Source organism: Litoribacter ruber, from assembly GCF_018449405.1.
Classification (GTDB): Bacteria; Bacteroidota; Bacteroidia; order Cytophagales; family Cyclobacteriaceae; genus Litoribacter; species Litoribacter ruber.
The window spans coordinates 1-57671 of record NZ_JAHCMY010000013.1 but is presented as its reverse complement, the minus strand read 5'-3'; the positions used below and the strand labels follow the sequence as shown (position 1 = coordinate 57671).

General features: G+C 47.2%; 51 protein-coding genes and 1 riboswitch (1 of these 52 running past the window's edge). Of the genes, 25 read left to right on the top strand and 26 right to left on the bottom strand.

Annotated elements, in window-relative coordinates:
* Together KI659_RS15945 and KI659_RS15940 are read left to right on the top strand one after the other, a co-directional pair.
* Window positions 1-979, top strand: the 3' portion of a protein-coding gene (locus KI659_RS15945; RefSeq protein WP_213946367.1) for a cysteine desulfurase family protein. The gene continues 170 nt to the left of window position 1, outside the view; only the last 979 of its 1149 coding nucleotides appear in the window; its start codon lies off the left edge, out of view; its stop codon occupies window positions 977-979.
* Window positions 980-1374: 395 nt separating this feature from the next.
* Window positions 1375-1599, top strand: coding sequence for a hypothetical protein (locus KI659_RS15940; RefSeq protein WP_213946366.1), 225 nt, complete (start codon window positions 1375-1377; stop codon window positions 1597-1599).
* 204 nt (window positions 1600-1803) lie between these two features.
* Here KI659_RS15940 and KI659_RS15935 read toward each other — a convergent pair whose 3' ends face one another.
* Complete coding sequence (locus tag KI659_RS15935) at window positions 1804-2178, bottom strand: UDP-glucuronosyltransferase (protein WP_213946365.1); 375 nt, start codon at window positions 2176-2178, stop codon at window positions 1804-1806.
* A 115-nt stretch (window positions 2179-2293) separates the two neighbouring features.
* On the opposite strand from KI659_RS15935, the gene KI659_RS15930 reads away from it, so the two are divergent.
* On the top strand, window positions 2294-4564 hold the full coding sequence (locus tag KI659_RS15930) for a TonB-dependent receptor (RefSeq protein ID WP_246535444.1): 2271 nt from the start codon (window positions 2294-2296) through the stop codon (window positions 4562-4564).
* 509 nt (window positions 4565-5073) lie between these two features.
* On the opposite strand, the gene KI659_RS15925 is transcribed toward KI659_RS15930, so the two are convergent.
* Entirely contained in the window at window positions 5074-5787 is a 714-nt protein-coding gene (locus KI659_RS15925; RefSeq protein WP_213946364.1) for a head GIN domain-containing protein, read from the bottom strand.
* A 239-nt stretch (window positions 5788-6026) separates the two neighbouring features.
* On the opposite strand from KI659_RS15925, the gene KI659_RS15920 reads away from it, so the two are divergent.
* From KI659_RS15920 to KI659_RS15905, 4 genes are all read left to right on the top strand, one after another.
* Window positions 6027-7295, top strand: a complete 1269-nt coding sequence (locus KI659_RS15920; RefSeq protein WP_213946363.1) for a serine hydroxymethyltransferase — start codon at window positions 6027-6029, stop codon at window positions 7293-7295.
* A gap of 129 nt (window positions 7296-7424) precedes the next feature.
* Window positions 7425-8258, top strand: a complete 834-nt coding sequence (gene tatC / locus KI659_RS15915) for a twin-arginine translocase subunit TatC (protein ID WP_213946362.1) — start codon at window positions 7425-7427, stop codon at window positions 8256-8258.
* Between the two features lie 10 nt (window positions 8259-8268).
* Window positions 8269-8706 carry a ribose 5-phosphate isomerase B gene (gene rpiB, locus KI659_RS15910; protein ID WP_213946375.1) on the top strand — a complete coding sequence of 146 codons (438 nt, stop codon included), beginning with the start codon at window positions 8269-8271 and terminating at the stop codon, window positions 8704-8706.
* Window positions 8707-8820: 114 nt separating this feature from the next.
* The gene (locus KI659_RS15905; protein ID WP_213946361.1) at window positions 8821-9591 is read left to right on the top strand and encodes a S1/P1 nuclease; all 771 of its coding nucleotides are present in this window, start codon (window positions 8821-8823) and stop codon (window positions 9589-9591) included.
* 506 nt (window positions 9592-10097) lie between these two features.
* Here KI659_RS15905 and KI659_RS15900 read toward each other — a convergent pair.
* Genes KI659_RS15900 through recJ form a run of 3 tightly spaced genes read right to left on the bottom strand, consistent with a single transcriptional unit; the run spans window position 10098 to window position 14057 of the window.
* A complete protein-coding gene (locus KI659_RS15900) occupies window positions 10098-11618 on the bottom strand; it encodes a GH3 auxin-responsive promoter family protein (protein ID WP_213946360.1) in 1521 nt (506 codons plus the stop codon).
* A gap of 4 nt (window positions 11619-11622) precedes the next feature.
* On the bottom strand, window positions 11623-12354 hold the full coding sequence (gene lptB, locus KI659_RS15895; protein ID WP_213946359.1) for an LPS export ABC transporter ATP-binding protein: 732 nt from the start codon (window positions 12352-12354) through the stop codon (window positions 11623-11625).
* 2 nt (window positions 12355-12356) lie between these two features.
* Complete coding sequence (gene recJ, locus KI659_RS15890) at window positions 12357-14057, bottom strand: single-stranded-DNA-specific exonuclease RecJ (protein WP_213946358.1); 1701 nt, start codon at window positions 14055-14057, stop codon at window positions 12357-12359.
* Between the two features lie 696 nt (window positions 14058-14753).
* On the opposite strand from recJ, the gene KI659_RS15885 reads away from it, so the two are divergent.
* A complete protein-coding gene (locus tag KI659_RS15885; RefSeq protein ID WP_213946357.1) occupies window positions 14754-15356 on the top strand; it encodes an SPOR domain-containing protein in 603 nt (200 codons plus the stop codon).
* Window positions 15357-15624: 268 nt separating this feature from the next.
* On the top strand, window positions 15625-16323 hold the full coding sequence (locus tag KI659_RS15880; protein ID WP_213946356.1) for a hypothetical protein: 699 nt from the start codon (window positions 15625-15627) through the stop codon (window positions 16321-16323).
* 1462 nt (window positions 16324-17785) lie between these two features.
* On the opposite strand, the gene KI659_RS15875 is transcribed toward KI659_RS15880, so the two are convergent.
* Window positions 17786-19171 carry a dipeptidase gene (locus KI659_RS15875; protein WP_213946355.1) on the bottom strand — a complete coding sequence of 462 codons (1386 nt, stop codon included), beginning with the start codon at window positions 19169-19171 and terminating at the stop codon, window positions 17786-17788.
* Between the two features lie 574 nt (window positions 19172-19745).
* Between KI659_RS15875 and KI659_RS15870 the strand changes: the two genes are divergently transcribed.
* Both KI659_RS15870 and KI659_RS15865 read left to right on the top strand, forming a co-directional pair.
* Window positions 19746-20129, top strand: a complete 384-nt coding sequence (locus tag KI659_RS15870; protein WP_213946354.1) for a RidA family protein — start codon at window positions 19746-19748, stop codon at window positions 20127-20129.
* A 39-nt stretch (window positions 20130-20168) separates the two neighbouring features.
* A complete protein-coding gene (locus KI659_RS15865) occupies window positions 20169-20642 on the top strand; it encodes a hypothetical protein (protein ID WP_246535442.1) in 474 nt (157 codons plus the stop codon).
* Between the two features lie 96 nt (window positions 20643-20738).
* Here KI659_RS15865 and KI659_RS15860 read toward each other — a convergent pair whose 3' ends face one another.
* The 3 genes from KI659_RS15860 to KI659_RS15850 all read right to left on the bottom strand — a co-directional run bounded on the left by KI659_RS15860 (window position 20739) and on the right by KI659_RS15850 (window position 23868).
* Window positions 20739-21668: a DUF4412 domain-containing protein gene (locus KI659_RS15860; RefSeq protein ID WP_213946352.1), complete on the bottom strand. Its 930-nt coding sequence runs from the start codon at window positions 21666-21668 to the stop codon at window positions 20739-20741.
* Between the two features lie 110 nt (window positions 21669-21778).
* Window positions 21779-22831, bottom strand: a complete 1053-nt coding sequence (locus KI659_RS15855; RefSeq protein ID WP_213946351.1) for an aminotransferase class I/II-fold pyridoxal phosphate-dependent enzyme — start codon at window positions 22829-22831, stop codon at window positions 21779-21781.
* Window positions 22832-22857: 26 nt separating this feature from the next.
* Complete coding sequence (locus tag KI659_RS15850; RefSeq protein ID WP_213946350.1) at window positions 22858-23868, bottom strand: dipeptide epimerase; 1011 nt, start codon at window positions 23866-23868, stop codon at window positions 22858-22860.
* A gap of 124 nt (window positions 23869-23992) precedes the next feature.
* Here KI659_RS15850 and KI659_RS15845 point away from each other — a divergent pair, with 124 nt between their 5' ends.
* A complete protein-coding gene (locus tag KI659_RS15845) occupies window positions 23993-25447 on the top strand; it encodes a M14 family metallopeptidase (protein WP_213946349.1) in 1455 nt (484 codons plus the stop codon).
* Between the two features lie 130 nt (window positions 25448-25577).
* On the opposite strand, the gene KI659_RS15840 is transcribed toward KI659_RS15845, so the two are convergent.
* Together KI659_RS15840 and KI659_RS15835 are read right to left on the bottom strand one after the other, a co-directional pair.
* Window positions 25578-25940: a hypothetical protein gene (locus KI659_RS15840; protein WP_213946348.1), complete on the bottom strand. Its 363-nt coding sequence runs from the start codon at window positions 25938-25940 to the stop codon at window positions 25578-25580.
* 51 nt (window positions 25941-25991) lie between these two features.
* Window positions 25992-26396, bottom strand: a complete 405-nt coding sequence (locus KI659_RS15835) for a hypothetical protein (RefSeq protein WP_213946347.1) — start codon at window positions 26394-26396, stop codon at window positions 25992-25994.
* Window positions 26397-26615: 219 nt separating this feature from the next.
* Here KI659_RS15835 and KI659_RS15830 point away from each other — a divergent pair, with 219 nt between their 5' ends.
* From KI659_RS15830 to KI659_RS15805, 6 genes are all read left to right on the top strand, one after another.
* Window positions 26616-26792 carry a hypothetical protein gene (locus KI659_RS15830; RefSeq protein WP_213946346.1) on the top strand — a complete coding sequence of 59 codons (177 nt, stop codon included), beginning with the start codon at window positions 26616-26618 and terminating at the stop codon, window positions 26790-26792.
* Window positions 26793-27009: 217 nt separating this feature from the next.
* On the top strand, window positions 27010-27657 hold the full coding sequence (locus KI659_RS15825; RefSeq protein WP_213946345.1) for a pseudouridine synthase: 648 nt from the start codon (window positions 27010-27012) through the stop codon (window positions 27655-27657).
* A 179-nt stretch (window positions 27658-27836) separates the two neighbouring features.
* Entirely contained in the window at window positions 27837-28808 is a 972-nt protein-coding gene (locus tag KI659_RS15820; RefSeq protein WP_213946344.1) for an AAA family ATPase, read from the top strand.
* Between the two features lie 173 nt (window positions 28809-28981).
* Window positions 28982-31798, top strand: coding sequence for a TonB-dependent receptor (locus KI659_RS15815; RefSeq protein ID WP_213946343.1), 2817 nt, complete (start codon window positions 28982-28984; stop codon window positions 31796-31798).
* A gap of 32 nt (window positions 31799-31830) precedes the next feature.
* The gene (locus tag KI659_RS15810; RefSeq protein WP_213946342.1) at window positions 31831-33240 is read left to right on the top strand and encodes a hypothetical protein; all 1410 of its coding nucleotides are present in this window, start codon (window positions 31831-31833) and stop codon (window positions 33238-33240) included.
* A gap of 66 nt (window positions 33241-33306) precedes the next feature.
* Complete coding sequence (locus KI659_RS15805; RefSeq protein WP_213946341.1) at window positions 33307-33876, top strand: hypothetical protein; 570 nt, start codon at window positions 33307-33309, stop codon at window positions 33874-33876.
* Between the two features lie 378 nt (window positions 33877-34254).
* Here KI659_RS15805 and arsB read toward each other — a convergent pair whose 3' ends face one another.
* From arsB to KI659_RS15785, 4 genes are all read right to left on the bottom strand, one after another.
* On the bottom strand, window positions 34255-35307 hold the full coding sequence (gene arsB / locus KI659_RS15800) for an ACR3 family arsenite efflux transporter (protein WP_213946340.1): 1053 nt from the start codon (window positions 35305-35307) through the stop codon (window positions 34255-34257).
* Window positions 35307-36011: a low molecular weight phosphatase family protein gene (locus KI659_RS15795; RefSeq protein WP_317195982.1), complete on the bottom strand. Its 705-nt coding sequence runs from the start codon at window positions 36009-36011 to the stop codon at window positions 35307-35309. Before KI659_RS15795 ends, arsB begins: the two co-directional genes overlap by 1 nt.
* A gap of 205 nt (window positions 36012-36216) precedes the next feature.
* A complete protein-coding gene (locus tag KI659_RS15790) occupies window positions 36217-36750 on the bottom strand; it encodes a DUF6428 family protein (protein ID WP_213946339.1) in 534 nt (177 codons plus the stop codon).
* A 167-nt stretch (window positions 36751-36917) separates the two neighbouring features.
* On the bottom strand, window positions 36918-37250 hold the full coding sequence (locus KI659_RS15785; RefSeq protein ID WP_213946338.1) for an ArsR/SmtB family transcription factor: 333 nt from the start codon (window positions 37248-37250) through the stop codon (window positions 36918-36920).
* A 168-nt stretch (window positions 37251-37418) separates the two neighbouring features.
* Here KI659_RS15785 and KI659_RS15780 point away from each other — a divergent pair, with 168 nt between their 5' ends.
* Both KI659_RS15780 and KI659_RS15775 read left to right on the top strand, forming a co-directional pair.
* Window positions 37419-37610, top strand: coding sequence for a hypothetical protein (locus KI659_RS15780; RefSeq protein ID WP_213946337.1), 192 nt, complete (start codon window positions 37419-37421; stop codon window positions 37608-37610).
* Window positions 37598-37807 (top strand): type II toxin-antitoxin system RelE/ParE family toxin, encoded by a 210-nt coding sequence (locus KI659_RS15775; protein WP_213946336.1) that lies wholly within the window; start codon window positions 37598-37600, stop codon window positions 37805-37807. Before KI659_RS15780 ends, KI659_RS15775 begins: the two co-directional genes overlap by 13 nt.
* 105 nt (window positions 37808-37912) lie before the next feature.
* On the opposite strand, the gene KI659_RS15770 is transcribed toward KI659_RS15775, so the two are convergent.
* Window positions 37913-39448 (bottom strand): cryptochrome/photolyase family protein, encoded by a 1536-nt coding sequence (locus KI659_RS15770; RefSeq protein WP_213946335.1) that lies wholly within the window; start codon window positions 39446-39448, stop codon window positions 37913-37915.
* Window positions 39449-39538: 90 nt separating this feature from the next.
* Entirely contained in the window at window positions 39539-41098 is a 1560-nt protein-coding gene (locus KI659_RS15765) for a SulP family inorganic anion transporter (protein ID WP_213946334.1), read from the bottom strand.
* 281 nt (window positions 41099-41379) lie between these two features.
* Here KI659_RS15765 and KI659_RS15760 point away from each other — a divergent pair, with 281 nt between their 5' ends.
* Both KI659_RS15760 and KI659_RS15755 read left to right on the top strand, forming a co-directional pair.
* Window positions 41380-42111 carry a class I SAM-dependent methyltransferase gene (locus tag KI659_RS15760; protein WP_213946333.1) on the top strand — a complete coding sequence of 244 codons (732 nt, stop codon included), beginning with the start codon at window positions 41380-41382 and terminating at the stop codon, window positions 42109-42111.
* A 46-nt stretch (window positions 42112-42157) separates the two neighbouring features.
* A complete protein-coding gene (locus KI659_RS15755) occupies window positions 42158-42964 on the top strand; it encodes an ion transporter (RefSeq protein ID WP_213946332.1) in 807 nt (268 codons plus the stop codon).
* Between the two features lie 57 nt (window positions 42965-43021).
* Here KI659_RS15755 and KI659_RS15750 read toward each other — a convergent pair whose 3' ends face one another.
* The 5 genes from KI659_RS15750 to KI659_RS15730 form a co-directional block, all read right to left on the bottom strand.
* Window positions 43022-44323, bottom strand: a complete 1302-nt coding sequence (locus KI659_RS15750; protein WP_213946331.1) for a voltage-gated chloride channel family protein — start codon at window positions 44321-44323, stop codon at window positions 43022-43024.
* Between the two features lie 26 nt (window positions 44324-44349).
* Window positions 44350-44418: riboswitch (Fluoride riboswitch) on the bottom strand.
* Window positions 44419-44489: 71 nt separating this feature from the next.
* Window positions 44490-45494, bottom strand: a complete 1005-nt coding sequence (gap, locus tag KI659_RS15745) for a type I glyceraldehyde-3-phosphate dehydrogenase (protein WP_213946330.1) — start codon at window positions 45492-45494, stop codon at window positions 44490-44492.
* A gap of 137 nt (window positions 45495-45631) precedes the next feature.
* Window positions 45632-46792, bottom strand: a complete 1161-nt coding sequence (locus KI659_RS15740; protein WP_213946329.1) for an efflux RND transporter periplasmic adaptor subunit — start codon at window positions 46790-46792, stop codon at window positions 45632-45634.
* Complete coding sequence (locus KI659_RS15735; RefSeq protein WP_213946328.1) at window positions 46789-51120, bottom strand: CusA/CzcA family heavy metal efflux RND transporter; 4332 nt, start codon at window positions 51118-51120, stop codon at window positions 46789-46791. Before KI659_RS15735 ends, KI659_RS15740 begins: the two co-directional genes overlap by 4 nt.
* 59 nt (window positions 51121-51179) lie before the next feature.
* On the bottom strand, window positions 51180-51578 hold the full coding sequence (locus KI659_RS15730; protein ID WP_213946327.1) for a hypothetical protein: 399 nt from the start codon (window positions 51576-51578) through the stop codon (window positions 51180-51182).
* A 182-nt stretch (window positions 51579-51760) separates the two neighbouring features.
* Here KI659_RS15730 and KI659_RS15725 point away from each other — a divergent pair, with 182 nt between their 5' ends.
* The 3 genes from KI659_RS15725 (at window position 51761) to KI659_RS15715 (ending at window position 54313) form a co-directional block, all read left to right on the top strand.
* Complete coding sequence (locus KI659_RS15725; RefSeq protein ID WP_213946326.1) at window positions 51761-52219, top strand: ankyrin repeat domain-containing protein; 459 nt, start codon at window positions 51761-51763, stop codon at window positions 52217-52219.
* Between the two features lie 102 nt (window positions 52220-52321).
* A complete protein-coding gene (gene nhaA, locus KI659_RS15720) occupies window positions 52322-53623 on the top strand; it encodes a Na+/H+ antiporter NhaA (protein WP_213946325.1) in 1302 nt (433 codons plus the stop codon).
* Between the two features lie 360 nt (window positions 53624-53983).
* Window positions 53984-54313, top strand: coding sequence for a four-helix bundle copper-binding protein (locus tag KI659_RS15715; protein WP_213946324.1), 330 nt, complete (start codon window positions 53984-53986; stop codon window positions 54311-54313).
* A 40-nt stretch (window positions 54314-54353) separates the two neighbouring features.
* Here KI659_RS15715 and KI659_RS18800 read toward each other — a convergent pair whose 3' ends face one another.
* The 4 genes from KI659_RS18800 to KI659_RS15695 form a co-directional block, all read right to left on the bottom strand.
* On the bottom strand, window positions 54354-54506 hold the full coding sequence (locus KI659_RS18800) for a Txe/YoeB family addiction module toxin (protein ID WP_317195981.1): 153 nt from the start codon (window positions 54504-54506) through the stop codon (window positions 54354-54356).
* Window positions 54507-54608: 102 nt separating this feature from the next.
* A complete protein-coding gene (locus tag KI659_RS15705; RefSeq protein WP_213946323.1) occupies window positions 54609-54860 on the bottom strand; it encodes a type II toxin-antitoxin system Phd/YefM family antitoxin in 252 nt (83 codons plus the stop codon).
* A 67-nt stretch (window positions 54861-54927) separates the two neighbouring features.
* A complete protein-coding gene (locus tag KI659_RS15700; protein ID WP_213946322.1) occupies window positions 54928-56127 on the bottom strand; it encodes a peroxiredoxin family protein in 1200 nt (399 codons plus the stop codon).
* A 353-nt stretch (window positions 56128-56480) separates the two neighbouring features.
* Window positions 56481-57110, bottom strand: a complete 630-nt coding sequence (locus KI659_RS15695; protein ID WP_213946321.1) for a DUF2459 domain-containing protein — start codon at window positions 57108-57110, stop codon at window positions 56481-56483.
* Window positions 57111-57671 lie beyond the last annotated feature (561 nt).

The window sequence follows — 57671 nt, the reverse complement described above, 5'->3', positions numbered from 1 at the left end:
GAATGCTACTCCTGCAGAGATTTTTTTCACCTCCGGTGGAACGGAGGCGGATAATACCGCTTTGGTGTGTGCCCTGCAAACGCATGGCATCAAGCACGCCATCACCTCCCCAGTCGAGCATCACGCTGTATTGGCCACTTTGCAGAACTGCGCCAAAAAGAACCTGGCCGAGTTGAGTCTTTTGAACGTGAGCGGGAAAGGTGAACTTGACCTGGATCAGCTAAAGGAGCTGCTCGAAAAGCAGCCCAATTCCCTCGTTTCCATCATGCATGCCAACAACGAGATTGGCAATCTTAATGATATTGAAAGAATAGGCGCCTTGGCCAAGGAGTACGGGGCATTTTTCCACTCTGACACGGTGCAGACCATGGGGCACTATATCCATGATGTCAAAAAGATGGATATCGATTCTTTGGTGGGTTCGGCCCACAAATTCCATGGGCCCAAAGGCTCAGGGTTTGCCTTTGTGAGAAAAGACAAGAAGATTTCCCCTTTCATCTATGGCGGTGGACAGGAAAGAAACATGCGTGGGGGTACGGAAAATGTGTGCGGCATTGTAGGTATCGCCAAGGCTTTGGAGTTGGCCTATGAAGATATGTCTGGCCACCAAAAGCACATCGAAACCCTCAAATCCCGCATGATCGATCAGCTAAAAGAGGCGATTCCTGGTGTGGAATTCAACGGCCTGTCGGCTGATATGGACAAAAGTCTTTATACTGTTTTAAATGTAAGTTTGCCACCTTCGGAGGAAAACAGCGGCATGTTGCTTTTCAACCTTGACTTGAATGGCATCTCCGCTTCGGGCGGGAGTGCCTGTAGCAGCGGTGCGACAGTAGGTTCCCATGTGCTTAGAGCGTTGAATGCGACTCCGGGCAGGGATTCGGTTAGGTTCTCGTTTAGCAGGTATAATACCGTGGAGGAGATTGATTATACAGTAGGGAAGTTGAAGGAGATGTATTCGCAAGTGATTAGTGCGTAGTGCAAGGTACCAAGATACCAGGGCGGTTAGGGCGTGCGTCATTGCGAAGGAGGCACGACTGAAGCAATCTGGTCCCGCACAAAACCTTCCAGGGTTCGTTCTGCCCCCCGGCCCCTCCCGATTCGCCTCCCCCGGGAGGTAAACTCAGCTCTCGGGACATACTGTAAAGGGGGGCTATACTTTCAGTAGTATTTACGGACCCTTACTTAGGGCGACGACTTCTTTTTAACTTTCCGGATCCGTCCACGATTGTCCCGATGGCTATCGGGAGGGCTCCTCGGGACCTTTCCTTCTTCAGTCTCCGGTATTCCGTTTCAATAATTTAACATCCCCTTAATTTGTTCTTAGGAATTTTTTGAATAGCTTAGGGGATCTTTGTAGCCAAACCGCTAACGATGAACAGATTGATTCCCATATGGATAGATGGTGAGAAATTTATCCAGCTGTCCCAGTTGACCTTTGAACAGGCCGACAAGCTCCGCAAGCTTCTACCGGCCGGAAGCATCAAAAAGTTATTTTTCCAAGGTATCGAACTTCCTGATTGCATCCTTTTCGAAACGTATGAATACTGGTTTAACCATTACTCCCCAGGTCCGGCGGAGTCGTTTAACGAGTTTTAGTAGGTACGTGGTTGTCCACCCAAAATCGCCTCCCCCGGGAGGTAAACTTCGCTCTTTGGGGCTGTTGTCTCGGCCGGCTGCGCCGACCTGGGTTGTCATTGTTGTCCTGGTTCTATCTATTTTCAGTCACGGGCGGAGATGAGAGCTGCTTAACTCCCGATACGCTCCGCTCTCGGGACAGGCGCAATGACGGGGGGGCGTAGACTACATCATGCCAAACGTCCGCCTTTTTTCCTCGAAATACTGGCCTAGCTGTGGATAGATGAGGCTTTGGGCTTCGGGGATGCCGGAGAGGGTGAGCTGGATGTTTCCCTCCTGAGAAGCAGTGGTGTTCTCCATTGTCTCAATTAGAAAAATGAATTCCTGGAGATTTAGGGGCTGCCTCGACTTTTTAGGGGTAACCTTAAAATCATTGCCGTAAAAATCCACTACTTCAAAAAATATTTCCCCGTCTAAAGGAGCCGCATAAATGCTGATCTCTTCTCCCCATTGACTCTCGGGATAGCTCAATTTGGCCAATAGGGCCGATGGGCCTGTTCCGTCAAAGTATGCTTCTGGTCTATATTCAAAATCAATCATTCCCAAAATTAGTCAATATTAGGATAAATACTGAATTAGGGTAGTCTAATATTTTTTTAAGGATACCAAATAAATTATTTTTGTAATACCGTTAAAAAATATTCGATATACCTATATGAAGCGTTTTGTGTTTGCAGTCAGCTTTTTGATGATTTTTGCCAATGGGTTTGCCATGGATTTGGGGAGGCTTTCAGGAAGGGTGATCGATGGGGAAACTTCCTCTCCCTTGCCTGGGGTGACCGTTTATTTGCCGGAGTTAAACCGGGGTACGGTGACGGATGGCGAGGGGCATTTTGAGATTGAGGATATTCCTGCCAAAACCTTGACCCTGCAGCTTTCCTTTATGGGCTATGAAACCAAGATTTTGAAGGTTGACACCAAGGAGGTCAAATCATTTGACTTTTCACTAGTTCCATCGGCTACTACAATTGATGAGGTGGTGGTGTCGGGGGCACATATATTAAGTAGGGAGAAATCCCCGGTAGTTATTTCGAAGGTTGACCGGGCCGAGATCCTCAGGAACCCATCCCCGAGCTTGATGTCTACATTGGCTAGGACACCAGGGGTGAGTGAAGTGAGCATGGGGCCTGGGATCAGCAAGCCCGTGATCAGGGGGATGTCTTTTAGCAGGGTGCTTACCGTGTATCAAGGAGGGAGGTTTGAAAACCAACAATGGGGTGCCGACCATGGACTGGGTCTATCGGAAACAGGTATTGAAAGTGTGGAGTTGGTGAAGGGCCCCGCATCCCTGATCTACGGTTCGGGGGCTATGGCCGGAGTGGTCAACTTAATTGAGGAAAGAGATGCCGATAGGGGGACTGTTTCAGGAGATGTCAATCTTCGTGGCTACAGCAATTCTCTGGGTGGCAGGTTGGATGCAGGTGTAAGGGGGGCCAGCCAAAACGGGTTCGTTTGGTCCATTAGGGCTGCGGAGGAAAACCATGCGGATTATCTTGCCGGAAGTGGGAAAACCGTTGGCAACACCAGGTTCAATACGCGGAATGTGAAAGCCGGAGTCGGGTGGGGTGGCAAATGGGGGGATACGCGTGTGCGATATACCTATCTTAAGCAGAATCTTGGCATTCTGGAAGAGGATGAGCGGGAGGAGTTGGTCACTTTCCGAAATGACCGGGCCATGCAGCTTCCTTTTCAGGATGTGACCGACCATTTTTTGAGTTCAGAGACCAACCTGTATATAGGCCAAGACCGGCTGAAGCTGACCTTTGGCTATCACTTGAATTACCGTGAGGAAATTGAGGATGGGTTTGATGAGGTGGACCTTGGGCTGAGGCAGCAGAACTTTATGTATGATGCCAAATACTACAAGGGACTTGGTAAAGATCTGGAATTAATCGTGGGGGTACAGGGCTTTTACCTGCAAAACGAGAATTATGAACATGCCGAGGAGATCCTGATTCCTGATGCCACCAAAGATGACCGGTCCTTATATGCGCTTTTGAATTACGCCAGGGAAAAATGGGTGCTGCAGGGTGGGGCACGATATGACTATAGGAGAGTGATGGCTGATGCCCGGGACGAGAAATTTTTGGATTACGGGTTTGAGCTTCCGGGTTCGCCAAATAACAGGATAATTGAGCGCGATTTCGGTGGTATGACTGCCAGTGGAGGGGCTACTTTTATGCCTGATGAGCGCTGGAGGTTCCGTGCAAATTTGGCAAGCGGGTTTAGGGCCCCTGATCTGGCTGAACTGTTTTCCAATGGTCCCCATCCGGGAACATCCAGATTTGAATTGGGGAATTCCACTTTTGAACGGGAGCAGAACGTTCAGGCTGATTTGGGGATTAGATATAAATTATCGGAGCTGAGCATGGGGGCAGAGTTTTTCTACAACCATGTGGATAACTTCATCTTTTTTACCCCTACGGATGTGCGCCAAGGAGACCTCACCGTCTGGGAATTTGAGCAGGACAACGCCCGCCTGTATGGAGGGGAGTTTTATCTAGACTATCATCCGACTGCCTTGAAAGGCCTCAGCATACAAAATAACTACAGCATGGTGATTGGGCAAAGAAGGTCGAGCGGGGAATACCTTCCTTACATTCCTGCTTTCCGATGGCAGCAGGAGCTTACTTATAATTCGAGTTTATCTGCGGGCCATTTTTCCCGGCCTTTTGCCTCTCTTCGGGGAAACTGGGTGATGAACCAAAACAGGGCGGCCCCTTTGGAAGAAAATACGCCTGGATATTATTTATTGGGCTTAAGCTTGGGTAGCCAGGTGAATGCGTTTGGGCAGACTTTCGATCTTTACGTGAATGGTACTAATCTTCTTAACCTTCACTATTTGGATCATATGTCACTTTATAGGCCTTTTGGCATTCCGCAGATGGGGAAAAATGTGTCTGTGCATTTGAGGTTTAAGTTTTGATGAGGCTGCGCACTGGGCACTGCGCACTGAGCACTGCGCACTGGGCACTGCGCCACCTGCAACTCGCTGAATGGGGATGGCGTTTGGCAGAGCAAAGGAAGCGTAGAGAACCCCGATCCGGCAGGCCTTCAATACCTAAACTTCTAAACCGTCCCGAAGCGCGCAGCGCTCCTCGGGACATAACCTTCTAACCGCACACGCTATTTTCCGTGCACTTTACTATCGCAGTTTAGGAGTTTATGTCCGCTATCGGCTTCGCCTCAAGCGAGACGGTTTAGGGGCCTGTCTGCGCCAGGCAGGTTTAGCGCAAGGCGACGACAATTGATGAGGGTGGAACACTGAGCGCTGTGCACTGTGCACTGAGCCACCTGCAACTCGCTGAATGAGGATGGCGTTTGGCAGAGCAAAGGAAGCGGAGAGAACCCCCACCCGGCAGGCCTTCAGCAACTAAACTTCTAAACCGTCCCGAAGCGCGCAGCGCTCCTCGGGACATAACCTTCTAACCGCACTCAACTACCAACAGCGACGATTTTGCCGAGGCCGTTGATGTTTTTGGAGAGGGTGGGTGGGGAGCCGGCGTATTCTACTTTGCCGATGCCTTCAATGTTGACGTCGAGGTTATCGGAGACGTTTACCGAGATTTTTCCCACGCCCTGCAGGTTGACCCGGGCGTTGTTGGCTCCAAGGGCCAGGCCGTTGAAGACTCCGGCGCCTTCCATTTGCTTGACCAGGAGGTTGGTGCTGCCGGAAAGTTCAATTTTGGCGGCGCCTTGGCTATGGCTGTGCACTTCGTCGGCTACTAGTTCCATTAATACATGAGAGGCTCCCTGTGCGTGTATGGCCAAATAAGGGGTGACAAATGGCTCCACGGTACGTATTCTGCAGGCTCCGCGCACGTTGATTTCTTTGAGCTCGGGGGTGGCAATGTTTATGCGGATGGGGTGGTTTGGCAGAATTTTTTGTTTGTAGGCCAACTTCAGGGTTTGTCCATCTACCCTTAGTCTAATGTGTTCCATGAGATTTTCCTCTGCCTCGATTTCCACATAATAGTCATCTGCCTGGTAGAGTTCAACGATAAAATTATCATCAATTTCCAGGATGTCGAAATGGTCAAAGACAAAGGCCCTGGTGTCAAGTTGACGGTTGCCTTCCACACCCGACTGGGTGCAGCTCCAGAGGGAAATGAGCAACAAGAGGATCGCAAAAGATGTTTTCTTTTTCATTTTTCAATAAGGGATTGCCGCAAGTTAACAAAAAAGTACAAAAAACAATCTTGGAATCGTATAAAGTCGCCGGATTAACCGACTGATATTGAGGTATGATACAAAGTTTACGAAAAAAAATTCTGCATTCCTAACCAATGTCCTATTCAATTGGATAATACATACTTTAGCGCTAATTTTGGTCTCGCCCAGGGCAGGGCCCGATGGGGGCGTATTCATCTCAACCAAAAATACAGATCATGCAGAGAGATCAAGCGATATTTGACCTAATTGACAAAGAGGAAAACCGTCAGAAAACCGGCATAGAGCTAATTGCTTCGGAAAACTTCACCAGCAAGCAGGTGATGGAGGCTGCCGGGAGTGTTTTGACCAATAAATATGCAGAGGGGCTTCCCAAGAAAAGATATTACGGAGGCTGTGAGGTAGTGGATGAAGTGGAGCAGCTGGCCATCGACCGTGCCAAGGAACTTTTCGGCGCCACCTGGGCCAATGTGCAGCCGCACTCCGGTGCGCAGGCCAACGCGGCCGTGTTTTTGGCCTGTCTGAAAGCTGGCGATCCTATTCTGGGTTTTGACCTTTCGCATGGCGGTCACCTTACGCACGGTAGCCCGGTGAACTTTTCGGGGAAACTTTATGTGCCGCATTTCTATGGGGTAGATAAGGAGACCGGCTTGATTGATTATGACATGGTGGAGGCAAAAGCCCGTGAGGTGAAGCCTAAATTGATTATCTGTGGGGCCTCTGCCTATAGCCGCGATTGGGATTATGAGAGTATGAGAGCTATCGCCGACGAGGTGGGTGCCATCTTGCTTGCCGATATTTCCCATCCTTCCGGACTCATCGCCAGAGGCTTGCTTAATGATCCTTTGGACCATTGCCATATCGTGACTACTACCACGCACAAGACTTTAAGAGGTCCGAGAGGTGGGATGATCCTGATGAGAGAGGATTTTGACAACCCGTTTGGCATCAAAACGCCTAAGGGGGAGTTGAGAAAAATGTCGGCCCTTTTGGATTCAGGCGTTTTCCCAGGTACGCAAGGCGGACCTTTGGAGCATATCATAGCTGCCAAAGCCGTGGCATTTGGCGAAGCACTGACTGACGAATACATGGACTATGTAGTCAATGTGAAGAAAAATGCGGCGACCATGGCTGATGCATTTGTTGGAAAAGGATACGAGATCATTTCCGGGGGGACAGACAACCACATGATGTTGATCGATTTGAGAAATAAAAACCTTACTGGAAAGCAGGCAGAGGAAACGTTGGGCAAAGTGGACATCACTATCAACAAAAACATGGTGCCGTTTGACGATAAATCCCCATTTGTGACTTCCGGAATGAGAATCGGTACCGCTGCGGTGACCACCAGGGGACTTGGCAAGGATGATATGATCAAGACTGTAGATCTTATCGACCGTGCCCTGATGAACCATGACAACGAATCCGAGCTTTCAAAAATAAAACAAGAAGTAAATGAGTGGATGATTCAGTTCCCGTTATATTAATAGAGACCGAAGACGCCTGCCTGCCGGTAGGCAGGGGAGACGGGAGACGGAATAAGACCACGGTCCCCATCTCCGGTCTTCGGTCTCCGGACTTAATCACACTTCTAACTTCGTACTCCGTACTTCAAAATGGCACTTGATCAATTGCATGAGGAAGAGGATGCCAATATGTCGTTTTTGGACCATTTGGAGCAGCTGCGTTGGCACCTGCTCCGGTCTATTGCGGCGATATTGGTTTTCACCATTATAGCCTTTCTCTCCAAAAGTATAGTTTTCGGAACCATCATACTTGGCCCTTCCAAAACTGATTTCTTCACCTATAGGATGCTCTGCGAACTGGCAGGCATGCTCAACCTCTCAGCCTTGTGTATAGATGAACTTCCCTTCATCATACAAAGCAGACAGATGACGGGGCAGTTTTCCATGCACGTGACCTCCAGTTTTGTGGTGGGGATCATCGTAGCCTTTCCCTATATATTTTGGGAGGTATGGAAATTCATAGCTCCAGGCCTTTACAGTCAGGAAAGACAGGCAGCCAGAGGGGCAGTGTTCTTTGTGAGCTTGCTGTTTTTCTCCGGTGCGGCTTTCGGCTATTTCATCCTGGCCCCGCTTTCCATTAATTTCCTTTCCAATTACCAGTTGGATCCGACCATCCTCAATGAATTTGACATCACCTCCTACGTATCCACCCTCATCATGCTGGTGCTGGCTTCGGCCATCATGTTCCAGTTGCCGGTGGTGATCTATTTCCTTTCCCGTTCCGGTTTGGTGACTTCAGAGATGCTGAAAGGCTATAGAAGACATGCCATTGTGGGGATTTTGGTGATTGCAGCGGTGATTACTCCTCCGGATGTGATCAGCCAGGTGCTCATAGCGATGCCTATTTTGGTATTGTACGAGGCGGGTATTGTAATTGCCAAGCGATTGGAAAGACAGCGAAAAGAAGAAGCATTAAACTCATAAAACTCCCATTATCATGAAAAAGATAGGCATAGGCGGTGATCACGCCGGATATGATTATAAAGAAAAGATGGTCAAAGCGCTGACCAAGGCAGGTTACGAAGTGAAGGATTACGGTCCGGATTCCAATGCCTCTGTGGATTATCCTGATTATGTGCACCCCTTGTCCACTGCCGTGGAAAATGGTGAACATGACTTGGGTATTGTAATCTGCGGAAGCGGCAACGGTGTGGCCATCACAGCCAATAAGCACCAAGGCATCCGTGCGGCCCTTTGCTGGGACGAGGAGCTTGCCGAGCTTTCCCGTCAGCATAACAACGCCAACGTACTAGCCATCCCTGCTCGATTTGTCACTTATGAATTGGCTGAGAAGATGGCCAATATCTTTCTGACCACTGAATTTGAAGGTGGCAGACATCAGAACAGAGTGGATAAGATTGCGTGCAAGTAACGTGAACAACTCCCCCTTTGAAGGTGGCAGGGGGGATGTGGTATTTGCTTAAAAAACATCCCCCTAACCTCCTTCAAAGGGGGTATAACTTAGAGCCAAACATTACCACGAATTATGAAAAAAACAATAACCTCCCTATTCCTGCTCGTTTGCTTTGTAACACAGAGTTTTGGGTGGGGACAGAATGGGCACCGGGTGGTGGGCCAGCTGGCAGAGTGGCATTTGAATAAAAAGGCCAGAAAAAACATAGAGGCTATCCTCCGTCATGAAAGCATTCCAATGGTTGCCAACTGGATGGATGAAATCCGTTCGGACAATGCTTATGACCATACTGCTACTTGGCACTGGGTGACTATCCCCGATGGGGAAAGCTATGACCGGGAAATGCAGGAAGCTGCCGGTGATGCTTTTCAGATGCTGAACAACATCATCGCCAAGCTTAAAGGCGGCGATCTTTCTGAAAAAGAGGAAAGGGAATACCTGAAAATGTTGATCCACATCGTGGGCGACCTTCACCAGCCCCTTCACGTGGGCAGGGGTGATGACAAGGGTGGCAATGATGTCCGCGTCTTTTATTTCAACCAGGAAACGAACCTTCACAGCGTTTGGGATACCAAAATGATCGAGGGCCAAAACCTGAGCTTTACTGAAATCGCAACGCATCTTAACAAAAGAGCTGATGCGGAAACGGTAAAGAGGTATCAGAAGGCGAGTTTGGAAGATTGGTTAACTGAGGCGATGGAGCTTCGTCCAATGGTTTATGATCTACCGGATAACAAGCGTTTGAGCTATCAGTATAATTACAAGTACTATCACCACGTGGAGGAGCGGCTTTTGGCAGCGGGCTTGAGGCTTGCGGGCTTGTTGAATGAGATATATGGGTGATTTGTTGTACTAGGTACAAAGTACTATGTACTAAGTTTAGCGAATTGGAAACCTTCCAGGTCTGGTGTTTTTTCACGGGACCTGGAAGGTTTTTTCGTTAGGGGTCCGCGTTCAGCAGGAGGTAACTTACGTAAGTGCGACGTTGTTGTCCGTCCCGTGTTCTCCTCCCCCGGGAGGTAAACTCTGCTCACCGGGACTGGTTGTCTCGTCCGCCACGGCGGACTGGGTTGTCATTGTTGTCATGTTTCGAGAGCGCGCCCAGCAGGAGATTATCTTCGTATTTTTACCGAGGGTCCTTATAAAGGCAAGACCTTTGAAAGATGGCCGAAAGCCCGAGCTGCAGCTGTTCCCGTTAAGCGGCCTTCATCCCACCCGTGGCTGTAATTATGTAGAACAATGACAACTTAGCTAGGGAGGCGGAGCCGACCAATGGCGGGACAACAGCCCCGGGGAGCCGCAGGCGATCCGCGGGGCGGACAACAATGACAACCACGGAGTCAATCCCGCTAATTTCTCATTTTCAACAATTCCTCTACAAAGTCGCGGTTGTTGGATAGGCGGGGGATTTTATTTTGGCCGCCGAGTTTGCCTTTGCTTCGGAGCCAGCTTTCGAAGAGGCCCGATTCGGCAAAGTGGACACGGGGGGCGCTTAGGGCCATGTCTTTGTAGCGCTTGGCGTCATAGTCGGAGTTGAGGTCACGGAGGTTGTTGTCCAAGAGGCTTATAAATTCCTCCCTGTCCTCCGGTGCGGTTTCAAATTCGATGATCCATTCGTGGGCACCTTTACCGCTCACCCCCTCAAAGTAAACTGGGGCGGCAGTGAAGTTAACAATGGTGGAGTTGGTAGCTGCGCAGGCCAGTTCGATGGCCTTTTCTGCATTTTCCACGATCACCTCTTCGCCAAAGGCATTGATGAAATGCTTGGTTCGCCCACTAATGCGGAAGCGGTAGGGACGGATGCTGGTAAATTTGACCGTGTCACCGATCTTATACCGCCACAAGCCCGCATTTGTGGAGATCAACATGGCGTAATTTTTTCCGAGTTCGATCTCTTGTAGGGGCAATACTTTAGGGTCATCGCTCTCCCATTCCTCCATGGGGATAAATTCATAAAATATCCCGTAATCGAGCATGAGCAGGAGATCTTCCGAATCGGCTTGATCCTGAATGCCAAAAAAGCCTTCCGAGGCATTGTAGGTTTCCATATAATGCATACGAGGGGAGGGGATCAGCTCTTCGAAAAGCTGTCTGTATGGCCCAAAAGCCACTGCCCCGTGGAAGAATACCTCCAGATTTGGCCAAACCTGAAGAATATTGTCAGCACCTTTGATTTCCATGATGCGTTTGATCAGCACAATGGCCCAAGTGGGTACACCGGCGATGCTGCTCACGTTTTCCTGCATGGTCTCGATGGCCATGCGCTCAATTTTGGATTCCCATTCACTCATGAGGGCGACCTCTAGAGATGGGGTGCGTGCAAATTGGACCCACATGGGGAGATTTTGCATGATCACTGCCGAAACATCCCCATAAAAGCTGTTTTTGGTGCCGTCAAGAGGATTTACCTGATAACTGCCGCCGATGGTGAGGCTTTTTCCGCTGAAAAGCTTGGTGTCGGGATAATTGCGTACATAAAGGGAAAGCATGTCCTTGCCGCCTTTGAAGTGGCATTCTTCCAGTGTTTCGGGGCTTACCGGAATGAATTTGCTCCTGCTTCCGGTGGTGCCGCTGGATTTGGAAAACCAGGTGATTTCAGTGGGCCAGATGACATTCTGCTCGCCGCTCATGCAGCGGTCGATGTAGGGCTTCATCTGCTCATAATCATGTATGGGCACCTGTCGCGCAAAATCCGCATAACTCCTGATTTCCTGAAAGTGAAATTTCTTGCCAAAATCCGTTTTTTTGGCTGTCTTGATTAATTCAAAAAAAATCTCCCTCTGAACATCTATGGGATGCTCCATGAAGTTTTCGATCTGGCCCAGCCGGTTTCGGAAGATCCAGGTCATAAAAGTATTCAGTACTTCCATTCTATCAGATTTTGCGTTTTAGGGTAAAATGCTTACCCAAATACACTTTTCTTACCTGCTCATCGGCAGCCAGCTCTTCTGCGGTTCCCGCTTTAAGCAATTTTCCTTCAAACATCAGATAAGCCCTATCGGTGATGCTCAGGGTTTCGTTCACATTATGATCGGTAATCAATATACCAATATTTTTATTCTTAAGCTGCGCTACGATGGTCTGAATTTCCTCCACTGCAATGGGATCCACCCCGGCAAACGGCTCATCCAAAAGCACAAATTTAGGATCTACGGCCAAGGCGCGGGCGATCTCGGTCCTTCTTCTTTCCCCTCCGGAAAGCACCATGCCCAGATTTTTGCGGACATGGGTCAAACTGAATTCCTCGAGCAGCATTTCCACCCGTTCTTTCTGTTCTGCCTTCGGCAAATTGGTCATCTCCAATACGGCCATGATGTTTTCCTCAACGGATAGTTTACGGAATACGGAGGCTTCTTGGGCGAGGTAACCGATGCCGAGTTTGGCCCGGCGGTACATGGGCAGGGGGGTGATGTTGCGGTCATCCAGGTAAATGCTGCCCGAATTGGGCTGGATCAACCCTACAATCATGTAGAAGGAAGTGGTTTTTCCCGCTCCGTTGGGGCCAAGAAGACCCACAATTTCGCCTTGGGCTACCTCTACGGAGATGTCATTTACTACCCTTCTGCCTTTATATATCTTAACAAGGTTGTCCGCCTTTAAAATCATATTCAATCGAATTTTATATCCTTCACGTACAATTGCAGTGAGCTGGTGTTTCTAAATGTGTTTTCCCGCACCTCATAGGCCACGTTGAAGCGCATCTTGCTGTTGAGCAATTGGTAATAATCCGCAAAGCCGAATGCGATACAGGTTGGTCGGGTGACCTGTCCGTCCTGAACGATGTCAAACTTCAAATGTTTGTCTTTCAGCACCCGGATATTTTCCACATGCACTTGGTTGGAGCAGAAAATCGGTTCCGGATTGCCGGGGCCGAAAGGTGCCATCTGTTTGAGGATGTTGTAAAACTTATAATTGATTTGGTCCAAAAGGAGTTCATCGTCGATTTCCAACACCGGTTTCATGTGGATATCGGTGAGCCTTTCGCTGACCACTTTTTCAAATTTTTCCTGAAATGCCGCCACCTTATCCACCGACATGGTCAATCCTGCGGCGTATTTGTGCCCGCCAAACTGCTCGAGCAGGTCGCTACATTCGCTTATGGCTTCATAGATGTCAAAATCGAAAACCGATCGGGCACTGCCTGTGGCCTTGTTGTTGGATTCTGTGAGGATGATGGTGGGGCGGTAATACTTTTCAATACACCTGGATGCCACGATTCCGATCACCCCTTTGTGCCAGTCTTCCTTAAAAAGAACCGTGCTTTTGAAAGCCTGTACTTCTTCCCGCTCCACGATCATCTGGATGGCTTCCCGGGTGATGTTTTCATCAAAATTCTTTCTAGAGGCATTGACTTCCTCCACCAGTTCGGCTCTTCGCAATGCGTCCGTCAGGTCTTTGCTGATCAGCAGTTCAACGGATGCCTTGGCATGCTCGAGTCTGCCGGAGGCATTGATGCGGGGGCCGATTTTGAAAACTATATCAGTGATGTCGACCTCTTTTTCCATCTTGTTTTTCAACATGAGGGCTTTGAGGCCTGGACGTGGGTTGTTGTTTAACCTTTCCAAACCGTAAAAGGCCAAAACCCTGTTTTCACCCGTGATGGGCACAATATCGGCGGCAATGCTGACGGCCACGAGGTCCATGAAACTGTTGAGGTTTGCCGGGTCCCGGCCAGTTTTGATGGAGAAGGCCTGGATGAGTTTGAAGCCCACCCCGCAACCGCTCAATTCTTTGTAGGGATAATTACAGTCGAGGCGTTTGGGGTCAAGTACGGCTACTGCATCGGGGATGACCTCCCCTGGGGTGTGATGGTCGCAGATGATGAAATCCACGCCCAGTTCGTTGGCTAGGTCTACTTTCTCAAGGGCTTTGATGCCACAATCTAGGGATATAATCAGTTTGAAGCCGTTTTCGGCGGCATGACGGACTCCTTTTTCAGAAATGCCATAGCCTTCTTTATAGCGGTCGGGGATGTAGAAGTCCACATGGGGGTAAAATTCCCTAAGGAAGCCGTACATGAGGGCCACCGAGGTGGTGCCGTCCACGTCATAGTCTCCATAGACCATGATTTTTTCTTGGGCAAGGATGGCTTTTTGGATTCTGTCCACGGCGCGATCCATATCCTGCATGAGGAAGGGGTCGTGTAGTTTGTCCAGGTCGGGCCTAAAAAAATCCTTGGCTTTTTGGAAGGTGTCTACACCTCTATTGACCAACATGTTGGCCAGCACGGGATTAACGTTGATTTCTCTCCCGAGCTTGTCCACACTCTCGCCCTCCGCCGGCGCCTTTATTTTCCACCTAAACTCCATAGCTCCTAAATTACTAAAGATTGCTGCTATTTGGGCAATTTGGATTGAAAATATGTGGGGGAGTGCACCGTTCACCACCTTCAGTTCTTTTCATCGCTTCGCGCCTAAACCCCTAAACCGTCTCGCTTGAGGCGCAGCCGAAAGCGGACATAAACTCCTAAACAGCGGAGCTAGGCAGTGGAAGCACAAGTGTTGGTGCCGGCGGTTAGGAGGTTATGTCCCGAGAGGCGCTGCGCGCATCGGGACGGTTTAGGAGTTTAGATTATTGAGGGCCTGCCGGGAGGTGCTCCACTGGCTCTTCTTGGCACTCATAGCTTATGGCTTCCACAGACAGTTGCGGGCAGTTGAAGTGGGCACCGTGAACCACCTTCATTCACCTTCAATCCTCGTCGCCGCTTTGCGCTAAACTTCTAAACCGTCTCGCTTGAGGCGCAGCCGAAAGCGGACATAAACTTCTAAACAGCGGAGCTAGGCCGTGGGTGCACAGGTGTTGGGACGTGAGGTTAGAGCAAGGACCTGCTGGGCGCGAAGATATAACAATGACAACCCCGACAACCGAGCCGAGGAGGCGAAGCCGACTTGCGGTGGGACAACCATGACAACCATGATTTGGCGCTAATTTTGCTCTAATCACAAATAATCCGTATTTTAGGCAAGACTAACGGTAATTTTTACACTTTAGGTTTAAAACATCATATGGCTTTTCGAAACCTCCTTCTTATAATATGCCTGCTCGCCCCCTCAGCCCTTATCACCCAACAAGCAGCAGCCCAAACCAGACAGCAACAGCGCGAGCTGCGTAGAGAGCTGCGTAAGCTTTCTCCGGAAGAATTTGATTCCTTGAAAAACAGGCAGGCTGAATTGCAGCAGAAGGTAGAGGAGCTCAGCAGACAGACCAGCCAGCTCCAAGAGGATGTGCAGGGCAAGGAAAAGCAGATCAGTGAACTTAAAAATGAGCTTTCAAGGCTTCAAAAGGAGCTTGACCAAAGGAAGGAAGAGCTTATGGCATTGCGCCAAAAAGAAGAGCAGTGGAATGAAGGGGTGGTTTTTAGGGTTCAGATAGGTGCTTTTTCCGATTACGACTACAGCCACGCCACTGGCAGCAGCCCCCAGCTGCAATATGAAAAGACGGATGATTGGCACAAATACATCATGGGCAATTTCCGCTCCTACAAGGAAGCCGATGAACTCAAGAAGCATCTCCGCAAGACGGGCATCCGTGATGCCTGGATTGTGCCGTATAGGGATGGGGAAAGGGTGCCGTTGAGGGAAGTGCTGGATGAAGCTTTAGCGGATTGACGTGTTCAATTCCCCCTTTGAAGAGCCTGTCCCGTGACTGGAAGGAAACGGGAGGGTTATTGGGATGTTATACGGATGTCACGGGTGGTTTTTAGCGTTAATTGAATGAAAAATAATGCGTTAGACATCCCCCCCCTGCCCCCTCCCGAAGCGCTTCACTTATCGGGACTGACGCTTCAAAGGGGGAGTTGCTCAGGATATCGTACCGTAATTCCAAAACTGGAATACTTTTTGAAACCAACCTGATTATTAATTTTTAACCCAAGTCATGAAAAAATTTTTATTGCTCTTTTCCGCAGTAGTTCTTTCCGTATGTTCAACCGCCAATGCCCAGGATTATATTAATAGGAGTTATATATCCTTTGGGGCAGGGGGAGGCATGATGTATGCCGATAATACGGGTAATTTCAACCGTTTTCGATTTAATGTCAAGCCGGCCGTTTCCGCGGCCATCAACGCACAGCTTACCCGACACCTGGATTTGCGCGCCACCATCGGTACACAATGGCTGGATAGTGGGGATTTTACCGGAGAAAACCGGGAAACCTGGGTTTCTTGGGGCGAACAGGGCCAGGCCTTCTTCTTCCGTGGAAACGCATATTTCGGAGATATCACTCCGGTGATCAACTTCAACCCAAACACAGAAGGTAGAATAGGAAAGGTTGTTAACTATTATTTGGGCGTAGGTGTGGGCTATACTTATGTGGAAAGACTACAGCGTACTATGCGTCCGGATTATACAATTCGTGAGCGCAATGCTGAAAACGGCTCTGTTTATATACCCGTAAGAATCGGTATGAGTACCAACCTTGAAAGCAAGTGGGATGTATCATTCGAGCTTTCCGCTCTCAATGCCTTGAGTTCTGACCTAGATGGACTCAATATCAACAGGACCACCGTGCCTATAGATGTATTTGTACAATTTCAGATGATGATTGTAAGGTATATTAGTAGGGGGTATAAGTAATGTGCTAGTTACTAAGTTATTGGCCACGAGGGGCGCAAAGAAAAAACTTAGTGTCTTCGGGCCTTTGTGGAAAAAAAACACAGATTATTCGGATTTCACAGAGTCCTCATGGAGGGAAGAAATTGGCCACGAAGGGCACAAAGAAAAAAACTATGTGTCTTCGGGCCTTTGTAGCAAAAAAACACAGATTATTCGGATTTCACAGAGTCCTCATGGAGGGAAGAAATTGGCCACGAAGGGCCCAAAGAAAAAAACTTCGTGTCTTCGGGCCTTTATGGCAAAAAAACACAGATTAATCGGATTTCACAGAGTCCTATTGGAGGGTAGAAATTGGCCACGAAGGGCCCAAAGAAAAAAACTTCGTGTCTTCGGGCCTTTATGGCAAAAAAACACAGATTAATCGGATTTCACAGAGTCCTATTGGAGGGTAGAAATTGGCCACGAAGGGCCCAAAGAAAAAAACTTCGTGTCTTCGGGCCTTTATGGCAAAAAAACACAGATTAATCGGATTTCACAGAGTCCTCATGGAGGGTAGAAATAGGCCACGAGGGGCGCAAAGAAAAAACTTAGTGTCTTCGGGCCTTTGTGGCAAAAAAACACAGATTATTCGGATTTCACAGAGGCTTTTTCGTAGGTAGAAATTGCCCACGAGGGGCGCAAAGAAAAAACTTAGTGTCTTCGGGCCTTTGTAGCAAAAAAAACACAGATTATTCGGATTTCACAGAGTCCTCATGGAGGGAAGAAATAGGCCACGAAGGGCACACAGAAAAAACTTAGTGTCTTCGGGCCTTTGTAGCAAAAAAAACACAGATTATTCGGATTTCACAGAGTCCTCATGGAGGGAAGAAATAGGCCACGAAGGGCACACAGAAAAAACTTAGTGTCTTCGGGCCTTTGTAGCAAAAAAAACACAGATTATTCGGATTTCACAGAGTCCTCATGGAGGGAAGAAATAGGCCACGAAGGGCACACAGAAAAAACTTAGTGTCTTCGGGCCTTTGTGGCAAAAAAACACAGATTATTCGGATTTCACAGAGGTCTTTTGGTAGGTAGAAATTGGCCACGAGGGGCGCACAGAAAAAACTTAGTGTCTTCGGGCCTTTGTTGCAAAAAAACACCGATTATTCGGATTTCACAGAGGTCTTTTGGTAGGTAGAAATTGGCCACGAGGGGCGCACAGAAAAAACTTAGTGTCTTCGGGCCTTTGTTGCAAAAAAACACCGATTATTCGGATTTCACAGAGGTCTTTTGGTAGGTAGAAATTGGCCACGAGGGGCGCACAGAAAAAACTTAGTGTCTTCGGGCCTTTGTGGCAAAAAAAACAGATTATTCGGCTTTCACAGAGGCCTCTTGGTGGGAGGAAATTGGAAAGCATTTTTATTAACTTAGTACATAATACTTAGTACAACAAAAAAGAGGCTGTCCCAACTCATAGGACAGCCTCTTCTTTGTTATCAAGCCTTTACTTCGCACTTTCTCTGAAGTATTTGAAGAACATGGCGATGGTCTCGATGCCCATGAAGTAGTTCTTGACGCCATAGTGCTCGTTTGGTGAGTGGATTGCATCTGTATCCAAACCGAAGCCTAAAAGAATGGGATCCAAACCTAGTTCCTTTTGGAAAAGGGAGGTGATTGGAATCGAACCGCCCTCTCTTGTTGGGATGGCTTTTTTGCCAAAGGCTTCCATGATCGCTGATTCGGCAGCTTTGTAGCCTGGGCTATCTGTAGGTACCACTGCTGGATGGCCACCGTGATGTGGGGTTACCTTTACTTTTACAGCATCAGGTGCGATGGATTCAAAGTGCTTTTGGAATAGTTCGGCAATTTCCTTGTGATCCTGGTTTGGCACCAATCTCATGGAGATTTTTGCGTAGGCTTTTGATGGCAATACGGTTTTGGCTCCTTCTCCGGTATATCCTCCCCAGATGCCGTTAACATCCAAAGTTGGGCGAATTCCGGTTCGTTCAAGTGTGGTAAAGCCTTTCTCTCCATGGACGGCATTGATGTCCAGCTTTTTTCTATAGTCGATTTCGTCAAATGGAGCTTTGTTTAACTGCTCGCGGTAAGCGGCGGAAAGCTCTTCCACCTTGTCGTAAAATCCTGGGATGGTGATGTGGTTGTTTTCATCCTGCAGGGAGGCAATCATTTTGCAAAGGATGTTGATTGGGTTGGCCACAGCTCCTCCGTAAGTACCACTGTGAAGGTCACGGTTAGGCCCGGTTACTTCTACCTCCATATAGGCCAGTCCTCTCAATCCAACCGTGATAGATGGGTTTTCAAGTGAAAGCATACTGGTATCGGATATCAAAATGACATCAGCGGCGAGTTTTTCCTTGTTTTCCTTTACAAAGATATCCAAGTTGCTGGAGCCAACTTCTTCTTCACCCTCGATCATAAATTTAATGTTGCAGGTAAGTTCGTTGGTCTGCATCATAGCTTCAAAAGCTTTGACGTGCATGTAGAACTGGCCTTTGTCATCGGCTGATCCTCGGGCAAAGATGGCGCCTTCGGGGTGCATCTCGGTTTTTTTGATCACCGGTTCAAAAGGTGGGGAATCCCAAAGTTCATACGGATCTGCCGGCTGCACATCGTAATGGCCATACACCAAAACGGTTGGTGCAGAGGGGTCGATGATTTTTTCACCATAAACGATCGGGTAGCCCGCAGTTTGGCAAACTTCAACTTTATCTGCGCCTGCTTTTTCAAGACTATCCTTCACAAATTCCGCTGCCGCCATCACATCCCCTTTGAATTTCGGGTCGGCGCTGACTGAAGGAATGCGTAGAAGGTCTAAAAGTTCGTTCAGGAATTTCTCCTGGTTGTCGTGGATATATTGTTTTACTGCCATTTTGTTGGTTTTTCGTGTAAATATGGTGCGAAATTACGGTTTTAAATGGAGAGATGAAAATGGGGAGAGACGGGAGACCGACGAAGGAAATGGGTCACAAAGGGCACGGATCGGAAAACGCCTCTCATCCCCACCCGTGACTGGCCTGAAGTAGAACAATGACAACCATGATAACCGAGCAGACAAGGCGAAGTTTACCGACCTCGGAAGGCCGACCCACGGCGGGACAACCATGACAACCACGTTGCTAATAACGTAAATACGCCTTCCAGGTCTGCGGAACATCACGAGACCTGGAAGGTTTCAGGCGGGTCTAGATTGCTTCAGTCGTGCCTCCTTCGCAAGGACGGTTCCCGACATGCCTAAACGCTTAGACCGTCTCGCTTGAGGCGCAGCCGAAAGCGGATATTAACCTTCTAAATTACTAAGTCGCTTGAGGGCGGAAACTGCGGTTGAGGCCAGAAGTATCTTGGTACCTGGTACATGGTACTTGGTACCCTCATGAATTCTCGCAAAAAATATGTTTTCCCACTGTTATGATTTAATTTTAAGTGCTAAAAAATAACAGAACCTGATGTCGAAAAGAATAATTAACTCAAAGGCGGCGCCGGCGCCAATTGGGCCGTATAGCCAGGCGGTGGAAGCTCATAGAACCCTTTATATTTCTGGGCAGATTGCGCTGGATGCGGATAGCGGCGAACTGGTGAATGAGAACATCACTGAAGAAACGCACATGGTGATGAAAAACCTTGATGCCGTACTCACTGAGGCGGGCTACAGCTTTGCCGATGTGGTGAAGTGTTCCATTTTCATCAAAAGCATGGATGATTTTGCCACCATCAATGAGGCTTATGGGCAGTATTTCAAACAAAATCCCCCTGCAAGGGAAACGGTGGAGGTAAGCAAACTCCCTAAAAATGTAAATGTAGAAATTTCCTGTATTGCGGTGAAAGGGTAAACTTTTAGGCATTCAGATTGTTTTTTTGGTGTGAACTTCATGCCTGTACATACCGAGATCTTAGTTTCCAGCCTTTCCCAAAGGGAAGTAGTCAAAAGGCTGGACCTGATGACTAGGGAGGTGAACTATCTGGATTATGAGGAGTATAACCACAAGCAAAAATTCAACGGAAAGGTGAAATTGGATTCATTTCACCTTTCCCTGAAAGGGGACAAGGCCGACACCTTCCTGCCCCTTATCACCGGGAAAATAGAATCCACCCATCAGGGTAGCATTTTGTTCATTTCCTATTCTCTATTCCCTGGAGCCATATTTTTCCTTTATTTCTGGCTTGCCATTACCATGCTGATGGGCATGTATTTTACTTTTTTGGAAGACAACCTCTTATTTGGAACCATTAGCTTGCTTATCGGTCTCGCCAACATGGCCTTTGCCTGGCACCATTTCAGCCGAAAAGTCAAAAAATCCCAGAAGATCTTCCATAAAATGCTTGATTTGCAGAACAAGGATTAGGCCGCTGATGCGGCCGTTTATAGTTTATAGCTTAAAGTTTAACGTCCCTTTAAACCATAATCGTCCCGCCCAGCGGGACAATAAACCATAACCCAATTATCTTTCAGCGAGCATAATGTTGGGGTATTCGGCCATGTGGATGGCCATGGAATGGTTGTCGTCGATTTCCTTGATCTGGAAGATCATGTCTGTTTTATCGGTTTTGCTGATGTAATTCATCTCCAGGATGTTGCCGCTTGGGAGATTGGAGAAAGCTTCAGAGGATTGGCCTTTGAATTTTTGGTTGAAATAGGGGCTGCTGTTTCCCCAAAAGGCAGCGGCACCTTCAATTGGTTCTTTGGTCACCCAATAGGTGCTGCGATATTCCTCATTTTCCACCTCATATTCCTCGCAAAGGTGGCCTAACAGGGTTTTGGTGTTTCCTGTTTTCTTGAAATCAAGATTCTCAAAATCCTCCACATCTTCGGGGTTTTCCGCATCTTCCGGCATGGCTGCTGCCAGTTCCTCCCAATTGATGGAATAGGCCATACTCTGCCGTTCTCCATCTTTTTCCATAAGGATAATCGTGGCGTCATTTTTCACATCGAAGATCATGAACATTTGCTCAGCCTCTTGGCTTTCCATGCGTACAGCGGTGTATTCATTGCTTTTGCTGAGGTAGGAGTGCATGACCATCGGGTCCATGTTCTTGCCTTTGTTGTCTTTGCCGGTGATTTCCACCACCGCCCTGCCGTCAAATTCATACATGTCCTCAGTCGTTACGTCCATGTTCATGCTGTTGATGACTTTGCTCCAGTCCACAGGCCGGCCTTGGGCGTCTGTTTGCTCGCCAAAAATGGATACCCAGGTTTTTTCCACTTGCCGTTCCATGGCTTTTTCCACTTCTTTTTCCACCTTCCGCTCCACCACCCGGGAGGCAGCCCTTTCGGCGGTCCTCTTGATGCGGTTCATAAACTGGGCTTGGCAGATTTCAGTGGAACAAAATAACAATGCTAAAATCAGGGGGGATAATATACGGAGTTTCATGGCGGTAAAGTTTTGTAGTGGATATACCTATAAACTTACCAATAATCCGTGTAAAAGTCTAGTAATTAAGGGGTTTCGTTGAGTAAGTATGGGGTTTGGTTAAGCGTTGCTCAGAGGTTGTTGAGAATAGCAGCCAGCTTTTCAAGGTCGGCCTTCTTGTGATAGCCTGAAAGCACGATGCGGTTTACCGCCGGGTCATCTGAAAAGGGGTAGGGGAAGGAACTGATGATGATGCTATTTTGGGCCAATATTTCCACCCAGGCTTCATTTTCGAAGGTGAAAACGGGGTATCCTTCCAAGGATTTGATAGCGGGATTTTCCTGTGTCAATGATCGGAAATACCGGATATTTTCCAAAAGCTTTTCCCGTTGCTGCCCAAAATAATTTTGCCCTTCCAAAAAGGCCTCAAAAAAGGCTGGAGGGGGAGGTGAGGCAGTTCGGAACTTGATTTCAGATTGGAGTTTTTTGATGAAATATTCGGGTCCAAGAACTATCCCACCAGGCATTCCCAGGCCTTTTCCCAATGAGCCGCATGTGATAACGGCGACTTCGGGAGTGGCATGTTGGGAGTAAGTGCCAAAGATTCCTTTTCCCAATACCCCAAATGCATGGCTGTCATCTATTAATAAGGTGTACCGGTTTTTGGGAGAAAGCTTTTCCACCCAACCGAATTTATGCTCTTGCAGCATCAAAGGATCCACCGCATTGCTGATGAAGGCGATATGTTTGCCCTTGTAGCCGTGGGATATGGTGATGCAGTGGTTTTCCCATTCTTCCATGGTCATGGAGGAGATGAATCCTTCATCGTTTGGCTGGATGGCCGGGTGGGCGTCTGGGGAGACAATCACAATGTCAGCAGACTTTTTGAGGGTTTTCACAGCAATGGATCCTGCCAGGAAACCGCTACTCAAGAGCAGGCCGGCCTCCGCTTCTGCCTGCTCTGCAAAATATTCTTCAAATTTCCCATAGACTTCCAACTGCACATTGCTGCTCCTGCTGGAACCGTGGTTGAGGCCGTATTTGCGGATGGCGTTTACCACCAGGTCCTCAAATTCTTTTACCGAGCCTATACCCAAATAATTTGTGCCACTGAAATAAAGGTAGTCCTGCTCACCGCTGGAGATGCTTCTGTCAGGTTTGGCGTCTATGGGGTAGTGTTTCATTGATTTCGGGGATTTGGGGACCGGATTTAGAGTAGGAGTGCGCCGATGCCGGGTCGGTCGGGGAAAGTTACTTTCTCGGGGGTGATGGTGACGCCTTTGGCGATATCTTTGGAAAGCAACATGGCTCCATCCATGTCCACATAATCCAGCAGGGGGGCGATGTGGGCAATGGCACTGATGCCAACTGAGCTTTCGGTCATGCATCCTACCATGGTTTTCATGCCTAGGGATTTGGCTTCGTAGATCATTCTCAAGCCTGGGGTAATTCCACCAGCTTTTACCAGTTTTACATTGATGCCGTGAAATAATCCGCTGCATTTCTGCACATCACTTTCGATGATGCAGCTTTCATCGGCAATAACTGGGAGTTTGCTATGCTTGAAAACTTTCTTCATGCCCTGCAAATCATCTTTTGCCAAAGGCTGCTCCATGAACTCCACATTCAGGTCAAGCAATTCCTGTGAGTATTCAATCGCCTGATCAGCAGTCCAGGCGCAGTTGGCGTCGATTCTAAATACCGAATCCGTATGCTTTCTGAGTTCACGGATGATGGCCATGTCGTCATCGGTTCCCAGTTTGATTTTATACAGCGGCCAATCCACTTCCTTCATTTTCTCCACCATCTTCTCCACGGTATCAATACCTATGGTGAAATTGGTGGTAGGGATGTCCTCGGGGTTGAGTTTTAGATATTCATAGAGTTTTACGCCCAGTTTTTTGGTGTAAAAATCCCAAGCTGCCATGTCCAGTGCGCACTGGGCAAATGGATTGGTAGTGAACATGGATTTGGTCATGCTCCAGAGTTGCTCGGGGCCTTCCCAAAGGGAACTTTCGATAATTGGCCGGGCTACCTCAAGTGCTGCTTTCATGTTTTCCACGGTGATGCCGTAGAATGGGTTGGTGGTGGCTTCCCCCAATCCCACGATGCCGTCTTCCTCCAGCTTGACGATTACTGTTTCCTGAACGTCGCGGCTTTGGTGGGCGATTGTAAAAGTGTGTTTAAGGGGCAGATCTGCAACTATTACCTGTAATTTCATGGGTGATTTTTGTCTCTTTATATAAAAGTAACCTGAATTTAAAGTGAAGTTTATTAATTTGAGGCAAAATAAAAAGGTAAAATTTGACGAAGTAGACTATTGTCAGGACAAACGCCCACAATTCATGAAGAAACAATTAACCGCCCTAATTCTCTTAATTTTATTTTTCAGCCAAGGTCATGCGCAAGATTCCAAACTTGATCATCGGAAGCTCAAAGAAGCTTCGGACAAGTATAAAGAAAGCAGCATTACCCACCGTAGGTTTAAGCACATCGATATTATGCCATTGGTGATCAAAAGGCGTGCGAATAAGGACTTCCAGGTGGAGGAATTAGGAAAAAGTGTGGAGGGCAGGGAGATTTATCAACTTGCGTATGGAAATGGGCAAAAACGTGTGATGCTTTGGTCCCAAATGCATGGCAATGAAAGTACTGCGACCATGTCGTTGATGGATATTTTTAATTTCCTGGAAGGGAAAAATGATGGATTTGATGCTATCAGAAAAGCCATCGAAGACAACCTGGATCTCCGTTTTATACCTATGGTGAATCCTGATGGTGCAGAGGCTTTCAAAAGAAGAAATGCTTATGACATAGATTTGAATAGGGATGCCATCCATCTGACCAGTCCTGAGGCCAGGATTTTGAAAGGTGCCAGAGACAACTTTGAACCTGAGTATGGATTTAATCTGCACGACCAGCAGATTTATTATAATGCTGTTAACACTGCAAAACCCGCCACCATTTCAGTTTTGGCTCCTGCCTTCAATTTCGAAAAGGATATCAATGAAGTAAGAGAGCGGGCTTTGAAGGTTATTGTGGGTATGAACGAGGTGCTGCAGGAGATTATTCCTGGGCAGGTAGGTAAATATGATGATGGGTTTGAGCCGAGAGCATTTGGGGACAATTTCCAGAAATGGGGGACGAGTACCATTTTGATCGAGTCGGGCGGCTATCCGGGTGACCCTGATAAGCAGTATATCCGGGAACTGAACTTCATCATCATTTTGAACGCCCTTTATGAAATAGCGACCCAGCAATATGGGCAATATGCGGTGGAGGATTATTTTGAGATACCTGACAATGATACCAAGCTTGTGGACTTAATGTTGCGAAATGTGACCATCAAACGGGATGACCTAGAGTATAAAGTAGACCTGGGAATCCGAAGAAGGGAAGTAGAGGCTGATTCGGCGTATTATACGGAAAGCTCCATTCTGGATTTGGGCGACCTGTCGGTTTATTATGGATACGAGGAGCTTGATGCCGAGGGGTATGTGATGACGGAGGGGAAAGTTTGGGCTCCGGCGATGGATATGAAGCTGTCGCAAAAAGAAGCCATTGAAATGCTGAAGAAGGGGTTTTTGGGGGTGACCTATGATTTTTACCCTGACAAGACCCATGACCTGCCAATCAATATCCTTTTAGAAAATGATGAATATAAATCCGGACACACGGTGGGTAGTACTGCCAACTTCTTCTTGGAGAAAAACGGCGAGAAGCATTATGCAATAGTTAATGGCTATCTGGTGGATCTGCGTAACCCTGAAGTGGAGGGGGTTAGGATGAGGGTTTATTGAAGCTGGAAGACCGAAGGCGGTAGACGGGAAAAAATTAACCGCAGAGGCGCAAAGTTCGCAGAGAAAAAATGATTAAGCTTTCTCTGCGTCCTCCTGTGTCTCTGCGGTTTTTTATTGATACTTATCTCAATTAATTTGATTTGCCATACTGCCTGTGGTAGGCGGCGATTTCGTCTTCGAGCTTTTCGATTCGCTTTGCCTGTTTATCCAAATCAGCTTCCCAGGATCTGATGTCTCGGGGAGAGAGCACTTCTCTTCTTTTTTGGCGCTCGAATTTGCGGGAGCTTTTGGTATAATCCCGGTTGTACTTCTTGAGTTTTTTCTTGTTAGCCAGATACTTTGTGGTGGCTTTGTGTTCTTTTTGGATTTCTTTATCCAGTTGTTTTTCGGCCTTTTCGATGGCCCTGGCCTCTTTTTTACCGACATTTTGAGCCATAGCGGGAAGGCTACCTAGCGAAAATACCAGTAGGGCAATAGTAAATAGTTTTTTCATAGACTAGTTATTAAGCTTTTGGGTGTAACGACTAAAGTCTATGAAAGTTGCCTAAAGAGATGCGTGGCTGTCGTCTTTTTTGGATTTTTCCTGCCTTTTGTCGTATCGGGCAATTCTCTTTTCAAGCTTTTTGATTTGCTTTTCCTGTTTTTTGATGTTGGATTCACGCTTGCTGATGTCGATGGGCGAAAGCTTGCCTTTTTTGTTTTCGCTTTCAAACTTGCGCTTGTAGCGTTCTAGTTTGGCAGATGCCTTTTCCAGCCTTTTTTGATCCTTTTCGTAGGCCTTTCTTTCCTTTTCTTCTTTCTTTAGGGCTTTTTCATATCGCTTGTCATAACGGTTTTCGCTCACCATGTTTTCATTCACCTTGGAGTTGGTATCGGTTTGAGCAAGCCCCGTCATGGGGACGGCTGATAAAAGGAACAGCCCTAGTAGAAGTGTGCAAAAATTTTTCATAACAAGTGTAGGTTTAGTTTGCTGTGGTTATTCATAAATAAAATAAAAAAAATTATAAAAAGAAAGTTTTGGATTAATTATTTTTCCTTTTGTAGTTAATAAGTGTAAAAATGTAGTTTGTTTTCAGGGTAGAAACCCGGAGCGAACCGAATTTCCTGGTTTGGAGTTGTGGTGTCCTATCCTTTATATTCAAAGAATCATTAAACAACCTTTACCGATATGAACACTGAGCAAAAAGCTGCCATTGAGCAGGAAATCGAGCAATTGAAGAAATCCCTTACGGGGAATATGTTTACCGACATGGATATCCGCGACCGGATCCACAACCTGGAAATGCAACTCAACGGCACCAAACCGATGGACAGCCACTTTGATTGCATAGGCTGCGGGTCTTAGTAGGTTAAGCAAAAGTGAGAAATGGGTCACGAAGGGCACAAAGTTTAAAAAGAAGTCACACCAAGGCTTCTTCGTGGCGAGATTGGTTACTAGGGAACATAAAGTTTTATGTATGTTCGCACGGGGGGATTTTTTTAACTTTGTGAAACTTCTTTAGGACTTCCGCGACTTAGTGACCATTTCGTTGGTTAAGGTCATTAGGAAATTAAACCGTTTTATGCCTAGATATTTTGTGATTTATAAGCCTTTTGGGGTGATGAGCCAGTTTTCGGGGGAGGATAGGACTCTGGGGGAGTTGGGGGATTTTCCCGGTGATGTGTACCCCGTGGGAAGGTTGGACAAGGATAGTGAGGGACTTTTGCTCATTACTGATGATAAGCCGCTCAACCACTACCTACTCAACCCCAGATTTGGGCATAAAAGGACTTACTTAGCTCAGGTGGAAGGTGTGCCTACGGGTGAGGCCATCTCCGATTTGCAGTCGGGGGTGGAAATCAAGGTGGATGGAAAAATGCATTTCACCAAAAAAGCAACCGCCACGCTGCTCTCTTTATCACCAACCCTACCTGATCGCGATCCTCCCATCCGCTATAGGAAAAACGTCCCCGATTCCTGGATCCAGTTGACCCTGATAGAGGGTAAAAACAGGCAGGTAAGGAAAATGACTGCTGCAGTGGGTTTCCCCACGCTTAGACTGGTCAGGTGGTCCATGGAAAATCTGACTATTGAAGGCTTTGAAGTGGGAGAGGTGAAGGAATTTGAACAGCAGGAAATTTATCGTTTGCTGAAAATTCAGCCTGAAAAGCTTTTCCCGAAGGGTAGCAATATGAATAAATCCCACAATAGAAATAAGAATCGACGTTAAATTGGGATAAAGGCGTAAAAGTTTTAATTTCGAAAACCAAAAAAAGGGACACAGAGTTTCTCAGAGTTCGGCACGGAGTTTCACGGAGTCTTAATGAATGTAAGTCATATTCGGGTAGCGGGTCCTTACTTTGGGTTGACGTTCAACTTCCGTCTTCAATCTTATACAAAACGTAAAACATGCATCAGGAAAAGATACAGGCAGTCATCAATGAGGTAAAGAAAGTGGTGGTAGGTCAGGACCGGATGGTTCATAGACTTATGATCGGGCTTTTCACCAATGGACATATACTTTTGGAAGGGGTGCCGGGATTGGCAAAAACCCTAACCGTTAACACCTTGGCGAGGGTTCTTCACCTTGGCTTTAAAAGAATCCAGTTTACACCCGATCTTCTGCCTTCAGATCTGATCGGTACCATGATATATAATCAGCATGCCGGGGATTTTGAAGTGAAGAAGGGACCAATCTTTTCCAACATCATCCTTGCCGATGAGGTCAACCGTTCCCCAGCAAAAGTCCAATCTGCTTTGCTGGAGGCGATGCAGGAAAAGCAGGTAACTATCGGTGAAACCACCTATAGCTTGGATAGGCCTTTTTTGGTGCTAGCTACCCAAAACCCGGTGGATCAGGAAGGAACGTATCCGCTTCCAGAAGCGCAGGTGGATAGGTTTATGATGAAGGTGCATATTGACTACCCTTCCAAATCGGATGAGCTTGAGGTAATGCGGAGGATGTCAAATATGTCCTATGTTTCCGATGTAAATCCAATTTTGACCAAAGAGGATATTTTTGAAATCAGGAATAAGATCAATGAGGTGAAAATCGCCGAGCCATTAGAGGAATATATTATTGAGCTGGTTTTTGCCACTAGATTCCCTCAAAAATATGGACTGCACGAGGAAGCCAAATACATTCAATTTGGGGTTTCTCCACGGGCAAGTATCAATTTGAATCTTGCTGCAAGAGCCAATGCCATGATGGAAGGGCGCGACTACGTGCTGCCTGAGGACATCAAAGCTGTTGCCGAGGATGTGTTGAATCACCGGATCATCCTTAATTATGAAGCGGAAGCCGACAACATCAGTCCTCGAGACCTGGTCAACATTATTCTGGAAAAAATCCCGCTTAATAAAAGCGTAACATTCAAATAGGCTTACAGGCCCCATTTTCTTTGAAAATAGATAAATAGACCACCTTCGTGTTAATTCCGATGGTGGTCTTGTTCTTTTTTAAGCCCTCTAATTAATTATTAATTAACTTTTTGTACCTCTCCAGTTTAAATTGCTAGCTGACCTTTGTGGTGTTCGTTCAACGTATGCTACAAATGAAAAATATTTTATCAATCCTAGCCGCCTACTTCTTCTTTATAGGTGGAGCTATTTCCCAAACCGGGACAATAAAAGGGGTGGTGGCCGATTCCCAATCGGGGGAAACCATCATCGGCGCCAACGTCAGAATTGAAGGCACCGGGCAGGGGGTAGCCACCGATATCGACGGTTCTTTTGAAATCAACCGGGTAGATCCTGGCAAGCACACTTTAGTAGTCTCCTTCATTTCCTATAAAACCCTCAAACTTCAAGAAGTGCAGGTAGTGGCAGAGAAAGCCACGGTGCTGGATGTAAATCTTGAGGAGGACTTGGGTGAATTGGGTGAGGTCACGGTGATGGCCAGCCGCGAGACGGGATCCAACATGGCCATTGTCTCAGAAATCAGAAAATCCCTGCAGGTGGTATCCGGCATTTCCTCTGAGCAGATCAGGTTGTCCCAAGATGGAAATGCCGCCCAGGTGATGAAGCGTGTGTCGGGGGTGACCATTACGGACAACAAATTCGTGCGGGTAAGGGGCGTGGATGACCGCTACAATGTGGTGATGATCAATAATGCCATCGCACCAAGCACGCAGGTGGACAAAAGGACTTTCTCCTTTGACCTTATCCCAAGCGAAAATCTGGACAGAATGATGATCTACAAATCATTTTCTCCGGAGGTTCCTGGGGATTTTGCTGGTGGTTTGGTGAAAGTTTTTACCAGAAATGCGCCAGATGAAGATTTCATCAATTTTGGGATGGGAATAGGTTTCCGTCAGGGAACGACCTTCCAGGATTATAAGCAAACTGAGGGGTCCAAGACTGACTTTTTGGGATTTGACAACGGTTTCAGGGATTTGCCTCAAGGGTTTCCAAGCAGTGACAGGTTGATTGACGCTTCCGGTGCCAGCCCGATCAGAGCCGAGGCCGGTAGGTTGATGAACAATAATTATGGTATCAATACTACCAAGGCAATGCCCGATTTGGGCGGAGGGTTTTCATTTGGGAAAAACTGGTATTTGGGTGGCATGAGGCTTTCTACTCATACAGACATTTCTATGGGGCAGAGCTTCCAGGCCTTTACCGCTGAGCGTAACCGCTACTTTTTCTTCAACCCTGGTCAGCCTACGGCAAAACGGGATGAGTATTTTGACAGCTATTATGCTAAAGAAAATAATGTAGGCATTATGTCCAACTGGCTTTTGAGGCTTAATAAGGACAATACGATTGCTTTCCGTAATCTTTTCAACCAAACTGGTATCAACGAAACTATCCTTAGACAGGGCAGGGATTTCATTCAGCGTCCCGATGGGGCTAGGGATTATGCTTTCAGGTATGAGTCCAAAACCATTTACACAGGGCAAATCGAGGGGAATCATTTCTGGAATGACGAGCAGAACAAAATCAACTGGGTAGTTGGAGGGAATTACATGGCTCATGAGGAGCCGGACTTTAGAAGGTTCAGAACTTTTTACCAAAACGGTGTGGGAGAAGGTCAGTATGTGATCATTGATCCACCAGCAAGTAGTCCCCAGGATTTGGGTAGATACTTTGGCTACATGAATGAATGGGGGCTTAGCCAGGGGTTGAATTTTGAGAAGAAATTCAAAGGTGTGGAAAAGGACCGGCCAAGGATTCTTCGCGCAGGTTATCTGGCTGACTATAAACAAAGAAGCTTTGATGCCCGATACATCACCTATTATTATCCAGGTTCATCCAGTGGTGCTGCAAAAGAGGAATTGATCCGCCAGCCGATAGATCAGGCTTTTGCACCTGAAAACTTCAATGTACAGGATGGATGGTTGGTGCAAGAGGGTACCAGGCCAACTGACCAATATGATGCTTCCACCTTTGTGGGGGCCGGTTATTTGGGGGCCGTTTATCCGATTGGGAAATTTAACCTTTCCGGAGGGGTGAGAACGGAATATTCTATTCAGCAACTGACCAGTGCCACTTTTGGCGGGCCGGTGAATGTGGACAACCGGGAGCTGATTGCCCTTCCTGCTGTAAACGTAGATTACAATTTTAACGAAAAATCTTTGTTGAGGGCTGGTTATGGTAGAACCGTGAACAGGCCTGAGTTTAGGGAGTTTGCCCCATTCCTTTATTACAGTTTTGAGTACTTGGCAGGTTTTTCCGGAAATCCTGAATTGCAGATGGCCAGAATAGACAATTTGGATCTTCGATATGAATACTACCCGAACGAAGGGGAGACCTTTAGCATTGGAGGTTTCTACAAAAGCTTTGACCGTCCTATAGAGGCTGTGGGAAGAAACGTGAATGAGGAAATGCAATTCAGCTACCGCAATGCCGTGGATGCCTATGTGTACGGGGTGGAAGTGGAAGCCAGAAAAGCCCTTAGCACGGTTACCAATCTTCCATTCCTTCGAGACCTTTCCCTAAACGCCAATGCGTCTCTGATATGGAGTGAGGTGTTTTTGGGAGATGACGTAGCCTTCCAGGAAAACAGAAGGGCGCTGCAGGGCCAGTCCCCGTATGTGGTCAACACCTCCCTTTCCTACCACAATGAGAAAAGAAACCTGTCTGTAAACGCAGCATACAATGTTTCGGGCCCAAGGATTTTTATTGCTGGAAACGTGAACTTCCCGGATATCTATGAAATGCCCAGACATGCCATTGACTTGACCATTTCCAAAATGGTGAGTGAACGAACTACTTTAAAAATGGGTGTTCAGGATTTGTTGAATTTCCAATATAGATTTTATCAAGACACCAATTATGACGGACAGATCACCTTTGATGTGGATGAGCCGATGTACAGGTGGAGAAGGGGGAGAATGCTGACCGCATCTTTCAATTACAGACTTAAATAAGCAATACACCTTTATTAATTAACTATCTAAAAATGAAAGCAAATTTTAGAATTGCCGCAATGGCTGCCCTGATGGGTTTTGCCGCTGCCTGCTCCGAAGATGTTGACCCAGTCAATGTCGTTGATCCAGAAAACAACTTGGTTGCTCTGGAAGGAGATTTGACTACCCGTACGTTGACAGCCGATCAGCAGTACTTGCTGAAAGGACAAGTTTTCGTGAGGGATGGCCAAACGGTAACTATCGAGCCTGGAACAATCATCTATGGTGAGAAAAGATCTAGAGCGACGTTGATTGTAGACCGTGGAGGCAAATTAATCGCCAGGGGAACTGCGCAGGCTCCTATCGTCATGACTTCTGCGCAGGAAGTGGGTGAGCGTGATAGGGGTGACTGGGGTGGCTTGGTGATTTTGGGCCGTGCCAGCACCAACCAGGTGGATCCGGAGATTGAAGGTATTGATCCTGCTGTTGTTTTTGGCGGTAACGAGGATGACGACAATTCTGGAGAGTACGAGTACCTGCGAGTGGAATATGCCGGTATCGAACTTACTCCCAACAACGAGACCAACTCCATCACCATGGGTGGTGTGGGCCGTGGTACTTTCATGGAGCACTTGATGGTTTCCTTTGGTGGAGATGATGGTTTTGAGTGGTTTGGCGGTACGGTAAATGGCCGTTATTTCATTTCACACTCTACTTGGGATGATGATTTGGACGTTGATTATGGTTACTCTGGAAACGTACAGTATGCTTTGGTGGTGAGAAACCCATTCTTTGCTGATCAGTCTCAGTCAAACGCCTTTGAAACCGACAACGGTCCAAATGACAACGACGTGCAGCCTTACACTACGGGTACTTTCTCTAACGTGACGGTTTACGGTCCTAGAGACAGAGTCGGCAGATCTATTTCCGGAAACAACTTCCACGCTATGGATATGAGAAGAAGAACTGCAGTGAGTATTTTCAATACTGTTTTGACAGGTTTCCCAACAGGTCTTAGATTCAACACTGCTTCTGTAACCCAGCAATACGATGCAGGCAACGGTGTTTTGGCTAACAATATTCTAATCAACCCGAACGCAAACTATGCTGCGGGTGGTGGTGCTGATGTGGCGGATGTACAGAGAATTTGGGAGGCTGCCAATACTACCGTGACCTTACCTGAAGCGGGTGCCGAAGAGGATTTCTACAGAGGCTATGGCTTGCGACCTGAAAACTTCTTTGCCAGATATACCTTCCAAACTTATCCAAACAACCCGGATTTCTCCTTGATTTCTGGTGGTTCTTTGGCTTCTGGAGCTGATTTCAGCAACGCTAAGTTCAACGAAGCCAACAGGTCTTCATTCTTTGAGAATGTGGAGTTTGTAGGAGCATTCGGTGCTACTGACTGGACTGACGGATGGGCTGAGTTTAACCCATTGAATATCGATTACCTTAATAAATAATCAATCTACCATGCTTCCGGGTTAGCCGGGACATGGTTTTCTTTCAACTTTCAAAACCTATATTCCATGCGAATTTCAGTGTTTATTTTCATAGTGATCATGCTGGCCGGATGCGCCAAGTCCTCCCGCTATGAGGCCAAGTATCAACTGACTCCCAAGGAGCAGGATGAGATCATTTTGACAACCATCCGGTACATTGGGCATTTGCCTAAAAAGGGTACTCACGAAAATAAGTTTGAAGAAAGGTTTGATCATTATTATTCCCAATTGGCAAAAGACTTTACCCTAGATGCTTATCATAAGGATGCCGATGGCTATGAGTATTTTATGGTCAGCCGCGTTGCCCCATCGCTAAAGGTAAAGAAAGTGGCCACTGGGGTGAAAATGAAAAGAAATCAAATTGGCGAATTGGAATATTATGAGGAGGTTTTTAGAACGTGGAAGTTTGAGGAAGAAGAATTGCGTAACAAAAGCCTGATGCTGTTTTCCATGATGATCCGCGAAAAGGACCTGGCCCCTTATTTTCCACAGAATTCCGGAAAAGAAGAATATATTGAGTTTCCAGACCTGTATGTGGTTTATGATGTGGATGATAGGGTTTGGAAAATGAAATCACAGTTGAGTTCAAATGATTAAAAAATTTCTTAAATTTTTATTTCCCCAAGATTTTGTATTTAGCCCCATAAAAAAAGTTTTATGGGGCTAATTTTATTACTATAACGTTCATTTCAAAAGAGGAAAAGTTCATGTCTATTTTTGGTTGTTTAATTTTTTTTCTACCTTTCATCTGTATTAACAACTCTTTCTCAGAATTATACTGTTTTGTTCCAATGGTTTAACGGTGACAAGTCATAAAAGGAATAAAGATTGTAAACGGTATCAAAGATATTTTTTTGATAATTGCAGTTTACTTTTTGTATAAGGTTTGGCAGGCTCGCAGTGATGCGAGCCTGCTTCTTGTTTATAGGTTATGGTTTATTGTTCCGCTGGGGCGGAACGGTTATGGGTTACTTATTAAGCCTTCTGCCCGACTTGTATGCCGAAGCGGTTGCTGTTGGCAAAGGCCACCAAAGAGAGCATTACCGGGACTTCCACCAGTACCCCTACCACAGTCACCAAGGCAGCCGGGCTGTTGAGGCCAAAGAGGGCAATGGCTACGGCTACGGCCAACTCAAAGAAGTTGGAAGCCCCGATCATGGCCGATGGGGAGCAAACCGCATAAGGTAGTTTTAGCCACTTGCCGCCATACCAGGCCAGGAAGAATATAAAATAAGTCTGAATAGTCAGGGGAACTGCAATCAGCAAGATTACGATGGGGTTGTCCAAGATATTTGGTCCTTGGAAGGCAAAAATCAGGACCAAGGTAAACAACAATGCTGCTATACTGATTGGTCTCAGCTTAGGCATAAATTGATTTTTGAACCATGCTTCTCCTTTTTTCTCAATCATGGTTTTCTGAGTCAGCACCCCGGCTATAAGCGGTATCACTACAAACACTACCACTGATGTAGCCAGTGTGCCATAAGGGATCTCCACATCTGTGATACCCAGTAGCAAGCCTACCAAGGGTACAAATGCAATTAGCAGGATCAGGTCATTAACGGAAACTTGTACCAAGGTGTAATTTGGGTCCCCATCACTCAGGTAAGACCATACAAACACCATGGCTGTACAGGGAGCCGCACCCAGCAGGATAGCACCGGCAATATACTCACTTGCCACCTCGGGTTGAATGTAGGCTTCATACAGGTTGGTGAAAAACAGCCAGGCAAAGAAGGCCATTGTAAAAGGTTTGATCAGCCAGTTGATGATTACCGTCCAGATCAGTCCCTTTGGTGCTTTGCCTACCTTTTGGATACTGCGAAAATCCACCTGCAGCATCATGGGATAGATCATCATCCAGATCAGGATGGCGATGGGGATGTTAACATTGTAAATTTCCCAGCGACTCATAACCTCCATACTTTCGCCGGCAAAGTGTCCGATGGCTATTCCCCCAATGATACACAGGGCCACCCATACGGTCAGGTATTTTTCGAAAAAGGCAATTTTCTTTACTTGAGGCATTAGGCTTTAACTTTTACTTGGGAGAAAACATGGAACATCTCGGAAGCAATCTGAAGGGATCGCTCATCGTATTTTTCCGCTTCTTGGGCGGTGTCATCAAAAGCCTTGGGATCCTCATACCTTACCGGTATCCTGACTTCTGCTGCAGGGATGAAAGGACAGTTCTCATCTGCATGGGAACATGTCATTACTGCAGCGTAGGGATCGCTACCTATTTCATCATAGAGCTTTGAAAAGGCCACGATTGGATTGGCATCATCGGAGTAGAAAAGGTAGTATTTTGGGTTGCTATCCCCGTTTTTGGTAACCTTGAAGCCCGTTCTTTTCATGGATTCCACAGCTCTTTCATTGAAGGCGGTAACCTCGACTCCACCGGAAAAGCAGTCTGCGTCGATGCCGTGAAGGTCAGCGGCCAACTGTGCCCATATTTGGGAAAACTGGCTTCTTCTGGAGTTGTGGGTACAGATAAAATTAAGCCGTATGGGCTTGCCAGCATCCAGTTTGGTTTGGATATAGTCAATTAAAGCCTGAAGATACTCTTTGCGCTCCGATGGGATGGTTTGGGAGGGGAGTTGGTTGATGAAGGATTGGAGTTTTGGGTATAGGTTCATAAGTATGTTTGATGTCGAAATGTCGAATGTCGGATGTCGGATGTAATTCATCGTCACCTCAGCCTGTCCCGATTCGCTCTGCTCTCGGGACAAGTTCTGTGGTTATTTTATTCCCCGTTATTAGTAGTGGTCTGAATACGGCTCTAATTCCTAAGAGATTTCTTCACTCCCTACGGTCGGTACTAATGACGTGTAAAAGTTCTCGCAGCGATTTTCGCAGCGCCGCCGCGAGAAATCAAAACGTCATAGCACTTGGTGTGTTTGCAAAATATAGAGCCTCGAAATGACGAGCGTTTGATTAGCAGCATCCTCCTCCAGGTTCGCAGGTGTTGTCCTGGAGTTGGGAGAGTCTGATTTTTGGTTTTACGTTGGCTGGGCCACAGCAGGCGGCGGCTTTTTCCTCTGGGGTGGTGGCCCTGTCCTTTGCCTTGCAGGTAGTGTTTTGGGTGATCAACTGTACGATGATTTTGTCCTTTGATACCAACACGTCACTAATGGGGAGGGTAGTAGCCGGAAACTGGCTGTTACCATATTCGATTTTGATTTCGGTGTCCTGGAAGGTAGGCCTTACGGAGTCTACCAACTGGAAGATTTTTAGCGCCTTTGTGGTGTCCACCCGGTGATTGGGCTCTGGGATTTCATTTTCCCAAAGCTGCACGTGCGTTTCTTCCCACTGGTTTCTTTTCCCGCCGCAGTCCACCGTGTCGAAGATGACGTTTTTGATTTCGGTGATGTGGAAATCCGGTCTGGCGTATTGGCCGGGCAAGTATTCAAAATAAAGTGGAGTCTCTGGATTGGACTCGAGGATGTGTGTGAATTGTGAGGTTTTCATGGATTTATGAGTTGAGGGTTTAAAGGGGGCACAGACCTGCCTGCGCAGGCAGGGTTTCGCGGAGTTTAACACGGAGTTTCACAGAGGCTTCTTCGCGGCGGAATATGGGAATTTTTCTACTCTGAGAAACTCTTTTTCAAACTCGGTGCAACTCTGTGTCCCTTTGTTTAGCAACATTGATTTTCTTTATTTTCAAATTGATCGAATAGTCCGTTGAACAGGTTTTGGATTTCGGTCCAGCGGATGGGGTTGATGCAGTAGCTGACCGAGACGCCCTCTATGGTGCCTTGGATGATGCCGCAGTTTTTCAATTCCCGCAGGTGCTGGCTGATGGTGGCCTGTGCGAGTCCTAGTTCCTGCACCAGATCACCGTTGATGCAGCTGTTTGCTTTGAGCAGGTGCTGGATGATGGCAATCCGGGCCGGGTGGGCAAATACCTTTGCCACTGCCGCCAGTTCGTTTTGATCAGTTGAGAAGAGATCTGTTTTGGTGATTCCCATAGTGAGTATATTTATATTGCAATATTACGATGAATAAACGTTCTTGCCAAATCATGGTTTTGATTTTTGTTTGTGAATGTGTAACAATTTATAAAAGGGCTCCTATGGGATGGAATTAATTAATATGTCCTCATTGTTTTGATTAGATACATTCATTAACTTGATATCATGACCGAAATAATAAGCAAGGAGAGTTTGATGCTCGCGTTAGAGGGGATGCCTGAAAATTTTTTTATAGAAGAATTGGTAGATCGTCTCATGTTGATTAATAAAATAGAGAAGGGGCTAAAAGATTCGGATGCTGAAAATACTTATACAGCAGAAGAGGCAAAGGCAAAATTATCTAAATGGTTAAAATAACTTGGACCGAAAATGCTTTGTTAGACATTGAAGAGATTGCTTCCTTTATAGAAAAAGATTCATTTAAAGCAGCTCAAAAACAAGTTCTCAAATTTTTTGCAGTAGAAGAGTCTCTCAATTCCCATATTAAAGTTGGGAGGACCGTTCCCGAATTTCTTAGTGAAGATGTTCGGGAAATTATTGTTGATAACTATTGAGTGATTTACAAAATAATTTCTGACCATCAAGTAGATATATTAACAGTTCATCATTGTAAAAGACTTCTTGGAAACAATCCTGTATTTAAGAAAAGCTAGGTCGTATTAAAGCTGATCTAGTGATTTCAAATACTCCTCCGCCTGCTCCAAAATGGCCGTTCTCTCCTCTGCAGGTTTTTTGTCCCAGATCCTGTACATCATGTTGACTCGTTGGTTGTTTTCGAACAGCGCCCTATGCCTATCATAGAAATTCCAGTAAAGGCTGTTGAAAGGACATGCTTTTTCCCCTACCTTTTTGCTTTTGGAGTAATGGCAGCCTTTGCAGTAGTTGCTCATCTTGGCGATGTAATTGGCGCTGGAGACGTAGGGTTTGGTGCCCACGATGCCGCCGTCGGCAAACTGGCTCATGCCGCGGGTGTTGGGGATTTCCACCCATTCGATGGCGTCAATGTATATGCCCAGATACCATTCATCCACCTCATTGGGATGGACATTGGCCAATAGGGCAAAATTGCCCGTGATCATCAGGCGCTGTATATGATGGGCATAGGCATGGGTGAGGCTTTGGCTTATGGCATGCCTGAGACAGTTCATCTTGGTGTCCCCGCTCCAGTACCATTTGGGGAGGCTGCGTCGGTGGTTGAGTTTGTTCAGTTTGGCGTAATCGGGCATCTTGGCCCAATAGACGCCCCGCATAAATTCCCGCCAACCCAGAATCTGGCGGATAAAGCCCTCTACCTGACTGATTTCGATTTTACCCTTTGCCTGATGATAGGCTTCGATTACCTTATCGATCACCTCCTTGGGGCTAAGCAATTTAGAATTCATCAAAAAACTTAATCTGGAATGGAAAAGAAAAGCGTGCTCGGTGTGCATGGCATCCTGGAAAGTTCCAAAATTGGGAAGCAACTCCTCACAAAAATAATTCAACACTTTAAGCCCTTCTGCCCTGCTAATAGCCCAGGCAAAGTTTTCGGGATCAATTTCCCCAAAATGCTTGACCTCCATTTTTTCCAGCATATCTAAAACATCCTGTATGTTTTTGCGGAAACGCTTCGGAGGCTGAAGCAGAGATGGGTCGGTAAGCTTTTTTCTGTTGAGCTGGTCATAATTCCATTTTCCGCCCTCGGGCTCACCTCCATCCATCAAGACTTCATGCTTTTTGCGCATATGGCGATAAAAAGTCTCCATGAGGAAACTCTTTTTCCCCTTAAAGAAATCAGCCATTTCCTCCCTTTGTGTAAAAAAATGCTCGGTGTCATAGGCTTGTGATTCGATTTTCAAATCCTTGCAAAAAGATTTAAGCTGCTTATCTAACCTATACTCGTCAGGGAGCAGGTACTGGAACTTCTGAATTTCATTTACATCTATAAGGCCTGAAAGGTTTTCCGGTAAGCTTTGCTTGTTTTTTGAATCATCCAGTTTGAGGTACAGGACCTGATGTCCCCGTTCCTCAAGCCACCCAGCAAATTCCCGCATGGCCAGAAAGAAGGCCGTAATTTTTTGGACATGATGCATCACATAGCCGGTTTCCTGCTTCATTTCCATCATCACATAAAGGATGCTGTCGTCGGTTTTGGCAAACCAGGAATGCTTGTGGTTGAGCTGGTCGCCTAAAATAAGTCGGAGGGTTTGGGGCATGTGGTTTTTTAAGAAAAGCGGCTGTGTAGGATTTTTGTTTTCTTTCACACAAAAAAACCACTGGGTCTCCTCCAGTGGTTTTCATAATAATTAATCCTCAACTTTCTCCCTTTCCCGCTCCACTATCTTGTAGCTGGGGTCATCATCGGTGAAATTGACGTTTATTATTTTGTCTGCCTTGGCCAGCAAGGTTCTGCTGCTGGTGTCCAGATGGCGGATGTAAACCGTCTTGCCCAGCTTTTCATAACGTTCCGTTATTTTGTTGATGGCATCTATTCCAGAGTGGTCCACGATTCGGCTTTCCTGGAAATCTATGATGATCTCTTCTGGATCATTGACGGGGTCAAATTTTTCTCCAAACTTGAGTGCAGATGCGAAAAACAGCGGTCCAAAAATCTCGTAATGCTTCACCCCTTTTTCATCGACACGTTTTCTTGCTCGGATCATCTTCGCATTTTGCCAGGCAAAGACCAATGCGGAAATGATCACTCCGACCAATACGGCAAGGGCTAAATTGTGCAAAAACACTGTTACCAGCGTCACTACGATCATGACCAACACATCGTGGAAAGGCACTTTGCGGAACACTTTCAGGGAAGCCCACTCAAAGGTGCCGATAGCCACCATAAACATCAGCCCCACCAAAGCGGGCATGGGCATCATTTCTATATAGGTGGAAAGAAACAGGATGAACATCAAAAGACCGACGGAAGCCACAATCCCGGAAATTCTGTTTCTGCCTCCCGCATTCACGTTGATGAGGGACTGTCCAATCATGGCGCAGCCACCCATTCCCCCAAAAAAGCCAGTGGTAATATTGGCCACACCCTGGCCAATGCATTCCCTATTTCCGCTTCCCCGGGTTTCGGTGATTTCGTCTATCAAGGACAGAGTCAAAAGACTTTCAATCAAACCTACGCCGGCCATAATTGCTGAATAGGGAAGGATGATCATAAAAGTATCCCAATTAAGAGGGACCAAGGGAAGGTGAAACTCCGGCAGCCCACCCGAAATGGAGGCGATATCCCCGACAGTTCTTACATTTATTCCCCCAAAAATGACCAGCAGCGATACTATTATAATTGCGGCAAGAGCGGAAGGAATGGCTTTTGTCAGCTTTGGGAGAAATTTGATAATTATCATTGTCAAAACAACAAGGCCAAGGGTTAAATGCAGCTGTGTTCCCCTCATCCACTCTGTCATTCCCGGGGCCACTTCCACTTTAAATTGGTCAAATTGAGCCATGAATATCACGATGGCCAAGCCATTGACAAACCCGAACATCACAGGGTGAGGTACTAGACGGATAAGCTTGCCTAGCTTCAACACCCCGACCAAAACTTGGATCAGTCCCATCAACACCACAGCTGCAAAAAGGTACTCCACCCCATGGGTGGCAACCAATGCAACTACTACTACGGCGATGGCACCTGTGGCACCTGAAATCATGCCTGGTCGCCCTCCCAAAATGGAGGTTATAAGCCCGATGATAAAGGCAGTGTAAAGTCCAATTAAGGGGCTTACTCCGGCTATAAGAGAAAATGCCACCGCTTCGGGCACTAAGGCTAGGGCTACGGTGAGTCCCGATAAAACTTCATCTTTGAGATTCGCCTGCTTGGGACGAAAAAGATTGATTAACATCTGTGTCATGACAGAATTATTTTTATTTATAAGTAATGGAAATACAAGTTATGCCCAAGGATAGAAATCAAAGGGAAATGAAAAAGTGGCTCCTGATTAACTCAGGGTGGAGTGGGGGTGGGTTTGTAAAGAATTGGATTTTTCATAATAGGATGGCAAAAGTAAAATTAAATACAAGTATAGCAAGGTGGATTTTTAATTGTTTGCTCAATTTGTTAACTTAATTATCTGATTAACAGGGGGTGTTCTGTAGTCGGTTTTGATTGTTTTTCATTTTAAAAATTGTGGTTATGAATGAGGCAGCAGAAAAAGTAGGCTTTTTTGAGTTGGCTGTGGAAGAAAAACTCTTTGCAAGTGAATCCCGGCTGAAGTTCCATTTGAATTTTGTTTTTGATGGGATTGATTTAAAAGGTAAATCGGTATTGGACATTGGTGGGGGAAAAGGTTTGTATAGCTTCTATGCCGCTCATAAGGGGGCTTCAAAAGTGGTTTGCCTTGAGCCGGAGAGTGATGGAAGCTCTTCGAATGTGGTCACAAAATTCAATGAATTGAAGGTAAAGCTTGGGTATGAAAATGTTGAGTTGAGACAAGTGATGCTTCAGGACTTGGGTGCCAAGGAGAAATTTGATATCATCTTGATGCATAATTCAATTAACCACCTTGATGAACCTGCTTGTGTGGATTTGCTTGAAAATGAGGAAAGCCAGAAAAAATACCTGAAGATCTTTGAACAGATATATGCCTTGACTAACCCGGGAGGTAAAGTCATCGCCTGTGATTGTTCCAACCATAATTTCTTTCATCTCTTAAATATTAGGAACCCCTTTGTTCCTAAAATCGAATGGGAAAAGCATCAGTCGCCCAATATCTGGGCCCAACTGATGGGGTTTGCGGGTTTCAAAAACCCCAAAATCACCTGGTCGTCGATTAACCGGCTTGGCAAGGTGGGAAAGGTGTTGATTTCAAATAAAGTGGGCTCTTATTTCACCAAAAGCTATTTCTGCCTCCATATGGAAAAATAAAACCAGCTAAAATTTATATATTTCAGTTTCAAACCGCCTTTTTTAAATGAAACTGACCAAATCCAGACTTGCCCACATAGTTTTTGAATCGGATGATGCTGCCTCCAAGGCTTTTGATGTGGTGTTGCTGATCTTGATTTTGGGAAGTGTGGCGGTGGCTTTGCTGGATTCGGTGGCGAGTTATAGGCTGGTCTACGGAGACCTTTTTTACACTCTGGAGTGGGTTTTTACAGTGCTTTTCACCATTGAGTACTTGCTTAGGCTCTATCTCACCCGTAGGATAGCTGGGTATGTGTTCAGTTTTTATGGCATTGTTGACTTCTTGGCCATTCTACCTGCCTTTTTAAGTTTGGTGATTGTGGATACTCAGTTCTTGGTGGTGGTAAGGGCGCTTCGTTTGCTACGGGTTTTGAGGGTGCTCAAGCTTGGGCGCTATATGATGGAGGCATCCCTGCTTCAGGAGGCCTTATGGGCCAGCAGAAGAAAGATCCAGATTTTCATAGGTTCAGTGGTGACCATTGTATTGGTCATGGGAACTGTCATGTATCTGGTCGAAGGTCCGGAGGCTGGTTATACGAGCATTCCCACATCTATGTATTGGGCTATTGTGACCTTAACTACTGTGGGTTATGGAGATATAATTCCCCTCACTCCATTGGGTAAATTCATGTCATCCTTTATCATGCTACTTGGCTATGGGATCATAGCCGTGCCCACTGGTATTGTGACCGCCGAAATGTCGGCCCAAATGTATAAGAGAAAAGGGGAGGAGCTGGTCGAATGCCAAAATTGCCATGCCCAAAACCACGACAGAGACGCTTATCACTGCAAGTATTGTGGGACTAAATTGTAGTTAATGGTCGGTATTTGGAACCGCAAAGCTTTTGAAGAAGCGCGTTTCTTCCTAGATCTACTTAATTTTCCCTAGATTCTTTCCCTTAAACCCTTCAAACCGCCTATGCTTGGGTGAGCCGATGATCTGGCTGTTGTAGATCCCCGCATGTCCGCTGAAAATATAGGCAACCACACATGCTAATCCCACATATACGCCAGATTGTGCACCAAAGAGTTCGATGCCCATGAGTGTGCAGGCCAACGGTGTATTGGTGGCTCCGCTGAAGACCCCCACGAAACCCATTCCAGCCAATAAAGCCATCGGAAGCGGGATTATGCCCGATAAGGCATTGCCCAAAGTGGCACCAGTGTAAAAAAGCGGCGTTACTTCTCCGCCTTTGAAGCCTGCCCCTAGAGTGAGGGATGTGAAACCAATTTTGGCCAGGAAATCATACCAAGGTAGGTTTTCATTGAAGGCATCCACAATGGTGGGGATTCCCAACCCTATATATTTGGTGGTGCCGATGGCGAAGACTGTGGCTGCTACCAGCACCCCGCCGATAACAGGACGTAAGGGTGGGTAGTCGATAAATTTGCCGAAAAGCTGGCTCCAAAAATGGGTGGCCTTGGCAAAAAGCCTCCCTGCCAATCCAAAACAGATGCCCGCCGGAATGATCCAAAGGGTGTTGATGAGGTTGATTTCCGGAATGTAGGGAATGATATAAGCTGTATGATGTACTTCAAAAAGCTGCGCACAGGTATAATCGGCCACATAGGCTCCCAAAAAAGCGGGGAGTATGGACTCATATCGAATCCTGCCTATCACCAACCATTCCAGAGCAAATATGGCCCCCGCAAGTGGGGTGCCGAATACTGAGGCAAATCCCGCGGCCACACCAATAGTGATTAAAGTTTTTCGGTCCTGGGCGGTAAGTTTAAACCATTTGGTAAACTGGTCGGCTATGGCGCCTCCCATCTGCACTGCTGTGCCCTCTCGGCCAGCGGAGCCTCCAAAGAGGTGGGTAGCCACAGTTCCGAAAAGTACCAATGGGGCCATTCGGAGCGGGATTACCTTCAAGGGATTGTAGAATTCTTCCAGTAGTTGGTTGTTGCCCTTGACCACGGATTCTCCAAATTTATGGTAAACCCAGCCAATTATTAATCCCCCTAAAGGTAACAAGGCAATCAGCCAAATATTGGCTTCTCTGTAATTGGTAGCCCATTTGAGTGAAATAAGAAAGATTGCAGATGCAGCGCCTGCCAACAAACCGACTGCTGTGGCAATGATTAGCCATTTGGAAGTAAAAAGTAAACTCGGCAGAAATTCAAGCTGCAAAAACTGCTTTAGACGCAGTTGTTCAATGATCCTCTTCAACATTGGAGAAAATGCTTAGGTTAATTTAAGTTGAAGTAGGAGTCATCAGCACCAATTAATTGGGCGGTTAAAGGTGGTACCCCATCACCTTTGGAAGTACGAAGTGGTTTGAAGTTAGAAGTAAAAGGGAAAAGGTTAGAGGTTTAACCCTTTCCTTTTCCCTGCTTTATTACTTGTTGGCGATGTAGGCTAGCAAGTCAACAACTTTGCTTGAATAGCCCCACTCGTTGTCATACCAGCTCACTACTTTGACAAATTTGTCGGAAAGTTGAATTCCGGCACCAGCGTCAAAGATGGAAGTTCTTGCATCACCGATGAAGTCGTTGGATACCACCTGGTCTTCCGTGTAACCCAGGATTCCCTTCAGTTCACCTTCAGACATTTCCTTCATTTTTGCACAGATTTCCTCGTAAGAAGCAGGCTTGGATAGTCTAACGGTCAAGTCCACTACAGAAACGTTTGGAGTAGGAACTCTGAAGGCCATACCGGTTAGTTTACCGTTAAGGTCAGGGATAACTTTACCAACGGCCTTAGCAGCACCAGTGGAGGAAGGGATGATGTTTTGTCCGGCACCACGTCCGCCTCTCCAGTCTTTGGCAGAAGGTCCGTCAACGGTTTTCTGCGTAGCAGTAGTAGCATGAACAGTGGTCATCAATCCTTCTTCAATGCCCCAAGTGTCGTGCAATACCTTGGCGATCGGAGCAAGACAGTTTGTGGTACAGGAAGCGTTTGATACAAATTGCATATCGGGGGTATAAGAACTTTCGTTTACACCCATTACAAACATCGGCGTGTCATCCTTTGATGGGGCCGACATGATTACTTTTTTGGCACCGGCTTCGATGTGGCCTTTTGCGGAATCTTTAGTAAGGAACAAACCAGTTGATTCCACAATGTATTCAGCACCAACATCGCCCCATTTGAGGTCGGCCGGGTTTTTCTCAGCAGTTACGCGGATTTCGTTTCCGTTGACTACCAACTTACCGTCTTTGACTTCGATTTCACCGTCAAATTGACCGTGGGTGGAGTCGTATTTAAGCATATAAGCTATATAGTCCACATCGATAAGGTCATTGATTCCTACGATCTGGATATCATCACGCTGCTGGGCAGCTCTGAACACTAAGCGACCAATACGGCCAAATCCGTTGATACCGACTTTAATTTTTGTCATAGTTTGGTTAAGTTTAAAATATATAAAGGTTAATAGGCTTGTGACAGGTTTCCCAAGAGGGTAGCTGTCAAGAAGCCATGAATTTACAGCTTATTTTACCGATAAGCAAAAATAGGCCTATTAATGTAAATTAACCGTTAATGATCATCCTCCACTTCCCCCTTTTTCATTTCCGACCAGATGTGGTAGCCATTGTTTAGGGCAAAATGGCGGTTGGGGGCAGCATCTGCTTCCTCTAGCCGAACACCAGTCCATCCGCCAAAACTGCCTAAGGTTTCCACCGGCACAGCCTTGAAACTGAGTGAGCCGCCCGCGTCTTCCAGTTTTTCGAAGATGTAATGCATCTCGCCTTCCCTTACCAAGGCCGCATCGGGTAGGGCCAGGGCCGAGTCCCCGGCGGCAATGATCTGGGCCTTCACGTACATGCCCGGCACCAGCCCCTCATGTTCTCCTTCAATCTCGGCGTGCACCTGCAGGGCCCTGCTGTCCTGCTCAAATTTCTGGCTGATGCTGAAGACTTCCGCTTTGCGGTCCCGATCACCATTGCGCAGGCGGAAGCTTACCTCTTGGCCGATCTGTATGCGGGAAATGTCCTTTTCATAAACCAATAATTTGATATGAATGTGATCGGTATTAATGAGTTCCATGAGGGCTGTTTCCGGTTGTACGGACTGGCCATTTTTCACGTGTACGGCCGTGATGGAACCGTCCAGGGGACTTCGGATGGCGACTCTGTCTGCCAGATTGCCTTCCTGAACCTGCTTGGTAGAGATACCCAAAAGCCGCAACTGCCCTTCCTTGCTGCTCAAAGTAGCCTGTAGACCTCTATAATTGGCCTGGGTTTGCTGCAGGGTTTTGCCGGCACCGACTTCTTCCTCCATCAGGCGCTGTTGGCGGTTGAGTTCCTGCTCGGCCAAGGCAAGTCGGTGGTAGGTGTCCAGGTAATCGCTCTGCAGGCGGATGATGTCCGGATGGCTGAGGTAGGCCAGTACCTGTCCTTTTTTGACCCTGTCCCCCTCGATTAGGGTGATGCCGCTGACGTGGGCGTTGACGATGCTGGTGATGATGGCCTCATGCTGGGGCGGGACTTCCAGGATGCCATTTACCGATATGCTGGAACTGATTGGCCTTTTTACCATGGGACCTGTTTCGATCTGCAGCCTTTCGACCTGCCTTGCAGTAAAGGTCACTTCGGTAACTTCCTCCATGTCATCGTCATGGTGGTCTATATCAGCGGAGCGGTTTTCGCAGGCCAGACAAAAGCTGAGAGCCAATAGTATATAGGTGTATTTTTTCATTTCAAATCCGGGTTAATAAAGTATTCCAATTCGTAGCGGGCCTGCATCAGGTTGCTCAAGGCCTCTTGGGCTTGAAGCTCTGTTTGCAGTGATTCGTTAAGCGATTGGATCATAAAGACATAATCAATTTCACCCTCTCGGAACGCTAATAGGGCCCCGCGGCGCTGTTCCCGGGCCAGTGGGAGGGTTTCATTTTTGAAGAAAAGCCAAGAGGAAAGCCACTTTCGGTACTGCTGCTCCAGCCGGGCCACCTGGTTGCTGATTTCCAGTTGGGTCTGCAGGCTGCTTTGCTGTGCAATTCTGCTTTCCAGGCGGGCTGCTTCCACCCGGCCTTTTTGGGGCAGGAAGAAAAGCGGCATGGTCAAGCCAAACTGATATTGGTAAAAGGATGGCTGTCCGCCCACCGTTTGGGGGCCATAGAGGGCCTGCAGCTTGGGCAAATACGCCGACTGGGCCCTTCGCCTTTCGGCCTCGGCCAGCATTACCGATCCCTCAGCGCGCCGGAGCAAAGGGTGCCCGGAAAGGTCCTCTTCCAAATGCAATGGCTTTTCATAAAAACCATCGCTGCCGTGAGGCGTGAACAAGTTTTCACCAAAAAGCCAGAGATTCAGTCTGATCAGGGATTCCGCATAGTCAAAGCGGGCGTTTTCCTTTTTCAGCTTCATCTGTTTGTACTGGTTTTGCGCTGCAAGGTAAGCCAATCGGGAAATGTCCTGGACTTCCAAACGGACCTTTGCGGCCTTTTCAAAGCCTTCATAAAGGGAATCCAATTCGGTAAATAGCTGCAGATATCCCTGCTTGACCAATGCATCGGCATAGGCCAGTTGCACTTCCCTCCGGATCTCCAGTTCGGTGAGGTTGAGCTCAATTTCCGAAAGGGCGATCCGCTGCTTTTGGGCATTGAGGGTAGGGCTGATGCCGAAGATGTTGATGTCCTGTTGGCTGATTCCGATCGGGGTGATTACCCCTACGTTTTCATCAGGACGGCTCACCTCATCGCCGGCGGTAAACAGGGTGGTGGTACCCAAGTCCCAGGCGGTCTTTTTGAGCGCCTCTTCCTGTTGCACCTGCATCTTGGCCGCTTCCAGTTGGGGATAATTCTCCAAGGCCCGTTGGATGGCCTGCTCCATTGAAATCGGGTTTACCTGCTGTGCCTTGGCCGGCAGGCTAAATGCCAAAAGGGCCAATACACATCCTAGGGCCGTTCTTTTTCCCGGAAGGGCTGGACCGGATTCTGTCCACCTATAAAGAATAGGCAGGATAAACAGGGTAAGCAAGGTGGCGGTCACCATCCCACCGATCACCACGGTGGCCAGGGGCTGCTGCACCTCGGCCCCGGCAGAGCGGGAAAGTGCCATGGGCAGAAAGCCCAGAATATCGGTCAAAGCTGTCAACATGATGGGTCGGATTCTGCGTTTGGCGCCTATTCGGATCCGGGTTTCCAGATCCAGGTCGCTCTCTTTTTTCAACTCATTCCAGGAACTGATCAATACCAGTCCGTTTAACACCGCCACGCCGAAAAGCACAATAAAGCCCACGCCCGCTGAGATGCTGAAGGGCATGTCCCGTAGCCAAAGGGAAAAGACTCCGCCAATGGCTGCCATTGGGATGGCCACATAGATCACGGCTGTCTGCTTGAAGGAACCCAAAGCCAGATAGATCAGGAGAAAGATCAGGGCCAGGGCAATGGGCACTACCAGTTTGAGTCTTGCGGTGGCGCGTTCGAGGTTTTCAAAAGCCCCTCCATATCGGATAAAATATCCGGGAGGCAGTTCCAGGCGCTGCTTGAGCCTTTCGTCGATTTCCTGTACCAGCGACTGGATATCACGGCCCCGGACATTGATGCCCACGTAGGTCCTCCGCTGGGTATCGTCGCGGCTGATCTGCATGGGACCGTCCTGATAGGAGATGGACGCCAGTTGGGTGAGTGGTACTTGGCCTCCTGAGGCGGTAGGTATAAAAAGATCCTCAATGTCGGCCAGTTCTTGTCTTTTGGCGGCATCCAGTCTCAGGACAAGGTCGAAGCGTCTTTCCCCCTCGAAAACCACCCCTGCTTTTCCTCCTGCAAAGGCCGAGGAGATGGCCTGGTTGATCTCCCGCACGTTTACGCCATAGCGGGCGAGCTGGCCGCGGTCGTACTGCACGCTGATCTGGGGCAGGCCGGAGGTGGCTTCCACTTTGAGATCGGCGACCCCGGGGATGTTCTCCACTATCCTGCCGATTTCAGCGGCTTTGGCAGCCAGGATTTCCAGATCTTCCCCGTATAGCTTGATGGCCACATCCTCGCGGACACCGGAAATCAGCTCGTTGAATCGCATCTCTATGGGTTGGGAAAATTCCAGGTTGATCCCAGTGACCTCTTCGAGCACCTCCTCGATCTTTTCGATGAGTTCTTCCTTGTTGGAGGCAGATACCCAATCGCTTTTGGGTTTGAGGATGATGAAGCAATCCGCCATGTCCATAGGCATGGGGTCGGTGGGTACTTCGGCTACGCCAAAGCGGGAGAGGACTTTTTCGATTTCAGGAAAATTGTCCAGTAGCAATTGCTCAATTTCGGTGCATTTGGCAATGCCTTCTTCCAGTGTACTGCCAGGCCGCATCAGGATGTGAAAGGCAATATCCCCCTCGTCGAGCTGGGGGATGAATTCCCCGCCCATCCGGGTGAAGGTAAAAACTGCCAAGCCCAAAAGTAAAGTTGCTGAGGCCAATACAACATTGCCCTTTGTCAAGACCTTATCCAGCAATTGACCATAGTTACGTTCAGTCCAATAAACCACTTTGTCCCCCCAGGTGTGCCCCTCTTTTTCTTTGACCTTCAGAAAAAGGGCAGACACCATGGGCACATAGGTCAGGCAGAGGATCATGGCTCCCAGCATGGCAAACATGAACGTGAGGGCCATGGGCTGGAACATTTTGCCTTCAATGCCTTCCAAAAACAGGATGGGCAAGAATACAATCAGGATGATCAGCTGTCCAAAAAAGGCTGCATTCATCATCTTGCTGGAAGCCTTCAAAACGGTACGGTCACGGCTGGCCTGGTTCAATACCTGTCCTTGGCCTATGCGCTGGTGCATGAAAAAGACCGAGCCTTCCACGATGATCACCGCTCCGTCCACGATGATTCCGAAGTCAATGGCGCCCAAGCTCATCAGGTTGGCCCAGACGTCGAATACGTTCATCATGATGAAAGCAAAAAGCAGGGAAAGGGGGATGGTGGAGGCCACGATGAGTCCGCCACGCCAATTGCCCAGTAGGAATACCAGCACAAAAACGACAATCAGGGCGCCTTCGGTCAGGTTGGTTTTGATGGTGCCGGTAGTTTCTTGGATCAGCTGGCTACGGTCCAGGAAAGGGCTGATGTGGACCCCAGGAGGCAGGCTTTGCTGAATCTGTGCCATGCGCTCTTTTACATCCCCGATCACCTGGTTGGAGTTGGCTCCCTTGAGCATGAAGATGATACCACCTACGGCTTCTCCCTGGCCGTTTTGGGTGAAGGCCCCGTAGCGTACAGCCGATCCGAAACGCACCTCAGCCACATCTTTGATCTGTAACGGAATGTCCCGGTCGGTAGGGAGCCAGATGTCTTCGATATCCTCCACGGAGCGGATGAGTCCCTCGCCCCGGATGAAGTTGGCCATGTGGTTTTTCTCGATGTAGGCCCCCCCGGTATTTTGGTTGTTGGCTTCCAAAGCCGAAAATACGTCTGCAATGGTCACGCCGTGGCTCCTCAGATCGTCGGGGTCAATGGCCACTTCGTATTGCTTGATGTTGCCCCCAAAGGAGTTGACTTCGATCACGCCGGGCACCATAGCCATCTGCCGGGTAATGATCCAGTCCTGTATGGTGCGCAGTTCGGTGAGATCGTAGCGGTCGCGGTATTCAGGGTCCACCTCCAGGCTATACTGGTAGATTTCGCCCAGTCCGGTGGAAATGGGCCCCATTTCCATGTCGCCAAAACCTTCGGGAATCTGCCGACGGACCTCTTCGAGCTTCTCGCTGATGAGCTGCCGGGGCAGATAGGTACCCATGCGGTCTTCAAAAACCACGGTGACCAGCGAAAGGCCAAAGCGGGAAATGGACCTTATCTCCACCACGTCGGGGAGGTTGGACAGGGCGATTTCGATGGGGTACGTAATGAACTGTTCGATATCCTCGGTGCCTAGATTGGGCGCCTGAGTGATGATCTGTACCTGGTTGTTGGTCACATCGGGGACGGCATCCATAGGCACCTGGGTAAGGCTATAGACACCGGCTATGATCCATGCGACGGTCAACAAACCAATGAGTAGCTTGTTCCTGACGGAAAAAGCGATGATTTGATGAATCATGGGAATAGATTTACTGATAAGAAGATTTGGGCCAAAGGGAACTTGGCCTGAATATCAAATCAGGAAATCCGGGGAGGCTGGAAGGGGGAAATGTCGGCGGTTGCCAGTAGTCCGGGCCTATGGAAGCCCAGTTTTGCCGCAGGCGGAAAAGCCGGTTCTGTAAGTGCAATGGATTCGGATGGGGCATAGAACACCCAGTGGTTCAGGCTCTGGTGGCTTTCCCGGAAAGGAAGGTTGGCATGGTCGGGGTCTTCGGCGACGAATTCGTAATCGTCGTCATTGTAGAAATAATGGCCTTCGACAAATTCCCAGAAGGTATCCCCATACTGCACCTTGTGGACCTGATAGTGGTCGAAAAAGGCGGGAATTCGATGGAGATCGCAGCACAGATCCATGTTCGGCAAAAAGGCTTTGACCGAAATCAGGCTGAGCAGGACTATGTAGGCGAAGGATTTCATTTAGGTTAGTAAATGTACGGATTTTTTAAAAAAATCAACAAACCGCCCATAAGATGGTTATACCCATGTCAGAACGGGCTAGAGAAAATTCTCGGAGTTTTCAGTCTTCGGTGTTCAATCTTCCGTCTCAAAAAGATTATAAATAGGATTTAATAGCAAGCACATTACTAAAGACAAGCAACATGGATTTTTTCGATTTGATCAGACAAGGAAAAGATGAGCAAATAAAGGACATTATAAAAAATGACCCTTCCTTTTTGGAAAAGCCTAATGAGAAAGGGTTTCCCCCTTTGATTTTGGCTACATATAATGGGCAGGCTGGCACGGCAAAACTGCTTGTGGAGCTGGGGGCTGATGTGGAGGCCAGGGATGTGGCTGGCAATACGGCCTTGATGGGAGTCTGCTTTAAAGGTTACACCGAAATGGGTGAAATGCTCATAAAAGCTGGTGCGGATGTCAATGCACAGAATTACCAGGGAGCCACAGCCTTGATCTATGCGGCAACTTTTGGCCATGAAGCTCTGATAAAGTTGCTTCTTGCCCATGGGGCCGACAAACATGTGGTAGACGGCAGGGGCAACACTGCTTATGTACATGCTAAAATGCAGGGACTGGAGGAATTAGCCGAAATGGTGCGATAAATAGCTTTCCTATGACATTAATCATGTTTCAATATATTTTTAGTTTCCCTTGAAACCGCCCTTATTTTTATATTTTTGCCTGTGAGAAAATAAGGACGTGCTATGAAGAAGACCCTACTCGACAAGACGATCAGGCCCATAAATAGATTTATCCACTATGACAATTCCGGGGGGATTGCCCTCTTTCTGGCGGTCATTCTGGCTTTGATTTGGGCAAATTCACCGTGGAGGGATTCTTATCATCATATCTGGCATACCTATTTTAGTATCGGCTTTGCCGACAATATTCTTTCCTATTCCCTTCACCACTGGGTAAATGACGGCTTGATGGCCATGTTCTTTTTTGTGGTGGGACTGGAGCTCAAGCGGGAAATAATCGCCGGAGAGCTCTCGACCATAAAAAAGGCCGTTCTTCCCATGGCTGCCGCAGCTGGGGGGATGGTTTTTCCTGCATTGATTTACGTATTTATCAACCAAGGTGAGCCCACCATGAGTGGATGGGGTATCCCTATGGCCACCGATATTGTCTTTGCCCTGGCATTGATGTCGCTTGCCGGTAAGAAGGTGCCATTGACCGCAAAGGTCTTTCTAGTGGCATTGGCTACCGTGGATGATTTGGGAGCTGTATTGGTAATTGCCTTTTTCTATAGTTCCGACCTTTCCTTTTTCAGCCTTTTCAGCGGCTTGGGATTGCTTTCCATTCTGGTGGGGGCCAATCTCATGGGGGTGAGGAACACCATTTTCTATGCCGTGATAGGTATAGGAGGGGTTTGGTTGGCCTTCCTGCTTTCTGGGGTGCATGCCACGATTGCCGGGGTGTTGGTGGCTTTTGCCATTCCTGCCAGAACCAGGGTGAACGAGTCCCTATACTCCAGATCCATTAATTACCTGCTCTACAAGTTTGATAAGCAGATTCCTATCCGAGGGCCACTAATGACCCCTAAGCAGCATAGGATCATAGAAAAGATAAAAGTGATCTCAAGGGATGCGCAGACTCCCTTGCAGAAAATTGAAGGGGCCCTGCATCCGATAGTCACCTTTGTGGTGATCCCCTTGTTTGCCCTTTCCAACGCCGGGGTTGAGGTTGGGGAAAACTTCTTTTCCGAATTGATGAACCCGGTAAGTATAGGTGTGTTCTTTGGACTTACCCTGGGGAAATTGGTAGGGGTGCTGTCCTTTGTATGGGTACTGGTCAAGGCCAAAGTTGCCCAGCTTCCACGGGGAATGAACTGGATGCACATTGCCGGTATCGCAGGGTTGGCCGGAGTAGGCTTCACCATGTCCCTGTTCATCACGGCCCTTGCCTTTGACAGCAATGAACTCATCGACCAATCCAAATATGGTATTCTGTTGGCCTCAGTGGTGTCAGGTACGGTTGGAGTGGTATTGTTGAAGAAGGCTTAAGTGTAGTTTTAGCCACGAAGACCCGAAGGCGCAAAGATGTGTTGGGAGACATGGTCTCAAAATGGCACAGCCTGTCCCGAGTAGCGTAGCGAATCGGGAAAGTTCCAATGAAGTCGCACTAAGGGATTAAAGTTTTGGATTGGCCACGAAGACTCGAAGGCGCAAAGGTGTGTTGGATGGAAAGGAGAAAAAGAAATGGTCACAAAGTTCAATAGAAGTTGCACGAAGGGATTAGTAGGCTCTGAGGAGCTAAATGGAAATGGGGGGGTGAGTTATTAACCTTTTTCAAAAATTTGTAAAAACCTTTACAAATACGGTAGGTTAAAATGTTATCCTATAACACTTTAACTTACTGTAATCATGAACCACCAAGATTTAATCCAAAAATTAGCTGTCTGTGCTGCTGCGTGCGAGCATTGTATGGACAGTTGCCTGAGTGAGGACAATGTACAGCATATGGTAGCCTGCATCAAGACAGATAGGGATTGTGCCAAGATCTGTCAACTAACGGCAAGCTTTGTAGCCTCCGGATCCAGGCATGCCCAGCACTTAATAAAAGAATGCATTGAGATCTGCAACGAGTGTGCTGCGGAATGTGAAAAGCATGACCATGACCATTGCAAGCAATGCGCCAAGGCCTGCCGCGAATGTGTGGAAGCTTGTAAAAGCTATCAGACCGCGCAGGTATAAATTTTAAAAAAGCCCTTCAGTGTTAAACTGGAGGGCTTTTTTAGTAATGATATCTGCATTGAAGAATTACAACTGAATCGGGATCAACCTTATATACCAGCCTATCCTCTAAATTAATCCTTCTCGACCACCAACCACTTAAATCGTGTTTCAAAGGTTCGGGCTTGCCAGTTCCTTCGAAAGGTTGCCTCATGATTTCTTTAATTTAAAGATTGATTTTTTTTGAGCGTCTTTTTATCGGTTTTCTGCCAATATAAATAATCGTTCCACCCTTGAGTCAAAAAAATCACTCTCACTATTCCAGTAGATTTCGTTCTGTTCCTCCTCCTTTTTTATACTCTTCAATACCTTCCAATAATCTTTTGGCATTTTCTGGGCTTTTTAACAAGTGAAAGGTTTCCTGCATACTTTCATATTCGGCTTTTGAAATCACTACTACATCTTCACCATTGTTGCGATTAATATACAATGGGGAATTCGTATTAAACACCTTATCCAAGAAAGACTTGAGATGCTGTTTGAAGTTTGTATATGACGTGGTTTCCATAATTGAAAATAAATAATTCATCTCTTAAAAGCAACTGCCTTTCAAACTGTTGAGTTCAATTGCCAAACTATCCTTTCACCAATTTTTCTACCTTTTCATCATGCTCTTTTTTCCATTCTTCAAAAAGCTCTCCCGTACTGGGGCCGTTGAAACCTGTGTGAACGTCTACCAGCCTGCCCTCGCTATCGACGTAGAGCATGGAGGGGAAGTATAAGGGGCCTTCAACTTGGGGGAAGGCTGCTTTTAAATCCTTTTCCTGGCCGGCGATTAGGAAGGGATAATTGGCTCCTAGCCTCTCACTGGATTTTTGAACCCTGTTTTTGGCATAATCGAAATCGTCTTTTTTCTCAAAGGCAAGAGCCACAATTTCAACTTTATCCTTGTTTTCCTCATACCACTCACCCATATATTTGGTTTCATCCATGCAGTTTGGACACCAACTGCCGAAGATCTGTACCAGCACAGGCTTACCTCTATAGTCGCTGAGGGACACATCATTGCCATCTAGGTCAGGATAAGTGAAATCAATCGTTTCACTGGCAACCTCCCGGTCCTTATCAGGTAGGTTGAAACCTTCATTTCTTGTAGCAGTAAAAGAATAGTTGCCTGTCAGGCCATTGAAGTACTTGCCAGTAACCTTGCCGTTTTCATCTAGCTCACCGATAAATAGCTTGGCTTCCTCGCCGTTAAAAGTGCTTAGGTAAAAAGTGTTCCCGTCCACGTTGCCTTCCAGGTAGCGGAAGTCGCCAGAAGGCAGAGCAAAACTTCCCTGAAGGCTGCTTCCCTCTTGGGTGAATTTTCCGACCGCCGGTCTTGGGTCGCCGTTACCCAGGTTGAAATAAGTTTCCCACCTGCCGGAAAAATCATGCTCAGCTTCCCCGTCAGTGCTGAACCGGGGATTGCTATCAGACTGATTAGCGGTAAAGGGTGCCCGGTAGTTATCAACGTAGTGCTTCACCCATTCACCGTTTATCTTTCCATTTTCGAACTTTCCTCTCAGGCTGGCATCAAAAACGTTCATTTCCAAAATCACGGAATCCCCATTGATGCTGGCGTCGGTTTCCAGTCGCTCGTCGCTGTTGAGAATGTAGGCCTGAAGGTTGTTTTCATCTCCATCAAACTCTATAAAAAAAGGCACTTCCTGCCCCTGAAGCTCAATGGCCGCCCTGTATCTTCCCTGTGGGATTTCATTTGTTTGCTCCTGCTCTTGCTCGCAGGAAAAGAAGAAAATGCTCAGTAGGGAAAGGGGGAAATACTTATTAATCATGATAGTTTTGGGTAATTATTGGGGCAAAGGTAAGAAAATTGATGGATTGGTTTAGGGGTTTAGTCATCCCGTACCGCATAGCTGCGCTATATGCGGTACGGCATTGTTTAGGAGTTTAGTTTTTAAGTACAAAGTGATTCACGGTGCAGCCACGTTATCGGAAATAATGAATGATGAACGCTGAATGATGAATAATGAAGTTATGAAGTGAAAACACGGTAAAAAAATCTTCCAGGTCTAATGAAAAATCAGGAAGACCTGGAAGGTTGTATGGTTGCGTCGCTTTGCGCTAAACCCCTAAACTTCTGAATGCGCGCAGCGCCAATTCAGAAATAACCTCCTAACCCACACATCTAATCTTTTTCCACCACCAAGGTACCGAAATCCTCTACTTTATTCAGTACCATTCCGGTGGTTTGCAGCCAGAGGGGGCGCAGGGGGAAGCCGGCGTGGCGGATGGCTCGGGCTACCCAGACGTTGGAGTTGTTTGGGAAATAATACCTGCTGCTTCCCTCGTAAAAGTGACTGTCCGAATAAAGCCCCTGTGTGGAAGGGATAATTTGGCCGCTTTCATCCAGGTTAAGCTCCCTGACCAAAAATTGAACCAGCGTCTCCATCTGTTCTTTATTTAATTCTATTTTGACAACATTGGTGTTGTAGTAGTGGTTTTCAGGATTTCGGGCAATAGGTTTAATGTGCAGGACCGACCTGGTGGGCCAAAACACGGCTTTAAATGCATACCAAAGATTAAAACCTTCACTGGGGTAAAAATCCGCATCCCCCCAACCAATTTCTAAATACTCCGCCTCGCCATACTCATGCCCCTCCCTCCAAATGCTGTCAGGCAAAACTTCCCCTGGAATCACCAACCCGGTATGCCAGCTAATGCTACTGACATAGATCGTGTATTTATCCTGTTCAGCAAGTAGCTGAAAGCAGGTAAAGGATAACAGGGTGAATATCAGGTATCGTTTTGTGATCATTCCTTATAAACCTGTGAGGGACCTGGCTGTTTAGGAGTTTAGCCATCCCGCACCGCATAGCTGCGCTATATGCGGTGCGGGATGGCTAAACTCCTAAACAATCCCGCACCGCCTATAGCGCAGCTATGCGGTGCGGGCTGGCTAAACTCCTAAACAATCCCGCACCGCCTATAGCGCAGCTATGCGGTGCGGGCTGGCTAAACTCCTAAACAATCCCGCACCGCCTATAGCGCAGCTATGCGGTGCGGGATTGTTTAGGAGTTTAGGGATTTGGAGTGCGTTGCTTTGCGCCTAAACCCCTAAACCTCCCGCTGCGCGATAGCGCCGGGAAATAACCTCCTAAACGGCGTGAACAGAGATGCGGAGACAGCGTTAAGAGAGCCACTAACCAACCTCTGAAGCTGGAAATACATGGTACCTGGTACCTGGTACGTGGTACTACCTCTAATCCATATCCTTAAAAAACTCCTCCAAATCCAGTTCAAACCCCTTCAAAACCTTTGAGGCAACTTTATCTCCGGCACCAAAAAGTCGGGAGGCTAGGTACTTTCCGTTTTCAAG

Excerpts from the sequence above, each read along its gene's own strand:
- KI659_RS15940 (WP_213946366.1), top strand. The coding sequence starts at position 1,375 with ATGAACAGATTGATTCCCATATGGATAGATGGTGAGAAATTTATCCAG.
- KI659_RS15935 (WP_213946365.1), bottom strand. The coding sequence starts at position 2,178 with ATGATTGATTTTGAATATAGACCAGAAGCATACTTTGACGGAACAGGC.
- KI659_RS15930 (WP_246535444.1), top strand. The coding sequence starts at position 2,294 with ATGAAGCGTTTTGTGTTTGCAGTCAGCTTTTTGATGATTTTTGCCAAT.
- KI659_RS15925 (WP_213946364.1), bottom strand. The coding sequence starts at position 5,787 with ATGAAAAAGAAAACATCTTTTGCGATCCTCTTGTTGCTCATTTCCCTC.
- KI659_RS15920 (WP_213946363.1), top strand. The coding sequence starts at position 6,027 with ATGCAGAGAGATCAAGCGATATTTGACCTAATTGACAAAGAGGAAAAC.
- tatC (WP_213946362.1), top strand. The coding sequence starts at position 7,425 with ATGGCACTTGATCAATTGCATGAGGAAGAGGATGCCAATATGTCGTTT.
- KI659_RS15905 (WP_213946361.1), top strand. The coding sequence starts at position 8,821 with ATGAAAAAAACAATAACCTCCCTATTCCTGCTCGTTTGCTTTGTAACA.
- KI659_RS15900 (WP_213946360.1), bottom strand. The coding sequence starts at position 11,618 with ATGGAAGTACTGAATACTTTTATGACCTGGATCTTCCGAAACCGGCTG.
- lptB (WP_213946359.1), bottom strand. The coding sequence starts at position 12,354 with ATGATTTTAAAGGCGGACAACCTTGTTAAGATATATAAAGGCAGAAGG.
- recJ (WP_213946358.1), bottom strand. The coding sequence starts at position 14,057 with ATGGAGTTTAGGTGGAAAATAAAGGCGCCGGCGGAGGGCGAGAGTGTG.
- KI659_RS15885 (WP_213946357.1), top strand. The coding sequence starts at position 14,754 with ATGGCTTTTCGAAACCTCCTTCTTATAATATGCCTGCTCGCCCCCTCA.
- KI659_RS15880 (WP_213946356.1), top strand. The coding sequence starts at position 15,625 with ATGAAAAAATTTTTATTGCTCTTTTCCGCAGTAGTTCTTTCCGTATGT.
- KI659_RS15875 (WP_213946355.1), bottom strand. The coding sequence starts at position 19,171 with ATGGCAGTAAAACAATATATCCACGACAACCAGGAGAAATTCCTGAAC.
- KI659_RS15870 (WP_213946354.1), top strand. The coding sequence starts at position 19,746 with ATGTCGAAAAGAATAATTAACTCAAAGGCGGCGCCGGCGCCAATTGGG.
- KI659_RS15865 (WP_246535442.1), top strand. The coding sequence starts at position 20,169 with ATGCCTGTACATACCGAGATCTTAGTTTCCAGCCTTTCCCAAAGGGAA.
- KI659_RS15860 (WP_213946352.1), bottom strand. The coding sequence starts at position 21,668 with ATGAAACTCCGTATATTATCCCCCCTGATTTTAGCATTGTTATTTTGT.
- KI659_RS15855 (WP_213946351.1), bottom strand. The coding sequence starts at position 22,831 with ATGAAACACTACCCCATAGACGCCAAACCTGACAGAAGCATCTCCAGC.
- KI659_RS15850 (WP_213946350.1), bottom strand. The coding sequence starts at position 23,868 with ATGAAATTACAGGTAATAGTTGCAGATCTGCCCCTTAAACACACTTTT.
- KI659_RS15845 (WP_213946349.1), top strand. The coding sequence starts at position 23,993 with ATGAAGAAACAATTAACCGCCCTAATTCTCTTAATTTTATTTTTCAGC.
- KI659_RS15840 (WP_213946348.1), bottom strand. The coding sequence starts at position 25,940 with ATGAAAAAACTATTTACTATTGCCCTACTGGTATTTTCGCTAGGTAGC.
- KI659_RS15835 (WP_213946347.1), bottom strand. The coding sequence starts at position 26,396 with ATGAAAAATTTTTGCACACTTCTACTAGGGCTGTTCCTTTTATCAGCC.
- KI659_RS15830 (WP_213946346.1), top strand. The coding sequence starts at position 26,616 with ATGAACACTGAGCAAAAAGCTGCCATTGAGCAGGAAATCGAGCAATTG.
- KI659_RS15825 (WP_213946345.1), top strand. The coding sequence starts at position 27,010 with ATGCCTAGATATTTTGTGATTTATAAGCCTTTTGGGGTGATGAGCCAG.
- KI659_RS15820 (WP_213946344.1), top strand. The coding sequence starts at position 27,837 with ATGCATCAGGAAAAGATACAGGCAGTCATCAATGAGGTAAAGAAAGTG.
- KI659_RS15815 (WP_213946343.1), top strand. The coding sequence starts at position 28,982 with ATGAAAAATATTTTATCAATCCTAGCCGCCTACTTCTTCTTTATAGGT.
- KI659_RS15810 (WP_213946342.1), top strand. The coding sequence starts at position 31,831 with ATGAAAGCAAATTTTAGAATTGCCGCAATGGCTGCCCTGATGGGTTTT.
- KI659_RS15805 (WP_213946341.1), top strand. The coding sequence starts at position 33,307 with ATGCGAATTTCAGTGTTTATTTTCATAGTGATCATGCTGGCCGGATGC.
- arsB (WP_213946340.1), bottom strand. The coding sequence starts at position 35,307 with ATGCCTCAAGTAAAGAAAATTGCCTTTTTCGAAAAATACCTGACCGTA.
- KI659_RS15790 (WP_213946339.1), bottom strand. The coding sequence starts at position 36,750 with ATGAAAACCTCACAATTCACACACATCCTCGAGTCCAATCCAGAGACT.
- KI659_RS15785 (WP_213946338.1), bottom strand. The coding sequence starts at position 37,250 with ATGGGAATCACCAAAACAGATCTCTTCTCAACTGATCAAAACGAACTG.
- KI659_RS15780 (WP_213946337.1), top strand. The coding sequence starts at position 37,419 with ATGACCGAAATAATAAGCAAGGAGAGTTTGATGCTCGCGTTAGAGGGG.
- KI659_RS15775 (WP_213946336.1), top strand. The coding sequence starts at position 37,598 with ATGGTTAAAATAACTTGGACCGAAAATGCTTTGTTAGACATTGAAGAG.
- KI659_RS15770 (WP_213946335.1), bottom strand. The coding sequence starts at position 39,448 with ATGCCCCAAACCCTCCGACTTATTTTAGGCGACCAGCTCAACCACAAG.
- KI659_RS15765 (WP_213946334.1), bottom strand. The coding sequence starts at position 41,098 with ATGACACAGATGTTAATCAATCTTTTTCGTCCCAAGCAGGCGAATCTC.
- KI659_RS15760 (WP_213946333.1), top strand. The coding sequence starts at position 41,380 with ATGAATGAGGCAGCAGAAAAAGTAGGCTTTTTTGAGTTGGCTGTGGAA.
- KI659_RS15755 (WP_213946332.1), top strand. The coding sequence starts at position 42,158 with ATGAAACTGACCAAATCCAGACTTGCCCACATAGTTTTTGAATCGGAT.
- KI659_RS15750 (WP_213946331.1), bottom strand. The coding sequence starts at position 44,323 with ATGTTGAAGAGGATCATTGAACAACTGCGTCTAAAGCAGTTTTTGCAG.
- gap (WP_213946330.1), bottom strand. The coding sequence starts at position 45,494 with ATGACAAAAATTAAAGTCGGTATCAACGGATTTGGCCGTATTGGTCGC.
- KI659_RS15740 (WP_213946329.1), bottom strand. The coding sequence starts at position 46,792 with ATGAAAAAATACACCTATATACTATTGGCTCTCAGCTTTTGTCTGGCC.
- KI659_RS15735 (WP_213946328.1), bottom strand. The coding sequence starts at position 51,120 with ATGATTCATCAAATCATCGCTTTTTCCGTCAGGAACAAGCTACTCATT.
- KI659_RS15730 (WP_213946327.1), bottom strand. The coding sequence starts at position 51,578 with ATGAAATCCTTCGCCTACATAGTCCTGCTCAGCCTGATTTCGGTCAAA.
- KI659_RS15725 (WP_213946326.1), top strand. The coding sequence starts at position 51,761 with ATGGATTTTTTCGATTTGATCAGACAAGGAAAAGATGAGCAAATAAAG.
- nhaA (WP_213946325.1), top strand. The coding sequence starts at position 52,322 with ATGAAGAAGACCCTACTCGACAAGACGATCAGGCCCATAAATAGATTT.
- KI659_RS15715 (WP_213946324.1), top strand. The coding sequence starts at position 53,984 with ATGAACCACCAAGATTTAATCCAAAAATTAGCTGTCTGTGCTGCTGCG.
- KI659_RS18800 (WP_317195981.1), bottom strand. The coding sequence starts at position 54,506 with ATGAGGCAACCTTTCGAAGGAACTGGCAAGCCCGAACCTTTGAAACAC.
- KI659_RS15705 (WP_213946323.1), bottom strand. The coding sequence starts at position 54,860 with ATGGAAACCACGTCATATACAAACTTCAAACAGCATCTCAAGTCTTTC.
- KI659_RS15700 (WP_213946322.1), bottom strand. The coding sequence starts at position 56,127 with ATGATTAATAAGTATTTCCCCCTTTCCCTACTGAGCATTTTCTTCTTT.
- KI659_RS15695 (WP_213946321.1), bottom strand. The coding sequence starts at position 57,110 with ATGATCACAAAACGATACCTGATATTCACCCTGTTATCCTTTACCTGC.